Origin of the sequence: Citreicella sp. C3M06 (genome assembly GCF_018860705.1) — a bacterium.
Taxonomy (GTDB): Bacteria; Pseudomonadota; Alphaproteobacteria; order Rhodobacterales; family Rhodobacteraceae; genus Salipiger.
In genome coordinates this window covers 345-56526 of record NZ_JAHKQA010000031.1, presented here as the reverse complement: position 1 = coordinate 56526, position 56182 = coordinate 345, and the positions used below count along the sequence as shown (strand labels likewise).

Sequence of the window (56182 nt, the reverse complement as noted above, 5' to 3'; positions counted from 1 at the left end):
CCGCGCGGTGCAAAGCTGGGTCGGCCATTGGCCGGGCGGCATTGGGGTGGCGGCGCTGCTGTCCTGCGGCATCTTCTCCGCCATATCGGGCAGTTCGGTCACCACCGCCGCCACCGTCGGCACCGTCGCCGTGCCCGAGATGACCAAGCGTGGCTACAAGCCTTCGTTCACGCTGGGGCTGCTGGCGGCGGGGGGCACGCTGGGCATCCTGATCCCGCCGTCGATCCCGCTGATCGTCTACGGCGTCATCGCCGAGGAAAGCATCGGCAAGCTGTTCCTTGCGGGCGTCGGGCCGGGCCTGCTGCTGATCACCGTCTTCGGGCTGTATACGGTGCTGTCGGCGGCCTTCAGTGACAATGCCAAGGCCAGCCTCCGCGCCACATGGCCCGAGCGGGCCGAGGCCACGCTACGGGCGCTGCCCACCGTTCTGCTGGCGGTGGTGATGCTGGGCGGGATCTACGCCGGGGCGTTTACCCCGACCGAGGCCAGCGCCATCGGCGCGACCATGGCGCTGGCGATCACGCTGGCGCAACGCTCGCTGAGCTGGGAGAATTTCCTTGCCGCGGTGAAGGACAGCGTGCAGACCACCACGGTGATCTTTCTCATCGTGGTCGGGGCCAAGATCTTTGGTCAGGCGATCACGCTCTACCAGATCCCGCAGCAGGTGGCGCATATCTTCGACACCCATGTGCCGGGCACCGTTGGCTTTATCATCATCGTCTCGCTGATCCTGCTGTTCATCGGGCTGTTCCTTGAAAGCATGTCGATGCTGCTGATCATGGTGCCGGTGCTGCTGCCCACGGTGCTGGCGCTTGGCATCGATCCGATCTGGTTCGGCGTCTATTTCGTGCTGCTGATCGAGATCGCGCTGATCACGCCGCCGGTCGGGCTGAACCTGTTCGTCATTCAGGCCATCGCGAACAAGCCGCTGGGCGTGGTGATCCGCGGCGTGGTGCCATTCGTGGCGCTGATGCTGGGGGTGGCGGTCTTGCTGTCGGTGTTCCCGCAGATCGTGCTGTGGCTGCCGTTCAACCTGTAACCAAGGCCCGCGCGCGGCGATGGTATCGCTGGAGCGCGGAGGGAAACTGGCCGGGCCGGGGCAGAGAAACGCCCCGGCCGCGAACCGGCCGAGGCGGATCGGCTTTCGCCTGTAAGATCGGTTAGCCGTCTTGCGACGCGGCGTTCAGCGCCTCGATGATCGGCACGAAATCGGCGGCCTTCAGCGAGGCCCCGCCCACCAGCGCGCCATCGACATTGGACACGGCAAAGATCTCGGTGGCGTTGGACGGTTTCACCGAGCCGCCGTAGAGCAGGCGGACCGAGCGGCCGACGCCCGAGCCAAAGCGCTTTTCAAGGCGGGCGCGCATGAAATCATGCACCTCGCCAATCTGGTCGGTGCTCGGCACCTTGCCAGTGCCAATCGCCCAGATCGGTTCATAGGCGATCACCAGATTATGTCCGGTCGCGCCGTCGGGAACCGATGCTGCCAGCTGCCCGCCGATGATCTCGAGCGTGTTCGCCGCCTCGCGCTGTTCAAGGCTTTCCCCGACGCAAAGCACCACCGTCAGCCCGGCATCCCATGCGGCAACGCATTTGGCGTTGACGTCGCTGTTGCGCTCGTTGTGGTCGGTGCGGCGCTCGGAATGGCCAAGGATGACATGGCTCGCGCCCGCGTCCTTGAGCATGGCCGCCGACACATCGCCGGTATGCGCGCCAGAAGCCGCTGCATGGCAATCCTGCCCGCCGATGGCGATGCCGCTTGCTGCCGCCGCTGCCGCGCCTACCAGCGTGAAGGGCGGGCAGATCAGCACCTCGGAGGCACCGGCGGCGGCGTCTGCCATACCGGCAAGTTCAGACAGCGCCTCGGTAAGGCCGTTCATCTTCCAATTGCCTGCGGCTAGCTTGGTACGCATGATCTCTCCCTTTGAAACTGTTGCGCACATCTTTCGCCGCAGCGGGCCGAGGTCAAGGGCAGGGCGGCGGGATTATCGCCGCAGGAGGCAATCAGTCGCGACGGTCCGCCGCCAGTTCCTCGACATCCTTGAATTTGATCGACTCGCCGCAGCCGCAGGAATCCGACACGTTCGGGTTGTTGAACCGGAAGCCGGATTCAAGAAGCTCGGTGAAATAGTCGATCTCGGTGCCGAACAGGAACATCTGCGCCATCGGTGCAATCAGCACGCGCGCACCATCCTGTTCAACGATTTCGTCGTTGGGCTCGGGCGCATCGACGAAATCCATGGTGTATTCCATGCCAGCGCAGCCGCCTTTCTTGATGCCGATCCGCAGACCGGCGCGATTGTCGCGATCCATGAGCTTGCGAACCTGCGCCACGGCGGCGGGGGTCATCGTCACGGCCTGTTTTCCGGGAATGCCGAACATCGGGCGTCTCCTTGATTAAGGGGTCAAACCTAATGCCTTGGGCGGGCGCACTCAAGGGGGGGCGTATGGCAAGAGCAGGGCGCGGCGCTGAAAATCCTTGAAACTGCGGGTTCACGCCGCGCCCTGCCGGGCGTTGCGCCAGAAGCGGCGCGGCGAAAGGGCGGCGCGCAGTGAGCTGTTGGCGCGCCGATCCGGTGCGGATCAGGCCGCTTCGGCGGGCGAGGCGCTCGGGAACATGGCGTGCGCGCCATCGTCGATCACGCGCGCCTCTTGCAACAATCGCTCGCGCACCTCGCATTCCAGCGCCCATGCGATATTGGGGTCTGGGGCGGGCACGAGGAACAGCACCGACTGGCCGAACACGTCATGCCCCTGCACATAGACGCCGCGATCGACCGGGCGGTCCGGGATGTCCTCAATGCTGTCGAGAATCTCGTGGTAGGCGCGGCGCAGCGGTTCGACATCGGCGCCGTGCGACAGGCGCAGCACCACTTCGCGGATCATGTAGGGATCGCGCATCGTCCAGTTTTCGAACGGCTCGCTGACGAAATCCACCACCGGCACCACCAGCCGCCGCCCGGTCCAGACGCGCAGTTGCACATAGGTGAAATGGATGCGCTCGACCGAACACAGCTGGCCGTCATACAGCACCCTGTCCCCGATCCGCGCCGACTGGTTCAGCGCGATCTGCAACGAGGCCATGATGTTGGTCAGGATATTGCGCCCGGCATAGGCAAGGATGATCGTTGCCGTGCCCGCCGATGCCAGCAGCGACAGCCCGAGCGAGCGCATCACGCTGGCCTCGCTGATGGTGATCCCGGCACCGACCAGCACCACGATCACGATCATCATGCGCCGCGCCGCCGAGACGCGGGTTGCGATGTTGCGCCGGGCCTCCTGACCTTCGCCCATCTCGGCCAGCTCGCCGCCGTCGAATTTCACCAGCCGCGACAGGATCACATCGGCAACGTTGACGATCAACCACAGCGCTGCGACCACGCCGCCAAGGATCAGCAGCGGTGACAAGATGGTGTCGATCCGCCCGGAAAACACCAGCACGTGATGGGTGATCAGCACCATCACCATGGTCATCACCGCCAGCGTCACCGGCGGGCGGATCGCCACCAGCATCGAGGTCGGCGCATCGCGGTGGGTGCGGGCAAGGCCGCGCGACAGCGCCCGGTTCACCACGAAACCGATCAGCCCGGTGACGGCAAGCGCCAGCGGAAAGGCGATGACCTCCCACCAGCGCAGGTTCCAGAACGCCTTGGTGCGCAGCGGTTCGGGCAGCATCAGTTCCAGTTCGGTCGGCCCATAGGCTTCTTCGAGCGCGGGCAGCGCCATCACTGTCTGCCGCGAGACCAGCCACGCCGGGTCTCCGACCTCGGGCTTGATGCGGTTGATGCGGATCGGGATCGGCCGGTCGTTCAGCTTGACGTACCACAGCAGCAGCGAGCGGCGCGGCTCGCCTGCCAGCGGCGTTTCGCTGCCGCGCTCATCCACCCCGTCGGGGCGGTCGCGCAGATCGTACCAGTCGATCATGATCTTGCGTTCAAGCAGGGTGGCAAAGGCCTTTGCCCGCTTTGGCCCCTCGACCGCCTGTTCGGAGGCGGGGATCGCCGACAGGTCCAGCAGATGCGCCGCGCCGTCCCAGTCTTCGGCATCGGCCCGGAACATGAAGCTTTCAAGGCTCGAACGCGGCGTGGTGCGATCAACGGTCTGCGGCGCGGTGCCAAGGCCCGGATTGATCAGCTCGACCTTGTACCAACGCTCTGGCTCGCTGCTTTGCGCGGCGAGCAGAGAGGCAAAGGCAAGCGACAAAAGCGCGAGCGCGGCGGCGAGGACAAGGCGATACATGCACCCAAACCGCGCAGGGCGGGTCGGGTTCCAGATTTTCCGCGCCCGTTGCACCCGGCGCGGGAGGCTCGCTTACATGAAGCCCAGTTCCAGCCGCGCCTCGTCGGACATCATGTCCATGCCCCAGGGCGGGTCGAACACCATCTCGACATCGACATCCCGCACGCCGGGTACGGCGCTGGCCGCATCCTGCACCCAGCCCGGCATTTCACCGGCCACCGGGCATCCGGGGGCGGTCAGCGTCATGATCACCCGGACCGAATTCGCATCGTCGATATCGATCGTGTAGATCAACCCGAGGTCATAGATGTTCACGGGGATTTCGGGGTCGTAGACCGAGCGGCACGCCTCGACCACCGCCTCGTGCAGCGGGTGCCCGGTGCTGGAGGGAGCGATCAGCGGCGCGCCTTCAAGCGGTGCATCGTTCATGGTCTGTCCTTTATGTGTCTTTCTTGAGAAAATATATAGGGAATGCGGTGACGCGGGTAAAGGGCGGGCGTCATGCCTGCAAGGGGTTGGGCTGGCGTGGTGATCAACCAAAGGACGAATTTACGCATAGCCAAACAAAGATATTTGAGAATTGTCGTTTCATGCTATGCCTTGGCCTGCGCCCGGCAGGGGCGGTCCGCCGCGCAAGTTCGGCTTTGTTCCTGAACCATTGAACTCATCGCGGGGATGCGGTGGCGACAAGGGCGGCGCAAGGCGGTCCGGGCCGGCGTTTGTTTGCCCGCCAACGATTTCTGGCGGAGTGGGAGTAAATGGGGAGGGGAAATGGTGTCTGACCGGGACGGGGATGTTCTCGAGGCGCTGGTGATCGAAGCTGGACGGGTGTCAGGACTGCGCGCTGTGCCGAGGCTGCTTCGGGCGGCGGCGGCGCTGGTTGAACATGCAGGCTATGAAATTGCCAAGGGCAACGAAACCGCGCGGGTGACGCAGGTGATTCTGCTTGCCGCCGAACTCGAACGCCTTTGCGCGACGCTTGAAAAGGCGGACCGCGATGCGCGGAACGGGGCCCCTTGGCAGAGTTCCAGCCCGGGATGACCGCCGCGCCCCGGTGTTTTCCGGCGCGCAGCAGGGCAGTTGGTAAGCGATGTGAAAAAAATGACGAAGGCACCTATCAAAACCGCTTGACGGCATCCGGGCCGCCGCCTAGAAGGCCCCCACGTTCGGGGAGACACTCCTCGGAGGCAGTGAGCGGTTGTAGCTCAGATGGTTAGAGTACCGGCCTGTCACGCCGGGGGTCGCGGGTTCGAGCCCCGTCAACCGCGCCACACTGCCCCGAAGAAGTCGCCCCGTGCTATATGCGCGGTTGTAGCTCAGTTGGTTAGAGTACCGGCCTGTCACGCCGGGGGTCGCGGGTTCGAGCCCCGTCAACCGCGCCACTTTCCTGTGACGCTCGTGATGTATGTTTCGACATGACATCGCGAGCGTCCGGGGGAAGCAGCCAAGCCACACAGTTTTCCAAGTCTTTTCAAAGCCGTTCGCCGTCCGATGCTTTCAGGATGCGCCGACGCTTGAGAACTGCGCCCGTTCAGGTTAAACGGCCCTCTGTTTCCAGATCCCAGGACCCCTCCGATGAAGTTCCTCGACCTTTGCAAAGTTTACATCCGCTCCGGCAGCGGGGGGAACGGCTGCATTGCGTTCCGCCGCGAGAAATTCATCGAATTCGGGGGCCCCAATGGCGGCGACGGTGGCTGCGGCGGCGATGTCTGGGTCGAAACCGTCGACGGGCTCAACACGCTGATCGACTTTCGCTACCAGCAGCATTTCTTTGCTGAAAACGGTCGCGCCGGCGCTGGCCGTCAGATGACCGGTCGCGACGGGAATGACATCATCCTGCGCGTGCCCGTCGGCACCGAGATCATCGACGAGGACGAAGAGACCGTCATCGCCGATCTCGCCACGCTGGGCGAGCGCTACCTGCTGGCCAAGGGCGGCAATGGCGGCTGGGGCAACCTGCATTTCAAGACCGCCACCAATCAGGCGCCGCGCCGCGCCAACCCCGGCCAGCCGGGGGTCGAGCGCACGGTCTGGCTGCGGCTCAAGCTGATCGCCGATGTCGGCCTGCTGGGCCTGCCCAACGCTGGCAAGTCGACCTTTCTGGCGGCCACGTCCAACGCCCGCCCCAAGATAGCGGACTACCCCTTTACCACGCTGCACCCCAATCTGGGCGTCGTCGGCGTTGATAACCGCGAATTTGTCGTGGCCGACATTCCGGGCCTGATCGAAGGCGCGCACGAGGGTCGCGGCCTTGGGGATCTGTTCCTTGGCCATGTCGAACGCTGCGCCGTGCTGTTGCATCTCGTCGATGGCAGCTCTGGCACGTTGCTTGAAGATTACGACACCATCGTCACCGAAATCGAGGAATACGGCGAAGGGCTGGCCGACAAGCCGCGCATCGTCGTGCTCAACAAGATCGATACCATGGATGACGAGGAACGCGCCTTCCTCAAGGACGAGCTCGAGGCGCATTCCGGCGAGACGGTGATGTTGATGTCAGGCGCGTCAAAAGAAGGCACCGTCGATGTGTTGCGCGCCCTGCGCCCCTATGTCGATGCCGCCCGCGCCCCTGTCGTTGCCCCCGAGGAAGACGATACATGGCGTCCCTGACCGCGGCCTCGCGGCTGGTCGTCAAGATCGGCTCGGCGCTTCTGGTCGACAAGGAAACCGGGGCGTTCCGGGGCGACTGGCTGCGCTCCATTGCCGAAGACATCGCGCAAATCCGGGCGCGTGGCACCGATGTGATCCTCGTATCCTCGGGCTCGATCGCGCTGGGGCGGGGCATTCTCGGGCTGCCGCGCAGCGCGCTGCCGCTGGAACAAAGCCAGGCGGCAGCCTCGGTCGGCCAGATCCGCCTCGCCCGCGAATGGGAAGAGGCGCTTGCCCCGCATGGCGTGGTCACCGGGCAGGTTCTGGTGACGCTCGAAGACAGCGCCGACCGCCGCCGCTATCTCAACCAGCGCGCCACCATGGAAACGCTGCTGGGCTTCGGCGTGGTGCCCATCGTCAATGAAAACGATACGGTGGCCACCGACGAAATCCGTTACGGCGATAATGACAGGCTGGCGGCGCAGGTCGCTGTCACCGTCGGCGCCGATCAGCTGATCCTGCTGTCCGATGTCGATGGCTTCTATAGCGCCAACCCGCAGCAGGACCCGGCCGCTTTCCGCTTCGAGCAGATCGACGAAATCACCCCCGAGATCGAAGCCATGGCGGGCGATGCCGGTTCGGGCCTGTCCAAGGGCGGCATGAAAACCAAGCTGATGGCCGCCAAGACCGCCACCGCAGCCGGCTGCGCCATGGCGATCACCGAGGGCTCGGTGCTGCACCCGCTTCAGGCGCTGGAAGATGGCGCCAATGCCACATGGTTCACCTCGCGGCTCGACCCGCACGCGGCCCGCAAGGGCTGGATCGCGGCGATGAAACCCTGCGGCGCAGTGATCATTGATGCGGGCGCGGCGCAGGCGCTTGGGCAGGGGCGCTCGCTGCTCCCCGTCGGGGTCACGGGGGCCGAAGGCAGCTTCGGGCGCGGCGATCCGGTGGCGATCCGCGATCAGCGCGGCGCCACGCTGGGGCAGGGCCTGACCCGCTACACCGCCGAAGAGGCGCGCCGCATCGTCGGCCTGCACTCTTGGGAAACCGAAGCCGCGCTTGGCTATCCCGGTCGCGCGGTGCTGATTCACCGCGACGATATGGCGCTCTGACAAGCGGCGCCGCGCCCGCCCTTCATCTTGCCAGATAAACTCCGGGGGGGGGGGGGCAGCGCAGCGCGGGGGCTGGCCCCCCTCCCGGCACAAACATCTTTGACTGGCCCGGCCCGGCGCGCGGCGCTATATGACAAGCTCCTGCCAATGATCCCAAGGGGTGATCCGCGATGAAAGACATGACCGACATTGCCGCCGTCATGACCGAAATCGGCCGCCGAGCAAAAGCGGCCGCAGCCGAGCTCGCCTTCACCCCGCCAGAGGCAAAGACCCGCGCGCTGATCGCCGCAGCCGACGCGATGAAGACCAGCCGCGCCGAGATCATCGCCGCCAATGCGCAGGATCTCGAATTTGGCCGCGAAAAGGGCCTGACCGATGCGATGATGGACAGGCTGACCCTCACCGATGCGCGCATCGCCGCCATCGAGGACAGCCTGCGCGCCATCGCCGCCCAGCCCGATCCCGTGGGCGAGGTCATCGCCGACTGGGACCGCCCGAGCGGGCTGCACATCCAGCGCGTGCGCACGCCGCTGGGCGTGGTCGGGGTGATCTACGAATCACGCCCCAATGTCACCGCCGATGCCGGGGCGCTCTGCCTGAAATCCGGCAATGCGGTGATCCTGCGCGGCGGCTCGGAAAGCTTCCATTCGTCGCGCGCCATCCATGCCTGCCTTGTGACCGGCCTGCGCGCCGCCGGTCTGCCCGAAGCCTCGATCCAGCTTGTGCCCACCCGCGAGCGCGCCGCTGTCAGCGAATTGCTGCAAATGACCGATTACGTCGATGTCATCGTGCCGCGCGGCGGCAAGGGGTTGGTCGGCCTTGTGCAGCGCGAGGCGCGGGTGCCGGTCTTTGCCCATCTCGAAGGCATCGTGCACATCTATATCGACGCGTCGGCCGATCCGGTTAAGGCGCTGTCTGTGGTGATCAACGCCAAGACCCGGCGCACCGGCATCTGCGGCGCCGCCGAATGCCTGCTGATCCATCAGGATGCGGTCGACACCATCGGGCAGGGCATCATCCGCGCGCTGATCGACGCCGGGATCGAGGTGCGCGCCGATGTGGCGTTGCAGGCGATTCCCGGCACCGTGCCTGCCAGTGACGCCGACTGGGGCTGCGAATATCTCGACAGCATCATCGCCGCAAAGGTGGTTGCGGATGAAGACGCCGCCATCGCCCACATCCGCGCCTTTGGGTCCAGTCACACTGATTGCATCCTCGCCGAGGACGAGACCGCCATCGCCCGCTTCATCGAACGGGTGGATAGCGCCATTATCATGGTCAATTCCTCGACCCAGTTCGCCGATGGCGGTGAATTTGGCATGGGCGCCGAGATCGGCATTGCCACCGGCAAGATGCACGCCCGTGGCCCGGTTGGGGCCGAGCAGCTGACCTCGTTCAAATACGTGGTGCGCTCGGATGGGGCGGTGCGCACGTAACCGCCCAAGCCGCCGGGAAACCGGCGGCTGCTGTCAGCGGATCTCGATCGACACGGCGGCATCGCCGGTGTGCACGGTCAGCTTGCGCCCGGCTTCGGGGACAAGCATCGCAAGGCAGGCGAACTGAACCCGGTCCGGCGCGATGTCGTCGGGCGCCTCGAGATTTCCCAGTGCCGACCAAAGCGCGGAATCCACGCTGACCCGGCGCCCGGTGCCGCTGATGCGCCAGATGCCATCGGCCTCCAGGATCTGCACCCGCCCGCCCAGCGGCAGCGCCGTCTCGCAGCACAGCGCTGCAAGATAGGCGATCTGCACCGCCTCGCGCGCAGCGCTGGTCTGCGGCTGCCAGTCCATCGTCATGCGCCCACCTTCGCAGTAATCGGTGATCAGCTTCGCCGCCTCGTTGTGGCCGACCATCTGTTCCGGCGAGGCTTTGCCAAAGGCGACGCGGAAAAAATTGATTCGCGCCCGCGCCGAGGCGCAGCTTTGCGCGATAAGCTCCATCTCTTCGGGTCCAGGGCTGCCTGCGAGGGCGATCAGTTCCAGCCCGTTGGATATCGCCCCGATGGGGCTGACGAGATCGTGACACAGGCGCGACCCTACCAGGGTGGCGAGTCTCGCGCTATGATCTGTCATGGTGGACTCCTTGAACGAAGGGCAGAAAATGGACGACCTGAACGCGATGCTTGAGCCTGGAATGCTGGTCACGCATCCCGAGCAGCCCGATTGGGGCACCGGACAGGTGCAATCCAATATTGCAGGCCGGGTCACGGTCAACTTCCGCGAACAGGGTAAGGTTGTTATAGACGGGCGACGTGTCGGCCTTGTTCCGGTTTTCGACAATTAGATTAAGCCTCCAGATATTTAGGATTGGTTAACGCCGGTCTGAGCGGGTTTGGCCAAAACCGGTTTTCCTTGCGGCGCTCTGGCCTTAAACACGCAGGAGGCGGGGCTGGGCCAAGGAGGGGCAATGGCACTGGACGAGACCGAATTCACCGTGCGGCTGGCCCGGTGCGCGCAAGACATCCGCGCGGCGCAGCGCCTGCGCTACGAGGTCTTTGTCGAGGAGCTGGGCGGCTCTGGCGCGCTGGTCGACCATGACGCGCGGCTGGAACGGGATCGATTCGATCCGTTCTTTGACCATCTGCTGCTGAGGGATGCGCGGCGCGGCGATGCGGTTGTCGGTGTCTACCGGCTGCTGCGCGACGATCAGGCCCGCGTTGCCGGTCAGTTCTATTCCGAAGACGAGTATGATCTTGAACCGCTGCGGCGCTCTGGGCGGCGGCTGCTGGAGCTGGGGCGATCCTGCCTGCATCCGGATTATCGCGGCGGCACGGCGATGATGCATCTGTGGCAGGCGCTGGCCGGGTATGTCGCCGAGCACGGCATCGAGGTGCTGTTCGGCACCGCGTCCTTTCACGGCACCGATGTCGCGCGGCTGGCCGAGCCCTTGTCACTGTTGCACCACCGCCATCTTGCGCCAGAGGCGTTGCGGGTGCGCTCGCGGGTGTTTCAGTCGATGGATCTGCTGCCCGAGGCGCAGATCGACCGCAAGCGCGCCATGCTTGAGGTGCCAGCCCTGATCAAGGGCTACCTGCGGCTGGGCGGCACGGTTGGCGAGGGGGCCTTTGTGGACCATGCGTTTAACACCACCGATGTGTGTCTGGTGATGGACACAGAACGCCTGAACGCCAAGGCGGCGGGCATCTACACGCGGGCGCGCGGATGAGCCCGACTTGGCGCGGAGAGCCGCCCGAAGACACGCCGCTGGGGCCGGGGGGCTGGGCGCTGGCACTGCTGCGCGGGCTGGTGCTGACGGGGGTCTTGCTGGTCGGGGTCTGCATCACGCTGCCGCTTCGGCTGCTCGAGATCGTCGGTTTTGGCGGGCGTCGCAGGGTCACGCCCTACGTGACGCAATACGCCTGCCGGGCGGCGATGGGGGTTCTTGGCATCCGGGTTGAAAGCCGCGGGCCGCAGATGTCGGGGGCTGGCTCTTACGTGGCGAACCATGCATCGTGGCTCGATATCTTCGTGCTGAACGCCCACCGCAACCTGTGCTTTGTTTCCAAGTCCGAGGTGGCGGGCTGGCCGGGCATCGGACCTCTGGCAAAGCTCACCGGAACGCTGTTTATCGCGCGCGATCCACGCGCCGCGCTTGAGCAACGCAAGCTGTTCGAACGGCGCCTGTTGCAGCGCGACCGGCTGCTGTTCTTCCCAGAAGGCACCTCGACCGACGGTCAGCGGGTGCTGCCATTCAAATCGACGCTGTTTTCCGCCTTTTATGCCGATGCGCTGCGTCACGAAATGCAGCTTCAGGCGGTGACGGTGGTCTATGAGGCCCCTCCGGGGGCCGACCCGCGGTTTTATGGCTGGTGGGGTGACATGACCTTTGGCGGGCATCTGCTCAAGATGCTCGGGACATGGCGGCAGGGGCGGGTGCGGCTGGTCTATCATCCGCCGGTGCGGGTGGATGATCATCCCAACCGCAAGTCGCTTGCCGCGCAGCTGGAACGACAGGTGCGCAGCGCCCATCCCTGCGGTCAGGTTGTCATCTGACCGCAGGTTGGTGGCTTGTCGTGCGAAGATCAGCCTTTGGTTTGTGCCATCGCCGCGGCAAGCCGGGCGATCGCCTGCGCCGGATCGTCCTGCGACCAGATTTCTTCGCCAATGCCGAAGAAATCGGTGACCGGGGTCAGGCTGGTGATCAGCGCGTCACTCAGGCCGCCTTCGGCGACGCAGGGCACTTCGATCATCTGCGACCACCATTCGAACAGCTCGAAATCGGCCAGAGTGCCATCGCCAAGCGCCTCGCCGGCGACCGGACCGAAGGTGACGTAATCAGCGCCGGCCTCGCAGGCATTCATCCCGTCATGGCGCGACGCCCCGCAAGAGGCGCCGACAATGGCGTCAGGGCCCAGTTCCTTGCGGGCGTGACGCACCGTGCGCGCGCCGTCGGTCAGATGCACGCCGTCAAGACCGAGCCGCTGCGCCAGACCGATATGGGTGTCGAGCACCAGCGCGATGTCATGGGCGTGGGCGACCTCGCGCACCGCGTCGGCGGCGCGCAGGATGCGGTCTTCGTCGCGGGTGGCAAGCGACAGCCGGATACAGGCGATATCGGCCGCATCAAGCACCTTGTTCAGCTGCTGGGGAAAGGCGGACAGGTCGAATTCGGGCGGCGTGATGAGGTAAAGCTGGGGGAGGTCGGCTTCGTCCATGGTGCTATTCCTTTGCGCGGTCGGGGGTCTATATCGCGACAGGGTGGCGGCTGCCAAGGGGCGCTGTTGACCGAGGGCGTGCCTGTGGCGCGGGCGGGATGCCTCCGGCGGGGATATTTGGGGCCAGAAGAGGCCCGGGCGCTTGCTCTTGGAGGCCTGTGGCCTTAGGGGAAGCCGCAAACCGATGGAGGGGCAATGCCCGGCGATCTGAGACAACCGGCTTTCGTGCTTGTGCGCCCGCAGATGGGCGAGAATATCGGTGCGGCGGCGCGGGCGATGTGGAATTTCGGCCTTGACCGGATGCGGCTGGTGAGCCCGCGTGACGGCTGGCCGAACCCGGCGTCGGCGGCGATGGCCTCTGGCGCGGGGCGGCTGCTGGATGAAGCGCAGCTGCATGAGGATGTGGCGAGCGCGGTCGGCGATTGCGATCTGGTGTTTGCGACCACGGCGCGTCAGCGTGGCCTGACCAAGCCGGTCTATTCCCCCGAAGAGGCGATGAAGGCCGCCGCCGACCGGCTGGCCGAGGGCGGGCGCGTGGCGGTGATGTTCGGCCCTGAGCGCGCGGGCCTTGAGAATGGCGATGTGGCGCAGGCCAATGCCATCATCTCGGTTCCGGTGAATCCCGAGTTCCCGTCTTTGAACCTTGCGCAATGCGTGCTGCTGTGCGGCTATGAGTGGCGGCGGGCTTCGGGGCGCATCGAGGCGCGGCGGGACGAGCTGGCGGGCGCGCAATGGGCCAGCACCATCGAGGTTGAAAAGCTCGCCGAGCATTACGAGCAGCGGCTGGACGAGGCAGGATTCTTTTTCCCCGAGCACAAGGCGGCGTCGATGCAGCTGACCTTGCGCAACCTCTGGAGCCGTATGCCGCTGACATCCGAAGACGTGCGCACGCTGCACGGTATCCTGCGTCAGATGGTGCGCTGGAAGGAGCGCGGCTGAGCGCTTGAAGCGGGGCGGTGCGCCGCCTATCGTCCGCCACGACCGAGACAGGAGAGATCCATGGCCGAGAAGCGCAAGCTGTTCGAGGAGGTGGGCGCAGAGCAGCCCAAGGCAGTGCCCGCAGGCGGCATGATCGACAAGGGGCGCGGCGGTGCGCGCGGTGCGATCCGCCTGTGGCTGATGCTGATCTTTGCGCTGGTGGCGGTGATGATCCTTGTCGGCGGGCTGACACGGCTGACCGACAGCGGATTGTCGATCACCGAGTGGAAGCCGCTGAGCGGCGCCTTGCCGCCTCTGAACACGGCGGCATGGCAGGCGGAGTTCGACCTGTATCGACAGATCCCGGAATTCCAGTTGCAGAACAATCAGATGACCCTTGCTGAATTCAAGGGGATCTACTGGTGGGAATGGGGCCACCGCCAGCTTGGTCGGGTGATCGGGCTGGTCTGGGCCGTCGGGTTTCTGGGCTTTCTTGTCGCCAGAAAGATCCCCACCGGCTGGACCGGGCGGCTGCTTGGCCTTGGCGCGCTTGGCGGGCTTCAGGGGGCGATTGGCTGGTGGATGGTGTCGTCCGGGCTTGGCGGCGAGATGCTGGACGTGGCGTCTTATCGGCTGGCGATCCATCTGGGGCTGGCGTTTGTGATCTTCGGGATCATCGCGTGGTATGTCTTTGCCCTTGGGCAGAGCGAACGGGCCTTGATGCAGGCGCGCCGGGCCCGCGAGGCCAAGCTGTTCAGCATGAGCACCGGGTTGCTGCATTTCGCCTTTCTCCAGATCCTGCTGGGCGCGCTGGTCGCCGGGATCGACGCCGGGCGCAGCTATACTGACTGGCCGCTGATGGCGGGCGGTTTCATCCCGCCGCAGCCGTTCCAGCTTGAGCCATGGTGGCGCAATTTCTTCGAAGAGCCGGGGCTGGTACAGTTCATCCACCGCATGAGCGGCTATTTGCTGTTCGTCTTCGCCGGGGTGGTCTGGCTGCGGGCGCGCCGCTCCCCCAATGCGAACACGCGCTTTCGCTTCAACGCCGTGATGGCGATGATTTTGGTGCAGATGGTGCTGGGCATCGTCACCGTGCTGTACGCGGCGCAGCTGCATATCGCCATCACCCACCAGCTGGGCGCGATCCTGCTGTGGGTGCTGATCATCCGAGCCCGGTTCGGGGCGCAATATCCGCGGGTGCAATCCATTCGAGAGGCTTCCAGATGACTGCGTTCGACGACTTGCTGGCGCATCAGCGCGAGACCGGCGCGCTGGCGCAGGTTGCCGGCCGGCTTGGCTGGGATCAGGAAACCGTGATGCCCGCCGGGGCGGGCGATCAGCGCGCCGAAGAGCAAGCGGCGATGGAATCGGTGCTGCACGCGCGGCGCACCGATCCGCGCATCGGCGCGTGGCTGGCTGCCATCGACGCCGCGGCGCTGGACGATGAAGGCCGCGCGCAGATCCGCCATATCCGCTGGAACTATTCCCGCGCGCAGGCGATCCCGGCGGATCTGGCCACGGCGCTGGCGCGGCTGACCAGCCGGGCGCATCAGGCTTGGGCGGCGGCGCGGGCCTCGGATGATTTCAAAGGCTTCGCGCCGCTGCTGGCCGAGGTTGTGGCGCTCAAGCGCGAGGAGGGCGCGGCGCATGGCGGCGATCCCTACGATGCGCTGTTGCAGGATTACGAACCGGGGGCCAGCGCCGCGCAGCTGGGCGAGATGTTCGGCGCGCTGCGGCCCCGGCTGGTGTCGTTGCGCGCCGCCTGCCTTGACGCGCCGCAGCCCGCGCCGCTGAGCGGCAGCTTTGATGCCGGGGCGCAGATGGCGCTGGCGCAGCGGCTCGCCGGGGTGTTCGGCTATGATTTCGACCGCGGGCGCATCGACAAGGCGGTGCATCCGTTCAGCTCGGGGTCGGGCGATGATGTGCGCATCACCACCCGCACCGCGGTGGATGATCCGCTCAACTGCATCTACTCGACCATCCACGAGACCGGCCATGCCTGCTATGAACAGGCGATCCGCCCGGCCTATCGCCTGACGCCGCTGGGCGAGGGCGTGTCGATGGGCGTGCACGAAAGCCAGAGCCGGATCTACGAGAACCAGCTTGGCCGCTCGCGCGCCTTTACCGGCTGGCTGCATGGCGCGATGCACGAGGCGTTCGGCACCGAGGTGCCGGGTGGGCCGGAGGCGTTCTACCGCGCAGTCAACCGGCTTGAGAACAACTTCATCCGCACCGAGGCGGACGAGGTGCAATACAACCTGCACGTCTTGTTGCGCTTCGATCTGGAGCGGGCGCTGATTTCCGGCGATCTGGCGGTGAGCGATCTCGAGGCGGCGTGGAATGATCGCTTCAAGGCGGATTTCGGCTTTGACGTCGACAAGCCCTCGCACGGGGTGTTGCAGGATGTACACTGGTCGGCCGGGCTGTTCGGCTATTTCGCCACCTACACGCTGGGCAATGTCTATGCGGGCTGCCTGAACGAGCATCTGCGCGCTGCCGTGCCGACGCTGGATGATCAGCTTGGCGCAGGCGATCTAAGCGCCGCGACCGGCTGGCTGCGCGAGAACGTCCAGCAATATGGCGGGTTGTATGAGCCGCGCGAGGTCATCGCGCGGGCCTGCGGCGGCGCCGCGCCCAGCGAAGAGCCCTTGCTGCGCTATCTCGAGGCCAAGTTCGGCGATCTCTACGGGCTCTGAGCGCATCCCGCCTGTCACCGGCTTGTCACGTGGCGGGTCTATGCGGGCGGGAAACGGGAGTCTGTTTAGATGCTGGATCGTGGATGCGCTGCGCTCAGAATCGAGGTGCACGCGCTGCGCGAGGCGGTTCTGGGCGGCGCCGCCACCCGGCTGGCGAAGTGGCATGGCTGGATCGAACGCGACGCCTATCGTCCGAGCGCCGGGAATCTCGCCCAGCATCTGGCCCTGCGCCAGCACGACATCCGCCCGCTGCAGCTGGCATTGATTCAGTGTGGGTTGTCCTCGCTCGGCCGGGCGCAAAGCAGGGTGATGCCCGAACTCGACGCGCTTTGCACCGTGCTGGATGCGCTGAGCAATAGCGACATGGTGACGCCGGTGCCGGGCGAGCGTTTCTTTGTCGGGCAGGCACGCATCGCCGCACGCGCCGAAGCGCTGTTCGGCCCGTTGCCGCGCGGATCGAAGCAGTTGATGGTGACGCTGCCAACCGAGGCGGCGGACGGCCCGGCGTTTTGCGAACAGCTGGCGCGGGCGGGGGCTGGGGCGGTGCGGATCAACTGCGCCGATGACGGCCCCGCGGCGTGGCGAGCGATGATCGAACACACCCACGCTGCCGGCGGGATCACCGGGCGGCGGATGAAGGTGCTGATGGATCTGCCGGGGCCAAGGATCCGCACTGGCGCCATGTCCGACACCAAGGGGCTGCGGCGCATCCACCAAGGCGACGCGCTGGCATTGGCGCTGCCGGGGCGGCTGCACGACGTGCCGCGCGGCGTTGCCGGGATCGAATGCAGCCTTGCTGCGCCAATCCATGCGCTATGCGCGCGCCAGCGGGTGTTTGTCGATGATGGCAAGCTGGCCTGCCGCGTGGCGCAGCGCGCGCCTTGGGGCGTTTTGCTGACCGTGGAACGCGCGCCGCCGCAAAAGGGCTACAAGCTCAAACCCGATAAACGGCTGAACTTCCCCGATTGCGCCCTCGATATCCCGGCGCTGACAGCGCACGACCGCGACGCGCTGCGCTTTGCGCTCGATCACGCCGACGGGGTGGCGTTTTCCTTTGTGCAGCGCGTCGGCGATGTCGAGGATCTGCATGAGTTTATCGCTACCGAGCGCCCTGGCAGGGCGCAGAGCTTCGGGCTTGTGCTGAAGATCGAAACCGAACGCGCCCTGCGCAATCTGCCCGACATGCTTGTGCGCGCGGCAGGACGCCAGCCGACGGCGGTGATGATCGCGCGCGGCGATCTGTCGGTCGAGATCGGCTTTGCCCGGCTGGCAGAAATCCACGAGGAAATCCTGTCGCTGTGCGATGCGGCGCAGGTGCCGCTGATCTGGGCGAGCGCGGTGCTGGAAAGTTTCCTGAAGACCGGGCTGCCGACGCGGGGCGAGATGAGCGATGCGGCGATGGGCGCGCGGGCGCAATGCGTGCTGCTGAACACGGGCCCGTATCTGCTGGACGCGATGGCAGAACTGACCCGGCTGTTCGACCGCATGCCCGAGCATCTGAGCCGACAAGCGCCGCAACACGGGCCGCTGGCAAGTTGGTGATCGCCCCGGCCACCCTGATGAGAGGGCGGCCGGGGCGGCGTATCAGCCGAAGGTCGCGCCGAAGGTCGCCTTGTAGGTCTCTTGCAGCTCTGCCAGCGGCGCTTCGGAGCCGCCCAGCCGGACCGTGTCGCCGGTGAACTTGCCGACGCTTGTCAGGGTGACGCCAGCCTTGCCCGCCTCGATCATCAGTGCCTCGGCGCAATCGTAGTTGCAGGCGATCAGGTAGCGGCCCTGATCCTCGCCGAACAGCTCGGCGGTGTCGCTGCTGTCAAGATTCACCCCGGTGCCAGAGGCTTCGGCCATCTCGAAGGCGGCCATGGCCAGCCCGCCATCGCCAAGATCGGTGCAGCAGTTGATCCATGCCCGATGGGCGAGGATGAATTCGCCGTTGCGACGTTCCTCATCCAGATCGACATGCGGCGCATCGCCGTCTTCGCGGTTGAACACCTCGGCCAGCAGGGCGGACTGCCCCAGATGACTGCCGGTCTGGCCCAGCAGCAGCGCCACATGGCCATCGCGCGCATAGCCAAGGATCGGCTCTTCGCCCGCCGCGATCAGCCCCACCGCGCCGATGGTCGGGGTGGGCAGGATGCCGGTGCCGTCGGTCTCGTTGTAGAGCGAGACATTGCCCGACACGATCGGCATATCCAGCGCGATGCAGGCCTCGCCGATGCCGCGCAGGGCCTCGACGAACTGGCCCATGATCTCGGGCTTTTCGGGGTTGCCGAAATTGAGGTTGTCGGTGGTCGCCAGCGGCCGCGCGCCGACGGAGACAAGGTTGCGCCATGCTTCGGCCACCGCCTGCCGCCCGCCCTGCACCGGGTTGGCCTTGACGTAGCGCGGCGTCACGTCCGAGGTGAAGGCCAGCTTCTTGTCGCTGCCATGTACGCGGATCACCCCCGCGCCAAAGCCGGGGATGCGTACGGTGTCGGCCATGACCTGACTGTCATATTGCTGATACACCCATTCGCGCGAGCAATAGTTCGGCGAAGCCAGCAGCGCCTTCAGACCGTCGATGGGATCGATGCCCGGCACGTCTTCAAGCGGGGCGGCGGGCTCGGTTGCCACCCATGGGCGGTCGTATTCCGGGGCCGAGGAAGACAGGCGCGACAGCGGCATGTCGGCCTTGACCTCGCCATTGTGCACCACAAGGAAGCGATCCTCGTCGATGGTTTCGCCGACGATGGCAAAGTCGAGATCCCACTTGTCGAACACCGCCTTGGCCTCGGCCTCCTTGGAGGGATCGAGCACCATCAGCATGCGCTCTTGCGATTCCGACAGCATCATCTCGTAGGCGGTCATGTGCTTTTCGCGCTGCGGCACCTTTTCCAGATCGAGCCGGATGCCAAGGCCACCCTTGTCGCCCATTTCCACCGCCGAACAGGTCAGACCCGCCGCGCCCATGTCTTGAATCGAGATGACAGCGCCGGTCTGCATCAGTTCCAGCGTGGCTTCCATCAGGCGCTTTTCGGTGAACGGATCGCCAACCTGCACGGTGGGGCGCTTGGCCTCGATGGTCTCGTCGAATTCCGCCGAGGCCATGGTGGCGCCGCCAACGCCGTCGCGGCCGGTTTTCGCGCCAAGGTAAACCACCGGGCGCCCGACGCCGCTGGCCGCCGAGTAGAAGATCTTGTCGGTATCGGCGAGCCCCGCCGCAAAGGCATTTACAAGGCAGTTGCCATTATAAGCGGAATGGAAGCGCACTTCGCCGCCCACGGTCGGCACGCCGAAGCAATTGCCATAGCCGCCGACGCCTTCGACCACGCCATGCACCAGCTGGCGGGTCTTGGGGTGCTCTTTGACGCCGAAGGACAGCGAGTTCATCGCCGCGATGGGACGCGCGCCCATGGTGAAGACATCGCGCAGGATGCCACCAACGCCGGTCGCCGCGCCCTGATAGGGTTCGATATAGGACGGGTGGTTGTGGCTTTCCATCTTGAACACCACCGCCTGACCGTCGCCGATATCGACCACGCCAGCATTCTCGCCGGGGCCGCAGATCACCTGCGGGCCAGTGGTCGGCAAGCCCTTGAGATGGAGCTTGGACGATTTGTAAGAGCAATGCTCGTTCCACATCGCCGAAAAGATGCCCAGTTCGGTGAACGTCGGCTCGCGATTCAGGATCTGCAGGATCCGCGCGTATTCATCCGGCTTGATGCCGTGTGCCTCGATCAGCTCTTCGGTAATCGCCGGTTCCTGCATGAGATATCCCCTGTGGCCAAGTTGAGCGCTCTTTACGCCAAGGGCGCGCGCGTTGGAAGGGCCGGTATCAGCGTGTTGCCGAACTGCGCTCTTGCGGCGTCAATATGCGGGCGGGGCGGATCGGCTGACCGGCTTTGTCAAAGAACGGGTTGGCGCGGCTGCCCTGTATCAATGCGCTCAGCGCGCGCAGCATGATCGCCGCGCCCGCCATGCCAGCGCCATGCTCGCGCAGCCTGTAGCGGGCGCTTTGGGTGAACACCCGTGCTCGGACCTTGCCAAAGCGCGTCTCGTCCGCGGGCAGCACGACGCCGACAAAGGGAAGCAGCGGTCTGGGCAGCGTGTTGGCAATAGCGGTGCCGCAACAGCCCGCGTGCCAGCGCAGCAGGCCCTTTGGCGACAGGCGCAGCAGGGCAAGATGCTCGGCCCCGCGGGTGATCTGCACCCGGTCGGGCACGGTCTGAAAGAGTGTCGTGCCGCCCGCCGCGTCCAGCGCCGCGCCAGCGTCCAGCACCTGCGCCGCCGTCTGGCAATCCTTGCAATGGCAGATCACCAGCATACCGGGGCTGCGCGGCGCGACGCGCCACGCCATGGTGCCGCAACGGCAACTCAGCTCTCGGGTGTCGGGCATCGGTGTCTCCTTGTTGCAAGGCATACCAAGGAATCCGGAGGCCGGGCCAAAAAAAAGGCCGAGCTCAAAGCTCGGCCGAAGTCCAACAGGGAGGTATGAAGATGATGCGCCGAATGGCGCTTCAACCTTCATCTGCCGAATATGTCATCGGTTCTGAGTCGCACAAGGCACAACATGCCGCAAAGGTGTCATTTCCGCTATGACTGTGGCGCAAGTCTCACACCTTTAGGGAGAGTTCAGTCCGCTCCCATCGCCCTAAGTTGCCTGCGATGCGAAAAGATTTCGTCCTGAACAAAATCGCGGAAGGCCGAGACTCGTTTGGAATGGCGCAGCTCTTCGGGGTAGGCCAGAAACACCGGCACCTCGTTGCTTTCGATTTCGGGCAGCACGCGCACGACGTTCGGGAAATCCTCGATGATGTAATCGGGCAGCACGCCGATCCCCAGATTCGCGACCACCGCCTGCAGCACGCCGAAGTAGTTGTTCACCGTCAGCGCCGTCTTGATGTCATAGGTCAGCAGTTCCTGCACCATCAGCTTGCCAGCCGCGACCTGAGAGGACGCCGGGTTCTGGCAGATCAGCCGGTGCTTTGCCAGATCGTCAAGCGTTTCGGGCACGCTGCGCTGCGCGAGATATTCAGGGGTGGCATACATGCGCATGCGGATCGACATCAGCCGTTTGCGGATCAGATCGGCCTGCGAGGGCTCTTTCATCCGGATCGCCACGTCGGCCTCGCGCATCGGCAGGTCGAGCACGCGCTCTTCGAGCATCAGGTCGATCTTGAGATCGGGGTATTTCTCGTAAAGCTTGGTCAGGCGCGGGGCCAGCCACAGCACGCCGAAGCCATGGGTCGTGGTGACCTTGAGCTCGCCGAACACCTCTTCCTCGCTGTCGCGGATGCGCGCGGTGGCCGCGTCGATGCGTTTGACCATGCTGGCGGTGGCGTCGAACAGCAGCTCGCCCTGTTCGGTGAGAATCAGGCCGCGGGCATGCCGGTGGAACAGCGTGGTATTGAGCGATTCCTCCAGCGCGCGGATTTGCCGCGAGACGGCCGATTGCGACAGATGCAGCGCATCCCCCGCATGGGTCAGGCTTCCCGCATCAGCGACAGCATGAAAGATTCTTAGCTTGTCCCAGTCCATCACGTTTTCCAATCCCGCTCGCGCGACTTGTATACGACACAAAGGGTGAATGGGAACCGTCACTTTCCGGGGCATCAGTATAGGTGCAAAAAATCCCTAGGAGGGTCAGCGATTTTGACCTATTATGAGGGTCAATTGCCCATGCAATGAGCGACGGGAGGCGCCCATGACCAAGCAATCCATATCCCTCGATGACCGTTTCAATCTTGAAAAATCCCCGGTGCTGTTGAACGGCACGCAGGCGCTGGTTCGGCTGATGCTGATCCAGAAGGCGCGCGACGTTACTGCCGGGCTAAACACCGCTGGCTATTGTACCGGCTATCGCGGCTCTCCGCTGGGGTCGGTCGACATTCAGATGCGGCGGGCGCAGAAATACCTCGATGCCGCCGACATCCGCTTTCAGGAAGGCCTGAACGAAGATCTGGCCGCCACCGCGCTCTGGGGCTCGCAACAGGCCGAACTGCGCGGCGAAGGGCGCTATGATGGCGTGTTCGGGCTGTGGTACGGCAAGGGGCCGGGGGTCGATCGATCCGGCGACGTGATGCGCCATGCCAATATGGCGGGCACCTCGAAACATGGCGGCGTCATCATGGCGCTGGGGGACGATCATACCGGCGAAAGCTCGACGGTGCTGCACCAGTCGGAATGGGCGCTGGTCGATACCTATATGCCGGTGGTGTCGCCAGCGGGGGTGCAGGAGATCCTTGATTACGGCGTCTATGCCTGGGCGCTGTCGCGCTTTGCCGGGGTCTGGGTCGGTCTCAATACCATGAAGGATACGGTCGAGGCGACGGCGGTGGTCGATGGCCGCCCGGATCGCATGTCGCTGGTGGTGCCCGACTTCGACATGCCCGAGGGCGGGCTGAACATCCGGCTCGGCGACACGCCCCACGCGCAGGAAAAGCGCATCATCGATTACAAACGCTTTGCCGCCGAGGCGTTTTCCCATGCCAACCGCATGGACAAGCGCATGTGGGGCAAGCCGGGGGCCAAGATCGGCTTTGTCGCGGCGGGCAAGAACTGGCTCGATCTGCTGCACGCGCTGTCCTTGCTGGGCATCGACGAAGCCGAGGCCGAGCGGCTGGGCCTCACCACCTACAAGGTCGGGCAGACCTTTCCGCTGGACATGCTGGGCTTTCACGACTGGGCCGAAGGGCTGGACCTGATCGTGGTGGTCGAGGAAAAGCGCAAGCTGATCGAAATTCAGGTCAAGGAAGCGATCTTTGACGACCGCCGCGGCCGGCGCGTCTATGGCTGGCACATTGGCGGCGGCGCGGGGTCCATGCACGGGCCGGAATTGTTCCCGACGCAGGGCGCGCTGGATCCGATCATGATCGCAGAGCGGCTCGGCAAGATCCTGCTTGACGAAGGGCGCGGCACGGATCGCATCAAGGCCGGTCTGCAATCGATTGAACAGGCTAGGAAATCTGACAACGCGCCCGAGATCGCGGCGCGGTTGCCGTATTTCTGTTCGGGCTGCCCGCATAATACATCGACCAAGCTGCCCGAGGGCGCGCGCGCCTATGCCGGCATCGGCTGCCATTACATGGTGCAATGGATGGACCGTGAGACCACCGGTTTTACCCATATGGGGGCCGAGGGCGCCAACTGGATCGGCGAAGCGCCGTTTTCCACAAGAAACCATGTGTTTCAGAACCTTGGCGATGGAACTTACAACCATTCCGGCTCGCTTGCGATCCGTGCGGCGCTGGCCGCGGGCACCAATATCACCTACAAGATCCTCTATAACGACGCCGTCGCCATGACCGGCGGTCAGCCCAACGAGGGCGGGCTGACGGCGGATCGCATCGCCCGCGAATTGCTGGCGATGGGGGTCAAACACCTTGTCGTGGTCTATGACGAAAAGGAAGAGGTCGACTTTAGCCGCTTTCCGCAAGGCATTGAAAAACATGAACGCGCCGAGATGCAGGCGGTGCAGGAGCGCTGCTCAAAAATCCCCGGTGTGAGCGCGATCCTGTATATCCAGACCTGCGCCGCCGAAAAGCGCCGCCGCCGCAAGCGTGGCAAGTTCCCAGACCCGGACCAGCGCGTGTTCATCAACACCGATGTCTGTGAGGGCTGCGGAGATTGTGGGGTGCAATCGAATTGTGTGTCCATCGTGCCGGTGGAAACCGAACTGGGACGCAAGCGGGCCATCGACCAGTCGAGCTGCAACAAGGATTTCTCTTGCCTCAAGGGGTCTTGCCCGTCCTTCGTAACCTTGAATGGGGCAAAGATCCGCAAGGGGGAAACCGCCGCGCTGGATCTGCCAGACATGCCATTGCCACAGCTGCCGGTGATAAAGGGCACCCATAACGTGGTGATCACCGGCGTTGGCGGCACCGGCGTTGTCACCATCGGCGCGGTGCTGGCGCAGGCGGCGCAGGTCGCCGGGCTTGGCGCGGGGATGATGGAAATGGCAGGCCTCGCGCAGAAAGGCGGCGCGGTGCATATCCATTTGCGGCTGGCCAACCGCCCCGAAGACATCAGCGCCGTGCGCGTCGCCATTGGCGAGGCGGATGCGCTGATCGGCGGCGATCTGGTGGTCAGCGCCGGGTCAAAGACGCTTGGCCTCACCCGGACCGGGCGCACCGGCGCGGTGGTCAACGCCCATGAGAGCGTCACCGGCGAATTCACCCGCAACCCGGAGTTCCACATTCCCAACGACCGGCTGAAGCTGTCGCTGGAGGCGCGGCTGCAAGAGCGCGTGGCGCTGTTCGATGCCACCGAGCTGGCGCGGATCACCATGGGGGATTCGATCTTTTCCAATATGATGATCCTTGGTGCGGCGTGGCAGCAGGGGCTGGTGCCTTTGCCGCATGACGCCATCGGCGAGGCGATCCGCCTCAACGGGACGGCGGTGGACAAGAACCTGCGCGCCTTCGAGATCGGCCGCTGGGCAATGCTGCACCCGGAGCAGGCCAGCCGCATGGTGACGCCGACGCCGACGGTGACGGGCGAACCCAAGACCACCGAGGAGAAGATCACCTATCGCGAGGCCCACCTGACGCGCTACCAGAACCGGCGTCTTGCGCGCCGCTTCCGCGCCATGCTGACGCCGATCAAAGATGAGCCGCTGCGCGAGGCGGTCGCCAAGGGGTACCACAAGCTGTTGTCCTACAAGGACGAGTACGAGGTGGCCCGTCTGCATCTGGAAACCCGCGACAAGGCAAAGCAGGCCTTTGAAGACGGCTTCGAGATGCAGTTCCACCTTGCGCCGCCGCTGCTGAGCAAGATCGGCTCGGACGGGCGGCCGGTCAAACGGACCTATGGCGAGGGGATGCTGCGCGCCTTTGGCCTGCTGGCAAGGCTGAAATTCCTGCGCGGCACGCCGCTGGACCCGTTCGGGCGCACCGCCGAGCGGCGCATGGAACGGGCGCTGATCACCCAGTACGAACAGGACATGGCCGAGGCGCTGCCCCTGCTGACGCCTGAGACCCGCGATGCGATCCTTGCGCTGGCTCTGCTGCCGCTACAGATCCGCGGCTTTGGCCCGGTCAAGGAGGCCAACGAACGCGAGGCCGCCAAGCGGCGCGAAGAGCTGCTGGCGGTGATCCGCGCCGGGGGCAGCGGCATGGCGCGCGCTGCCGAGTAGGTGGCAATGGATTCTCCTGCCGAAGCCTCGTAAGAACGATGCGAGGCAAGGCAGGAGATGCGCCCATGGCGGTTGGTGTGTTCGATTCGGGGCTGGGCGGGCTGACCGTTCTGGACAAGGTGCAAAAGCGTCTGCCGGATGTGCCCTTTGTCTATTTCGCTGACAGCGCCCATGCGCCTTATGGCGTGCGCGATGCGGATGATATTTACGAGCTGACCACCAAGGCGGTGGAACGGCTGTGGGAGGCGGGCTGCGATCTGGTGATTCTGGCCTGCAACACCGCCAGCGCCGCGGCGCTGCGCCGAATGCAGGAAAACTGGATACCGCGCGACAAGCGGGTACTGGGCGTGTTCGTGCCGCTGATCGAGGCGATGACCCAGCGCCAGTGGGGTGACAATTCGCCGCCCCGCGAGGTTGGCGTGCAGCACGTGGCGCTGTTCGCGACCCCGGCCACGGTGCGCAGCCGCGCCTTTCAGCGCGAGTTGGCGTTTCGCGCCATTGGCGTCGATGTCGAGGCGCAAGCCTGCGGCGGGCTGGTCGATGCCATCGAGGAAGGCGACATGATCCTTGCCGAGGCGCTGGTGCGCAGCCATGTCGACGCGCTGTTGCGCAAGATGCCCAAGCCGCAGGCGGCGATCCTTGGCTGCACCCATTACCCGCTGATGGAGGATATCTTTCAGGACGCGCTGGGGCCCGATGTTACGGTCTATTCGCAGGCCAATCTCGTGGCCGAGTCGCTGGCCGACTATCTGGCGCGCCATCCGGCCATGCTGGGCACTGGCAGCGAGGCGATGTTCCTGACCACCGGCGATCCGCGCAAGGTCTCGGGTCATGCCACACGGTTCCTGCGGCGCGAAATCACATTTCGCGCGGCTTGATCCCGGTCACAGACCGGTGGCGCGACCAAAGCCATATTGACTCGTGAACGGGGGATACCCGACAAAATCCGCCCAAGGAGGACTGCCCATGTCGCTCAGATCGCTGAAAAAGCAACGCCGGATTCAGGTGATCGCGCTGGCCGTGGTGGCCTTGGCCGTGTCCAGCGGGCTGATCGGCTATGCGATGCGCGATGGCATCAACTATTTCCGCTCGCCCAGTCAGGTGATGGAGACACCGCCCAGCCCGAACGAGACCTTCCGCATCGGCGGGCTGGTTGAGATCGGCTCGGTGGTGCGCGGCGACGGGCACGAGGTGCGCTTTGTGGTGACCGATGGCGGTGCCAGCGTGCCGGTGGTGTTTGCCGGGGTACTGCCGGATCTGTTTGCCGAAAATCAGGGCGTGGTCGGCACCGGGCAATATATCGACGGCGTGTTCCGCGCGTCGGAAATCCTCGCCAAGCATGACGAGACCTACATGCCCAAAGAGGTCATCGACGCGCTGAAGGAACAGGGCGTCGATGAAGAGCCCAACAGCTGACCTCGCCGCGAGCGGGCCAGAAAAAAGCCCCCCGCGCTGCGGAGGGCTTTCAAGGTCTCAGGCGTTGGCTTCGCGGATCTTTTCCGCGGCGTCCTTGTCGTAGGTGACGCCGCTGTCCTCGAACAGCTTGTCAAGCTCGCCAGACAGGGTCATCTCGGTGATGATGTCGCAGCCGCCGACGAATTCGCCCTTGATGTAAAGCTGCGGAATCGTCGGCCAGTCGGAATAATCCTTGATGCCCTGACGGATGCCGTCATCCGCCAGCACGTTCACATCGTGGAATTCCACGCCCATGTAATTCAGCACGCCTGCGACGCGGCTGGAAAAGCCGCATTGCGGCATCGACTTGGTGCCTTTCATGAACAGCACAACATCGTTGGCCTTCACGGTGTCTTCGATCGTCGTCTTTGCGTCGGTCATGTCATTCTCCGGTCTCGGGGGCAGGCGGCAAGCCGCTGCGTCGTGTTGGGACAAGCAAGGGGCGGGCCAGGCTTATTCGGGGGCCTTGGTGGTCAGCGCAAGGGCGTGCAATTCGCCGTTGTTGCCATCCATCTTGCCCTTCAGCGCGGCGTAGACCGCGCGCTGCTGCTGGACACGGTTCTTGCCACGAAAGCTCTCGTCGATGACCTCGGCGGCGTAATGGTTTCCGTCGCCTGCAAGGTCGGTAATGGTGACGCGTGCCTCGGGGAAGGCAGCCTTGATCAGCTGCTCGATCTCCGTCGCTTCGATGGCCATTGCGTGGGTACTCCGCTATCTGTCCTGTCGATTCAGATGTAAGCGCCACAAGGCCGGGGCGCAAGCGGTGCGCCGCTGCTCAGCAGGCCAGTCTGACCCAGACCGGCACGTGATCCGACGGTTTGTCGCGCCCGCGAATATCCTTGTCGATCGCCACCTCTTCGAGCAGGTCGGCGGCCTGCGGGGTCATCAGCAGGTGATCGATGCGGATGCCATTGTTCCGCTGCCACGCACCGGCCTGATAATCCCAGAAGCTGTAATGCCCCGCGCCGGGGTGAGTGCTGCGAAACGCTTCGGTGAAGCCAAGGTTCAGGATGCGGCGAAAGGCGGCGCGGGTCTGCGGCAGGTACAGCGCGTCCTCAAGCCAGGCTTCCGGTTTGGCAGCGTCTTCGGCTTGCGGGATGACGTTGTAATCGCCGGCCATGATGGCGGGCATCTCGTCCTTCAACAGCTGGCGTGCGCGGGTTTCGAGCCTGTCCATCCACGCCAGCTTGTAATCGTATTTCGGCCCCGGCGCCGGGTTGCCGTTGGGCAGGTACAGCCCGCACAGCCGCACGGCCTGCGTGCCGATCACCGTCGCCTCGATCCAGCGCGCCTGCTCGTCGCTGTCATCACCGGGCAGGCCGCGGGTGACATCCTCGAGCGGCAGTTTCGACAGGATCGCGACCCCGTTGAAGCCTTTCTGGCCGTGGGTTTCCACCTGCCAGCCGAGATCTTCGAAATGGGCGCGGGGGAAGCCCTCGTCGACCGACTTGATTTCCTGAAGCAGCGCGACGTCGGGCGCGGCCTCGTTCAGCCAGTCGGTGAGGGCCTCGATGCGGGCCTTGATGCCGTTGATGTTGAAGGTTGCGATCTTCATGGGGCCCTCCGCGATGTCGCAAACCCTATCGCCGATGCGCGGCTCGGGGGCAAGGGCGCGACGGTTCAGAGGTGTGATTCGCAGGGTAACGTAGCGTTAGATTGGACAAATCTCGACCTGAAAACAGGCCGCAAAACTTTATCCACAGAAATTATCATTCTGTGGGGAAGGATGATTTTTGTTTTTTACTCGCCTTCTGGCAGTTTCACTGCATGTGGAGAACCTGTGTATAATTCAACCTATGGAAGAAACCATATTGTCAGAAACCCGTTAAAAAAGAAACCCTGAACCCACCTGAACAATTCAGTCAATCAAGGGGTTCCCAATGTCCGCAGTACTCAAGCAGCTGGTTTCTGAAGAAATCGTTGATGTTTTCGGTGCAGATGCCTTTTCCGGCGATGCCGTCGAAATGGTCACGTCCTGTGCCCGTCCGATGAGCGCAATCGACCTGTTTTGCGGCAATGCCGTCGAGATGGCCACGTCCTGCGCCGCCCCGTCCGAGCTGACCTCGGCCTTCACCTCCTGCGCCGCCCCGTCCGAGCTGACCTCGGCCTTCACCTCCTGCGCCGCGCCGGCTGGGCTTGAAGCCACCGCAACCAGCTGCGCCGTGATCTCTGAGCTGACCTCGGCCTTCACCTCCTGCGCCACGCCGGTCGGCCTTGAAGCCACCGCCACCAGCTGCGCCGTGACCTCCGAGCTGACCTCGGCCTTCACCTCCTGCGCCACTCCGGCTGGGCTTGAAGCCACCGCCACCAGCTGCGCCGTGAGCGCCGAGCTGACCGCGACCGCCACCTCCTGCGCGGCTCCCGCCGAGCTGAGCGCCACCGCGACCAGCTGCGCCTGAGCGCTCCCCGCTGCGGGCGCCCTGTCGGGCGAGGCGCTCGCAAGCCATTCAGGGTGCAGTCACGGCTGCACCCTGCCAGCCCCGAGATTTCAGCCAAAAGTTCCCGCCCGGAGGTTCGCCATGAGCAACGTCATCGCCCTTCGTCCGCAGCCCGCGCCCCGACATGAAGACGGCCTTCACGCGCTGCTGGACAGTTTTGCCAACCACCGCAGGCGGCAGGAGGACGCGTTCTGGCTCAAGGAAAACGCCGAGCTTCTGAACATCCTGGAATGCACCGGCACCGCGGTGCCGCGCGCGGCGCTTGAGGTGCACGCGGGGTTTCTCGCCGGGGCCGAAGAGCGCATGGCCTTCTTCCCGCAATATTATCGCTTCTTGTTGTCCATGGTGCTCGATCTCGAAGATCTGGGCATGGGCGGCGACATCGGCGCGCGGCTTTGTGCCACCGCGCAGCGCGACGACCTTGCCGGGGCCGAGCTGTCGGACCTTCAGCGCATGGAAGCGCGCCGGCTGCTCGCACGGCGCGGTTTTCAGGCGTCGGACGATGCCGGGCTCGAGGATCGGCTGCGCGCTTTCTGCGCTCGCAACGCCACCTTCACGCTGCCCAACAAGAAGGCCGCCTACGAGCTGACCCATATCGTCTATTACCTTGGCGAATATGGCCGCCGCGACCCGCAGCTGGACGCGCGCGCCATCACCAGCCTGCATTTCGCCGGCAACCTCGCGTTCCTCGAGCAAAATTCCGACCTGCTGTCCGAGATCTGCATCGCGCTGCGCCACGCGGGCGAAACCCCGCCGCCGCTCTGGACGGCCTGGCTCGAGCGCGAAACCCAGATGTTCACCGTCGAGACCAGCGATCACGTTAACATCGCCGATGATTATCACGATTACCTCGTGTGCCACTGGCACGCGGCGGTGGCGGGGGGCGTGGCCTTCCGCAAGCCGCAGGCTGCCGGGCGGATGGGCTTTACCCGTGCGCCGCGGGCCACGCCGCTGCGCGAGTTATCCGAGGCGCTTTATGCCGAAGGGGCGGAGCGCCGGGCGGACTGGCCGGTCATGCGCGCGCGCGTCGAGGGGCGCCTGTCGGCGCAGGCGATGCAGGTGCTGGACATGCTGGCCGGGCAATCAGAGCATTTCGACGCTTTCTTCGAGGGCTTTTCCCGCGCCGCACAGTGAGCGCGCGCCATTGAGAAGCCCCGCCGCAGGGGCTATCTGACTCCGGACCCACAGGCCCGGAGACACCCCATGACGGCGAAACAGATCACCCCTTTCCTGAAACCGGCGCTGGAGATCGGCCCCATCGTGGTGTTCTTCGCCGCCTATGTTCTGCTCAAGGACAAGATCTTTGACATCGGTGGCACCGAATACGAGGGCTTCATCCTTGTGACCGCCGGGTTCATCCCGCTGATGCTGATCAGCACGGCGCTGCTGTGGAAGCTGACCGGGCACCTGTCGCCGATGCAGATCGTCACGGCGGTGCTGATCGTGGTGTTCGGCGGGCTGTCGGTCTGGCTCAACGACGAGCGCTTCTTCAAGATGAAGCCGACGCTGATCTACCTGCTGTTCGGCGCTGCGCTGGGGATCGGCCTGCTGCGCGGCGAAAGCTGGCTGCGCAAGGTGATGGAAGGGGTGATGCCGCTTCAGCACGAGGGCTGGATGATCCTCACCCGCCGGGTCTGCGCGTTCTTCTTCGGTCTGGCGCTGCTCAACGAGGTGATCTGGCGAAATTTCCCGACCGAGACATGGGTCTATTTCAAGACCTTCGGCCTGACCGCGGCAATCTTTGCGTTCTTCATGACGCAGGGCGGATTGTTCAAGAAATACGGTATCGAAAAGGAATAGGAAAACGGCGGCCTCAAGGGGCCGCCGTTCTTCTTTGCTCAGACCTTGCCGCGTCCGCTGGCAAAGATGCAGGCCAGCGTGATCAGCGCCGCGATCAGGACGTAATACCCGACATAAGCGATGCCATAGGTCGATTGCAGGTAGGTCGCGATATAGGGAGCCAGCGAGGCCCCGACGATGCCCGCGAAGTTGAAGGTCAGCGACGAGCCGGTATAGCGCACCCGGGTCGGGAAGGGGGCCGCCAGCGCGGTGCCGATCAGCCCGTAGGTCATGCCCATCAGCGCCATGCCAAGGGTGATGAAGATCATGATCCGGACCTCGTTCTCGACCATGAGCACCGGCACGAGAAAGGAGAACGCTGCAATGGCGAGCGTCGTTGCGACCAAGACTTCGCGCCGTCCGAACCGCTCTGCGGTCTTGCCCGCGACCGGAATGAACAGGCCGAAGATCACTGCGCCCCAGATCTGGATCGCCAGCGCGTCGGTGAAGGGGATCTTCACGACCTTGACGTTATAGCTCAGCAGGTAGGCGGTGCTGATGTAGAACAGCACAAAGGTCGCCAGCGCCACGAAGGTGCCAAGGAAAAGCGAGACCTTGTGCTTGCTGAAGATCTCGACAACCGGCACGGCGACGCGCTCTTCATTGTCGATGGCCTTCTGGAAATCGGGGGTCTCGGTGATCGACAGGCGTACCCAGAGTCCGACGATGATCAGCAGCAGGGAGGCCAGAAACGGAATCCGCCAGCCCCAGCTTTCCAGCGCTTCCTCGGGCATGAATTGCAACAGCACCCAGAACATGCCCGAAGACAGGAACAGGCCCAGCGGCGCGCCAAGCTGAGGGAACATGCCGTACCAGTTCTTCTTGCCCTCGGGGGCGTTCTCTGTCGCCATCAGCACCGCGCCGCCCCACTCGCCACCAAGACCAAAGCCCTGTCCAAAGCGGCACAGCGCCAGCAACAGAGGCGCGACGATGCCGATTTGCTCGTAGGTCGGCAGCAGGCCGATGATGACGGTCGAGATGCCCATGGTGAGCAGCGCCGCGACAAGCGTCGCCTTGCGCCCGATGCGGTCACCAAAATGCCCGAAAACCACCGCGCCCAACGGGCGGGCGAAGAAGGCGATCGAGAAGGTCGCAAACGAGGCGAGCAGGGCGGTCATCGCGTCGGCGCCGGGGAAAAACAGCTGGGGGAAGACCAGCACGGCCGCAGTCGCGTAGACGTAAAAGTCGAAGAACTCGATGGTTGTGCCAACAAGGCTCGCCGTCAGGACTTTTGCGGGGGAATTGAGCGCGGGCGCGCGTGGCGGCGCCGCCGTTTCAGCATCGGCGCTGGAATAGGACATTTTATTTCGTTTCCGTTCGGATCTTGGACATAATTTTCGTGGTGACCGCCCGGTTACCGCGAACAGCGCGCGGAGTCAGCGCATCGAGCCTTGCTCATTTGGCAGGGCGGACATGCATTTTTCGCATGCCGAGGCGTCCTTGCGTGATCGTCGAAGGCAGAGGGGGCCAGCCCCCCGCGCTGCGCGCGCCCCCCGGGATACTTTAGGCCAGAAGAAACCGGGGCGCGGCGCTCCTGACTTCTTCTGGCCTGAAATATCCCCGCCGGAGGCATCCGGCATATCAATTCATACGGACCGCCGGGACGTGCAACTGCGTCAAAAAGGAGCCTTTACCCGAAACTTGACGCCCGCTCCGCCGTCGGGGTGATGCAATCGCAGTTCTTCGGCATGCAGCATCATACGTGGATATTCGGCTGCGCTCATTGGCGCATAGAACGGATCGCCCAGGATTGGGTGACCAAGCGCCAGCATGTGAACCCGCAGCTGGTGGCTGCGGCCGGTCAGCGGGTGTAGTCTGACGCGGGTTTCCTCATCGGAGCTCTTCAGCACGCGCCAGTCGGTGAGTGCGGGCTTGCCGGTCTCGTGGCAGACCTTTTGCAGGGGCCGGTTCGGCCAGTCGACGATCAGCGGCAGATCGACGGTGCCGGTCTTTGGTTCAAGCTTACCGGCGAGGCGGGCGATGTAGGTCTTCTTCGTGCGCCGTTCTTCGAACTGGCGGCCGAGGTGGCGCTGAGCGTGCTCGGTCAGGCCAAAGACCATCACGCCCGACGTGTCGCGATCGAGCCGGTGCACGAGCCGCACCGTCGGAAAGATCCGTTCCAGCCGCGCGATCAGGCAGTCGGCCAGCTCTGGCCCCTTGCCGGGCACCGACAGCAGCCCGGCGGGCTTGTCGACCAGCAAAAGCTCGTGGTCGTGGTGCAGGACGGAAATGTCCCCCTGGGGCGGATCGTAGGTGCTGCTCATGCGGGGGACTTATGCGGGGAAGGGCGCGCCGCGCAAGGGGTCAGCAGTTGGGAATGTTCACCGCGAGCCCTCCCAGCGAGGTTTCCTTGTAATGCGCATGCATGTCACGCCCGGTCTGGCGCATGGTTTCGATACAGGCATCCAGCGGCACGAGATGGGTGCCGTCTCCGCGCAGGGCGAGGCTCGCCGCCGATACCGCCTTGATCGCGCCCAGCCCGTTGCGTTCGATGCAGGGCACCTGCACGAGGCCGCGCACCGGATCGCAGGTCATGCCGAGGTGATGTTCCAGTGCGATCTCGGCGGCGTTTTCGATCTGCGCCGGGGTGCCGCCCATCACGGCGCACAGCCCGGCTGCCGCCATGGCCGCTGCGCTGCCGACTTCGGCCTGACATCCCGCTTCGGCGCCCGAGATCGAGGCGTTGTATTTGACCAGACCGCCGATGGCGGCGGCGGTCAGCAGAAATTCGGGAACCTGTGTCGACATCGCGCCGGGAACGAAATCCAGCCAGTAGCGGATCACTGAGGGCACCACGCCCGCCGCGCCGTTGGTCGGCGCGGTGACAACCTGACCCATCGCGGCGTTCTCTTCGTTGACCGCCATGGCGTAGCAGCTCATCCAGTCGTTGATCACATGCGGTGCCGTCAGGTTGCGCCCGTATTCCTCGCGCAGCGCATCATGGATCGCCTTGGCGCGGCGCTTGACCTTCAGCCCGCCGGGCAGGATGCCATCGCGGCCGAGGCCGCGCGAAAGGCAGCCGTTCATCACCTCCCAGATTCGCGCCAGCCCCTCGTCAAGATGCGCGGCGGGGCGGCGCGACAGCTCATTGCGGCGCTTCATTTCGGCGATGCTCAGGCCGGAGGTCGCGGCCATCTCGAGCATTTCGGCGGCGGAGCGGAACGGGAAGGGCACCTTTGGCCCCTGATCCACGTCATCGCCCGCCGCGAGTTCGGCTTCGGTCAGCACGAAGCCGCCGCCGACCGAATAATAGGTTTCCGACAGGATCACGTCGCCCTGCGCATCCACCGCCTGTAGCATCATGCCATTGGCATGGCCCGGCAGGGCGTGATCATAGTCGAAACGCAGATCGGTGGCGGGATCGAAGGCCAGCGCGCCAAGCCCGTCGGGGGTGACCTGCTTTTCGGCGGAGATGCGCGCCATGGCGGCGTCGGCTTCGCTGGCGACATAGCCTTCGGGGGTGAAGCCGGCGAGGCCCAGAATGGTCGCCCGGTCGGTGGCATGGCCAACCCCGGTAAAGGCCAGCGAGCCGTGCAGCGAGCCCTTCAGCCCATGCGCCGAAAACGGCGCGGCGCGCAGCGTGTCGAGAAACCGCGCGGCGGCGACCATCGGCCCCATGGTGTGCGAGGACGACGGCCCGATGCCGATCTTGAACATGTCGAAGACGGAAAGAAACATGGCGCCCCTGCTGCGATCGGTTTCCCCATGCCTAGCGCGGCGGGGCGCCGTGGCACAGGACGAATGCGGCATTCCAGCGCAGGAATGCGCAATGACCCCCAAAGCCCGAGGCAATTCACGCCTTCTGCGGCGAATCCGCTATCGCGCGCTGGCGGGAGCGCCCGTATAAGGCCGCAGACACGTGGATTCTAGGAGACCATCATGACCGGAGAACTTTCGCCCATCGACAAGGCCAAATTCGTCGCTGCCAAACGTGCCGCGGCCTTTGTCGAGGATGGCATGAGGGTTGGTCTTGGCACCGGGTCCACCGCCGCGTGGCTGGTGCGCTGTCTGGGCGAGCGGGTTCGCGAAGAGGGGCTGTCCTTCAAGGGCGTGCCGACCTCGACCCGCACCGCCGATCTGGCCCGCGAGGTTGGCATCGAGGTGATCACGCTGGAAGAAGCGCGCTGGCTTGACCTGACCATCGACGGCGCAGATGAATTCGACGGCGAGCTGAACCTGATCAAGGGCGGCGGCGGGGCGCTGCTTCAGGAAAAGATCGTCGCCACCGCATCGGACCAGATGGTGGTCATCGCCGATGCCGCCAAGGAGGTCGAGACGCTCGGGGCGTTTCCGCTGCCGGTCGAGGTGATCCGGTTCGGCTGGACCGCGACGCAGGCGCTTCTGGAAGAGGCGCTGGTGTCGATGGATGTCATGAACCGCGACAGCACGCTGCGGATGAACGGCGACACGCCCTATCTGACCGACGAGGGCAATTTCATCCTTGATCTGCACCTGACACGCATCGGCGATCCGCGTCAGATGGCGCTGATCCTCAATCAGATCCCCGGTATCGTGGAAAACGGGCTATTCATCGACATCTGCGATCGGGTGGTGATCGGTTATGCCGATGGCCGGGTGGAAACCCGCGACATCAACGCAGGCACCGTCGAAGAGCACCGGATGGAATTCGCCGAAGGCGACAATCTGTTCCGCGATATCTGAGAACGGGTTTCGGCTCTGGTCCCCGGCTCTGGTCATCGACGCGGCCCTGTGGGATACCCTTGTCCGAAGCAAAGACAGTGCCAGGATACGGGAACGCGACAATGACCGACTTTGACTATGATCTCTTTGTCATCGGTGGCGGCTCTGGCGGCGTGCGCGCAGCGCGCGTTGCCGCGAGTGAGACAGGGGCCAAGGTCGCATTGGCCGAAGCGGATCGCTACGGCGGCACCTGCGTGATCCGCGGCTGTGTGCCCAAGAAGCTGATGGTCTTCGCCTCGGAATACGGCAACACCGTCTCCGACGCCGCCGGCTATGGCTGGACCTACGGCGAAGGCACGTTCGACTGGTCGGCCTTTCAGGGCAAACTCGGGGCAGAGCTCGACCGGCTTGAGGGCATCTACCGCAAGCTGCTGAGCAATGCCGGGGTCACCAGCTTTGATGCGCGCGCCAGCGTGTCAGGCCCCAACAGCGTGACCCTCTCGACCGGAGAGAGCTTTACCGCCAAGCATATCCTCATCGCCACCGGCGGGCGCCCGGTGCGCCCCGAGGTGCAAAACGCCCATCTGGGCATCGTCAGCGACGATATCTTCAACCTGCCCGAGCTGCCGAAAAGCATCCTGATCGTCGGCGGCGGCTATATCGCGTCGGAATTCGCCTGCATCCTGCACGGGCTTGGCGTCGAGGTGACGCAATTCTACCGCGGCGCGCAGATCCTGCGCGGCTTTGACGAAGAAGCGCGCGGCCTGATCTCCGACGCCATGCAGGAACGTGGCATCAAGCTGCATCTTGGCACCGACATTGTCGAGATGCGCTGCGCCACCGCCGAGGATCTGGCGGGCGAAAGCCAAGGCGCGGTGCCGATGGGCACACCGATGCACGAAGCCAGCGTCGAGTCGCCGCAAGGTGCGGACGGTCCGATCTGGGTCAAGGCGACCAACGGCGAAACCCGGGTCTTTGACCTTGTGTTCTTTGCCACCGGGCGCAAGCCGAACACCGATGGCATCGGCCTGCAAGAGGCGGGCGTGGAACTTGGCCGCAAGGGCGAGGTGATCGTGGACGAATACAGCCGCACCGCCGTGCCCTCGATCTGGGCCATTGGCGATGCCACCGACCGGGTCAACCTGACCCCGGTGGCGATCCGCGAGGGCATGGCTTTTGTCGAAACCGCCTTCAAGGACAACCCCACGCCGGTCGATCACGATCTGATCCCGTCGGCGGTGTTCACCCAGCCGGAATTCGGCACCGTGGGCCTGTCCGAGGAGGACGCCCGTGAAAAAGGCCCGATCGAGGTCTACTCGACCTCGTTCCGCCCGATGATGACCTCTTTCGCGGGGCGGCCTGACCGGGTGCTGATGAAGCTCATCGTCTGCAAGGACACCCGCCGCGTACTGGGCTGCCACATCGTGGCCCCCGGCGCTGGCGAAATGATCCAGCTTGCGGGCATCGCCATCAAGATGGGCGCCACCAAGGAAGACTTTGACCGGACCGTCGCGGTGCATCCGACCATGTCCGAAGAGATCGTTACGATGCGCAATCCGACCCGCACGGCTTGAAACCGGCGGCAGAATACACAGGTTACGCTGGACAAGGGAGTCCAGAGGGAAAGAGGGACAGGAGTACATGGCAGGAAACGGCGGCGGCCCCTGGGGTGGCGGTGGAAATCAGGGCGGCTCTCGCCCGCCATCGAATGGCGGCGGCGGGAATCGCGGCGGGCGCAAGCCCGAGGATCCGCAGATCCCCGAGATCGACGAGCTGATGAAAAAAGGCCAGGAACGGCTGCGCGTGCTTATGGGCGGGCGCGGTGGCGGCAATGGCAGCGCGCCTTCGGGCGGGTCTGGCGGGCCGGGCTTTGGCAAGGGCACCGTGGCGCTGGCGGCGCTTGGCGCCCTCGCGCTCTGGGCCTACATGAGCTTTTACACCGTGCGCCCCGAAGAACAGTCTGTTGAGCTGTTTCTCGGCAAGTACAGCTCGACCGGCGATCCCGGTCTGAACTTTGCGCCTTGGCCATTTGTCACCGCCGAGGTGGTGAACGTGACATCGGAACGCACCGAGACCATCGGCGGCGGGCGCAACGGCAATTCTGAAGGGCTGATGCTGACCACCGATGCCAATGTGGTGGACATCGAATTTCAGGTGGTCTGGAACATCTCTGATCCGTCCCGCGTGTTGTTCAACATCCGCGATCCGCAGCTGACGGTTCAGGCGGTGTCCGAGGCGGTGATGCGCGAGATCATCGCCGCATCGAACCTTGCGCCGATCCTCAACCGCGACCGTGGCCTGATCGCCGACACCGCGATGGAGCAGATTCAGGCGACGCTGGATGAATATGAAAGCGGCATCAACGTGGTGCGGGTCAACCTTGATACCGCCGACCCACCGCGCGAGGTCATCGACGCCTTCCGCGAAGTGCAGGCTGCCGAGCAGGAACGCGACCGGCTGGAACGTCAGGCTGACGCCTATGCCAACCGGGTTGTCGCCGAAGCCCGCGGTGACGCGGCGCAGATCCGCGAAGAAGCCGAAGGCTATCGCGCGCAGCAGGTCAACCAGGCGGTTGGTGAGGCCAGCCGGTTCTCGGCTGTGCGCACCGAATACGCCAAGGCCCCCGAAGTCACCCGCCGCCGTCTCTATCTCGAGACCATGGAGCGCGTGCTGGGCGATGTCGACAAGACCATCCTCGATGGCTCTCTGACCGAAGGCGGGCAGGGCGTCGTGCCTTATCTGCCGCTCAATGAGCTGAACCGTCGTCCGGCAGGGGGGAACTGATCCATGCGCAAGACAGCTTATATTCTGCCCGCGGTGGTCGTGGCTCTGGTGCTGGTGCTGTCGTCGATCTTTGTAGTCGATGAACGCCAGAAGGCGCTGGTGCTTCAGTTTGGCCAGATCAAGGCCGTCAAGGAAGACCCAGGCCTCGCCTTCAAGATCCCGTTCATCCAAGAGGTCGTGTACTATGACGACCGCATCCTGTCGCTGGACACCGACACCATCGAGGTCACGCCGTCCGATGACCGCCGCCTCGTGGTCGATGCCTTCGCGCGCTACCGGATCGCCAATGTCGTGCAATTCCGTCAGGCCGTCGGCGTGGGCGGGCTGCGCACTGCCGAGGATCGCCTGTCGGGCATTCTCAACGCACAGATCCGCGAAGTTCTGGGTGCCGATCAGGTCACATCCGACGTGATCCTGTCGGCCGATCGTCGCCAGTTCTCGAACCGCATCCGCGATGCGGCGCGGGCCTCGGCACTGTCGCTCGGGCTTGATGTGGTCGATGTGCGGCTCAAGCAGACCAACCTGCCGTCGCAGAACCTCGAAGCGACCTTTGCCCGGATGCGCGCCGAGCGTGAACGCGAAGCCGCCGACGAGATCGCGCGCGGTAACGAGGCGGCGCAGCGTGTGCGCGCGCTGGCGGATCGTACCGTGGTGGAAACCCGCTCCGAAGCGCAGCGTGATGCCGATGTGACCCGCGGTGAAGCCGACGCAGAACGCAACGGCATCTTTGCAGAAGCCTATGGCGCCGACCCGGAGTTCTTTGCCTTCTACCGCTCGCTTCAGGCCTATGAGGCGGCGCTTCAGGGCGACAATTCGACCTTGGTCATGACCCCGGACTCGGAGTTCTTCGAGTACTTCAAGAGTCAGGGCGAGATGGTTCCGGTGGCGCTTGAGGCCGACGCGCCTGCATCGGCCCCGGAAGAAGAGCCTGCAAGCAACGCCCCGGCAGCGCCTGCTGCTGCACCGGCCGAGCCTGCAACCGAGGCACCCGCGTCGGAATGACGGCGACGGATATCGCGACGGGGATCGCAATGGTTCTCGTGATCGAGGGGCTGGTGTACGCACTGGCCCCTTCGCTTGTCGAACGCCTGCTGGAGGCGCTTCGCATGATGCCCATCGAGGCACGCCGCGCCCTTGGTCTGGCCTCGCTGGCGACAGGTCTGGTTCTGCTTTGGATGTTTCACGGCTGAGCCGCCCCTCATCCGCTGCGCGGCAATGCGTCGCAACGGGCGGGGTGTCCGAGCGGACCGGCATCGCGCCAGATCGGTATCCGGCAATAGCCCCACGCAGAAACAAGGCTCGGCAGTTTCCTGCAGTGGCTTGGCACCTGCCTTTTCCCGCTGCGTCATCGCGGTTCGGGCACGCGCTTTCACATGCGCTTGATGACGTTGCAACCTTTTATGACGTGGTTCTGCCGGATCACTATGTTAGCCTCGTTGAAGATAGGGCAGGACGACCGCGCACGCGGGGCATGGTGCCTGTCGCAATATAGGAGTTCCAGGTGAAACCCTTAACACTTGCTGAAATACAAGGCTCTCGGCCGCTCCGGTTATTCTGGATCGCGTCACTGTCGATTTTTCTGATCGTGTCACAGTCGTTGATGGCCCGTGCGCAGAGCATGCCCGACAGCTTTGCCGATCTTGCCGAACGCATCAGCCCGTCGGTGGTCAACATCACGACCTCGACCATGGTCGCCGGGCGCACCGGGCCGCAGGGTATCGTGCCCGAGGGCTCTCCGTTCGAGGATTTCTTCCGCGAATTTCAGGACCGTAACGGCGGTGATCGGTCTCAACCGCGCCGCTCCTCGGCTCTGGGCTCGGGCTTCGTGATTTCCGAGGACGGCTACATCGTCACCAACAACCACGTCATCGACGGCGCCGACGAGATCACCATCGAGTTCTTCGAGGGCTTTACCCTGCCGGCGACGCTGGTGGGCACTGATCCCAACACCGATATCGCGCTGCTCAAGGTCGAGGCGGACTCGCCGCTGAAATTCGTCTCGTTCGGTGACAGCGACGCCTCGCGCGTCGGCAACTGGGTGCTGGCGATGGGCAACCCGCTGGGGCAGGGGTTCTCGGTCTCTGCCGGGATCGTCTCGGCGCGCAACCGGGCGCTGTCGGGCACCTATGACGATTACATCCAGACCGACGCGGCGATCAACCGCGGCAACTCGGGCGGGCCGCTGTTCAACATGAAGGGCGAGGTGATCGGCGTGAACACCGCGATCCTGTCGCCGAACGGCGGTTCGATCGGCATCGGCTTCTCGATGGCGTCGAACGTGGTGCAGAAGGTCGTCGCCCAGCTCAAGGAATATGGCGAGACCCGCCGGGGCTGGCTTGGGGTGCGCATTCAGGACGTGACGCCCGACATGGCCGAAGCGCTTGGCCTTGCCTCTGCCAGCGGCGCGATGGTGTCCGACGTGCCCGAGGGCCCGGCCATGGATGCCGGCATGAAGGCCGGCGATGTCATCGTCAAGTTCGACGGTCGGGATGTAACCGACACCCGCGAGCTGGTCCGTGCTGTCGGCAATACCGAAGTGGGCAAATCGGTGCGCGTCGTGGTCAATCGTGGTGGCAACACCGAGACGCTGCTGATCACCCTTGGCCGGCGCGAAGAAGCCGAGCGCAGCTTCCCGGCCAGCCAGCAGTTGGCCCCGGAAGAGCCCGCCGAAACCCAGCTGATGGGGCTGACACTTTCGCCACTGACCACCGATCTGCGCGCCGAGCTGGGCCTTTCGGAAAGCGACAAGGGCCTTGCCGTGGTCGCAGTCGACGAGGGAGCGGAAGCCTTTGAAAAGGGGCTGCGTCAGGGCGATGTGATCACCGAAGCCGGTCAGGCGCAGGTGATGAGCGTGACCGATCTGCAAGACAAGATCGACGAGGCGCGCGAGGCGGGCCGCAAGTCGATCCTGCTGCTGGTGCGTCGCGGCGGCGATCCGCGCTTTGTGGCGCTGTCGCTTGACCAAAGCTGAGATCGGGTCTTTTTGACCGACGACGGGGCGCGGCTGTGAGGCCGCGCCCTTTTCATGATCTGGGCTCAGACGTAGCTCCATGTGGTCTGACCGGCTCTGTTCTGACCCGCTTGCGGACCGCCCGGAAGGGACGGCTGGTTCAGGCCATATCGATCAGACCATATCGATCAGGCCGGGTCGATCAGGCCGGTTCGATCTGGTCGATCGGGGTTGCGATGATGCCGAGAAAGCGCGCGGTTTCCAGCGACAGCTGGCCGCTGGGCAATCCGCGTTCGGTTTGCCATGTGCGGATTGCGGCGGTGGTCGGCGCATCGAGCATGCCGCTCACCGGCCCGTGGAACACCCCGCGCGCGGCCAGCGCGCGTTGCAACGTCGAGACGAAGTCGGTGGTGAAATCCTCGGGGCAGGGGCTGGCGAAGATCAGCTCTTCGCGGGGCGTCACGACGCGCGGCACCGGGGCGCGCCGATAAATCGGCGGGCGCAGGACGGTGCCATCCTCGGCGATCTCGGCCTGCACCACCTGCACTTCGCCCATCACATGTTCATAGACCGCCGGCGTGACCTCGCGCGCTTGGCAAGTGCCATCGGCAAGCCGCTCGGGGCGGGGGGCGTCGATGTCTGGCCATGGGTTGTCATCGGGCATCGCGCCGGTGCAGGCGACAAGGCACGACGCCAGCAGGGCGGCAAGGAATGGCGGGCGGATCATGCTTAGGCCTTCGGAATGGGCGCTTTGGTGGCAGGTTAGCGGGTTTGCCCCATGGGGGAAAGCGGCCCACGGGATGAGCAGTGCGCGCTGTGGTTTTCGAGAAATTTGGGTCAAGCGCATGGCGGGGGCTGGCGTATCGCAGGCGGGCTGACTAGGAACATGCGCAGCACTGCAACATCAGGACTGCCAGAAGGAACGCGTGTCATGGCGAAGATCACCTATATCGAGCACAACGGCACCGAGCACGTCGTCGAGGTCGCCACCGGGATGACCGTCATGGAAGGCGCTCGGGACAACAACATTCCGGGCATTGATGCCGATTGTGGCGGCGCCTGCGCCTGTTCCACCTGCCATGTCTATGTCCATCCCGATTGGGTCGAGAAGCTGCCCGCCAAGGATGACATGGAAGAGGACATGCTGGATTTTGCCTTTCAACCCGATCCGGCCCGCTCGCGTCTGACCTGTCAGGTCAAGGTGAGCGATGCGCTGGACGGTCTTGTCGTCCAGATGCCGGAAAAACAGATCTGAGCCGGGCCCCGCGACATCGCCCGCGCGGGTTGCGCGGTCTGGCTCGCGGCGCGTTGCTGCCGTTGTGCCTGTGGCTGGCGGGGGCTGCCGCGGCGCAGGATCCGGTTGTCGGGGCGCGGTTCGCGCTGCCGGTGACGCGTTATGGTCATGACGTGCTGGGCGGCGGGGCGGAATGGGGCGAGATGCGGATCCTGCGGCACAGCGGCGCCGAGATTGTCGTACAACTGCCCCCCAGCGCCGTGTTCGAGGATATCGCGCCGCGGCTGGTCGATCTGGGGTCGCAGACCGCCATTCTGGTCGTGCAGAGCGACCTGAGGCTTGGTGCGCGCATCACGCTTTGGGGAGATGGCGGGTTGCTTGCCGCCGGGCCATATGTCGGGCAGGCGCATCGCTGGGTGGCGCCTGTCGGGGTCGGTGATCTGGACGGCGACGGCCATGTCGAGATTGCCTATGTCGACCGCCCGCATCTGGCCAAGGTCCTGCGGGTCATCCGCTACGATCCAATGGCCACGGAAATGCGCGAAGTGGCGCATCAGCGCGGCTATTCCAACCACCGGATCGGCTGGGATCACATCGAAGGCGGGCTGCGCGATTGCGGCGACGGGCCAGAGATGGTGGTGCCCAGTGGCGACTGGGGCGATATCCGCGCCATCCGGCTGGCGCAGGGAGAGCTGATCGCGCGCCGCCTTGCGCCTTATAGCGCGGCAGGTGTGGACCGGGCCCTGAGCTGCCGCTGAGCCTTTGGTGCAAAGCACGGGCTGCGGCAAAGATGGCTCTTTGCTTTCGCGCCGCGCCCGACTAAGGCAGAGCCCCATGAGATTACTGTTTCTTGGAGACGTGATGGGGCGCGCCGGGCGCGACGCCATCGCGGGAAATCTGCCGCGGCTGCGCGACGAGTGGAAGCTGGATTTCGTCGTGGTGAACGGCGAAAATGCCTCGAACGGAATGGGGCTGACGGGCGAGCATGCCCGCGGCATCCTGAACGCTGGGGCCGACGTGGTGACGCTGGGCGATCATGCCTTCGATCAGAAGGACATGCTGAGCTTTATCGAAAGCGAGCCGCGGGTGATCCGCCCGCTGAATTTTGCCAAGCAGGCGCCGGGGCGCGGCGCCGGGCTGTTCAGCGACCGGCGCGGGCGCAAGGTGCTTGTGACACAGGTGCTAGGGCAGGTGTTCATGAAGCGGCCCTTCGACGATCCGTTCTCGGCGATGGACGAGGTGTTGCGGCGTCATCCGCTGGGCGGGCAGGCGCAGGCGATCCTTGTGGATGTGCATTGCGAGGCAACCTCGGAGAAAATGGCGATGGGCCATTTCTGCGACGGGCGGGCGAGCATGGTGGTGGGCACGCATACCCATGTGCCGACCGGGGATGCGCAGGTGCTGCCGGGCGGCACCGGCTTTTTGTCGGATGCGGGCATGTGCGGCGATTACGACAGCGTTATCGGCATGGACAAGGCCGAGCCGATGCGCCGTTTCATCACCGGCATGGCCAAGGGGCGTTTTCAGCCCGCGCTTGGCGAGGCAACGCTGAGCGGACTTTACATCGAGACGGATGACCGGACCGGCAAGGCAACCTGCGTCAAGATGGTCCGTCAGGGCGGCAGGCTCGAACAAAGCGGTCCCGAAGCCCGCTGAGCCGGGCGCGCGGCGAGCTTGCGCCGGGGCCGCGAGGTCGTCAGTATGCGGCGGGTTGAACAGGGACGGACCAAACCGACATGCAGTTCATGGACCTCGGTCAGACGACACAGGCTTGGGTAGCGATTGCTACTGTCGTGGCGATGTTCATCCTTTTCGTGCGCGAGATATATCCGACAGAGGTGGTGGCTGTCGGTGGCGTTGCGGTGCTGCTGGCGCTTGGGGTTCTGCCCTATGACGCGGCGCTGTCGGTGTTGTCGAACCCGGCGCCGTGGACGATCACCGCGATGTTCATCGTGATGGGCGCGATGGTGCGCACCGGGGCGCTGGATGCCTTTGCCAGCTATGCCCAGACGCAGGTGGCGCAGCGGCCGCGACGGGCGGTGGCTTTGATCATGCTGGTGGTGATCCTCGCCTCGGCCTTCATGAACAATACACCCGTTGTGGTGATGATGTTGCCGATCTTCGTGCAGATTTCGCATGTGCTCGGGGTGCAGCCATCCAAGCTGCTGATTCCGCTTAGCTATGCGGCGATCCTTGGTGGTACGACGACGCTGATCGGCACCTCGACCAACCTGCTGGTGGATGGGGTTGCGCGCAGCGCCGGGCTGGCCCCGTTCGGGATTTTCGAGGTGACGCCGCTGGCGGTGATCCTTGCGGCCTGGGGGATGCTGTATCTGGCGGTTGCCGGGCGGTTCCTGCTGCCCGAGCGGGTGTCGATGGCGGGCATGCTGTCGGATCGCTCGCGGATGAAATTTTTTACCGAGGCGGTGATCCCGCCGGAAAGCAACCTTGTGGGGCGCGAGGTGCTGGGGGTGCAGCTGTTCAAGCGCGACGGGGTGCGGCTGGTCGATGTGGTGCGGGGCGATCAATCGCTGCGCCGCGACTTGCAGCAGGTAACGCTTGAGGTTGGCGATCGGGTGGTTCTGCGCACCCAGATGACCGAATTGCTCAGCCTGCAACGCAACAAGTCGCTGAAGCGGGTCAATCAGATCTCAGCCAAGGAGACGACCACGGTCGAGGTGCTGATCACCCCGGGCTGCAAGATGGTTGGACGCTCGCTTGGGGCGCTGCGGCTGCGGCGTCGCTATGGTGTCTACCCGCTGGCGGTGCACCGGCGGAACCAGAACATCGGGCGCAAGCTTGACGATCTGGTGGTGCGGGTCGGGGACACATTGCTGCTGGAAGGCGCCCCCGAAGACATCAAGCGGCTCGCCGAAGAGATGGAACTGGTCGACGTGTCGCACCCCTCGGCGCGGGCGTTCCGCCGTGGCCATGCACCGATCGCCATCGGAGCCATGGCCGGGATCGTGATCCTTGCCGCGCTTGGGGTGGCGCCGATTCTGGCGCTCTCGGTGATCGCGGTGGCGGTGGTGCTTCTGGCGCGCTGCATCGATGCGGATGAGGCGTTTTCCTTTGTCGAAGGCCAGCTTCTGGCGCTGATCTTTGCCATGCTCGCCATCGGCGCGGCGCTGCAAAGCTCTGGCGCGGTCGAGCTGATCGTCGGCGCGGTGGCGCCTTTCATGCAAACCCTGCCGGGGCCGCTGCTGATCTGGGCGGTGTTCCTGCTGACCTCGGTGCTGACCGAAACGGTGAGCAACAATGCCGTTGCGGTGGTGGTCACGCCGATCGCCATCAGCCTCGCGCAGGAGCTGGGCATCGATCCGCGCCCGCTGGTGGTGGCGGTGATGGTGGCTGCCTCTTGCAGCTTCGCAACGCCCATCGGCTACCAGACCAACACGCTGGTTTATGGGCCCGGAGGCTATCGGTTTTCCGACTTCCTGCGGGTGGGCGTGCCGCTGAATGTGTCGGTCGGTGTGCTGACGGCGCTGATCGTTCCGCTGATCTGGCCCTTGGTGCCGTAAAGGCGCGCGGGGATTTTTGCTGAAATTCTAGGCCTTGCCGAAGCGCTGCACGAAATTTTTCAGGATACGCTCCGGCCAGACCACATCGGCAGAGCGGCATTCGCCTACCAGACGCTCGGCATCCTCGGGCGGGAAATAGCCCTTGTTTCGGTAGATGCGGATCCGGGTTTCAAAGCCCTGCGCGTCGGCCTCGGGGTGGAACTGTGTCGCGTAGACATTGGCGCCGTAGCGCACCATCTGGAAGGGGCAGGCGGTGCCGCTGACCAGCTGGACCAATCCCGGCACCAGCTCTTCCAGCGCTTCCTTGTGGCCGACAAAGGCATCAAAGCGTTCCGGCAGCCCGGCCAGCAGCGGATCGCTGGCGCCATCTGGCGTGAGGGTGCAGCGCACCGCGCCGACCGGCTCGCCATAGCGGCCCTTGGCGACGCGGGCGCCAAGATGCGCGCCCAGAATGCCGATGCCATAGCAGCAGCCAAGAAAGGGCACATCCTGCGCCGTGATGGCTGGCATCAGCGACAGGCAGGCGGCCTCGATCCGCGCTTCCATCGGCGATTTTTCCTGCGGGGCGTCCGACACGCAGCCCGGCCCGCCGCCCACGATCACCCCGGCATAATCGCGCGGGTCAAGCCCGGCAGGCAGGTCTTCGCAATCCAGCCGAATGCGGTGAACGTCGCCGGAATCCAGCCCGGCCTTCGACAGAAAGGCGGCGAATTCATTGTCACTGGCCTCGGGCTCGGGGCGCAGTTGCAGGATCAGGAAGCGGCTCATGCCCTGTCCTACCCCGCCGAGCCGTTCAAGAAAAGGGGAGCGGGGCTTGCCGGTGCCCTTATGAGAACATATCATGAACAACATGGCTGGTTTGACCCTTGATGAAAAGCTCGCGATTCTATCGGATGCGGCAAAATACGATGCCTCCTGCGCGTCCAGCGGCGGGCAGAAACGCAATTCGCGGGATGGCAAGGGGCTTGGCTCGACCACCGGCTCTGGCATTTGCCACGCCTACACGCCGGACGGGCGATGCATCAGCCTGCTCAAGATCCTGATGACCAATTTCTGCATTTATGACTGTGCGTACTGTGTGAATCGCGTCAGCTCGAACGTGCAGCGGGCGCGGTTCAGCCCCGAAGAGGTGGTGCATCTGACGCTGGAATTCTACCGGCGCAATTATATCGAAGGGCTGTTCCTGTCCTCGGGCATCATCCGCAGCCCGGATGAGACCATGGCCGATATGGTGCGCATCGCGCGCAGCTTGCGATGCGAGCATCACTTTCGCGGCTACATTCATCTCAAGACCATCCCGGACGCCGACCCGATGCTGATCGAACAGGCGGGGCTTTATGCCGACCGCCTGTCGATCAATGTCGAACTGCCGACCGATGCATCCGTCACCCGCTACGCGCCGGAGAAGAAACCGGCGCAGATCCGCAAGGCGATGGCCGACGTGCGGCTCAAGCGCGAAGAGCGCAAGGACGCCAGCTTTACCGGCAAGCGCCCGCCGCGCTTTGCCCCTGCCGGGCAATCGACGCAGATGATCGTCGGGGCAGATGGGGCGAATGATGCACAGATTCTCAAGACCTCGACCCGGCTTTATTCGGGGTACGAGCTGCGGCGGGTGTATTATTCGGCTTTCTCGCCGATCCCCGACAGCAGCGCGGCATTGCCGCTGGTCCGCCCGCCACTGATGCGCGAGCATCGGCTGTATCAGGCGGATTGGCTGCTGCGGTTTTATGGCTTCGATCTGGCCGAGATCACCGAGGCCGCGCCGGACGGTAACCTCGATCTGGAGATCGACCCGAAGCTGGCATGGGCGCTGGCCAACCGGCACCGCTTTCCGGTGGATGTGAACCGGGCTGAGCGCGAGCTGCTGCTGCGCATTCCCGGGGTCGGCACCAAGAGCACCCAGCGCATTCTGGCGACCCGCCGCCATCGGACGCTACGCTACGAGGATCTGCGGCGCATGGGGGTGGGCCTGAAACAGGCACGGCCTTTCCTGACGGCGCTGGACTGGCACCCGCGCGGCCTTGATGCGCAGGATCTGCGGGCGCGCTTTGCCCCGCCGCCCGAACAGTTGCAGCTGATCTGATGCGCCGGGTCTGCCTGCCCGAGATCGGCACCTTCGATGCGTGGCGCAACGAGGCGCGGGCGTTGCTGGGGGCGGGCGTGCCGCCCGAAGCGGTGCTCTGGTCGCGCGGCGAGGCCGAGGCGGATCTGTTCTCCGAGCCGCTGCCAACGCCAGAGGGGGCGCCGGTGAGCGTATCAAAGGGCTTTGTCGAGCTTGCCCGGCTGGTGGTCTGGCACCGCGATCCTGAGCGCTTCGCGCGGCTTTATGCGCTGCTCTGGGCGCTTCGGGGTGAGCGACATCTTCTGGAGGATCGCGGCGATGCCCGCGTTGACCGGCTGCGCAAGATGGCCAAGGACGTCAGCCGCGACCGGCACAAGATGACCGCCTTTGTGCGCTTTCGCGAGATCGATGCGCCGGGGGCCAATCGCCGCCGCTTTGCCGCATGGTTCGAGCCAACGCACCCGATCCTTGAACTGGCCGCGCCGTTCTTTGCCAGCCGGTTCGGTGATATGGACTGGTCGATTTTCACCCCCGACCTGTCGGCGCATTTCGAGGCCGGGACGCTGCGGTTTGCGCCTGCGGTGGGGCGCCCCGAGATCGGCGAGGACGAGGCCGAGGAGCTCTGGCGCACCTATTTCCGCAACATCTTCAATCCGGCGCGGCTGAAGGTAGAGGCGATGCAGGCAGAGATGCCGCAGAAATACTGGCGCAACCTGCCAGAGGCGGCGCTGATCCCCGAGTTGATCGCCGGGGCGCAGGCCCGCGCCGAAGAGATGGCGCGGGCTGCGCCCACGCTGCCCCCGCTGCGGGCAGAGCGCATCCTTGCGCGGGCGGCGGCGGTACCGGCGGGGCGCGATGGCTTTGTCGAGGCACTGCACGGTTGCCGACGGTGCCCGTTGTGGGATGGCGCGACGCAGGCAGTGCCCGGCGAAGGGCCGCCCGATGCGCGGCTGATGATCGTCGGCGAGCAACCGGGCGATCAGGAGGACTTGCAGGGGCGCCCCTTTGTCGGCTCGGCTGGCCAATTGTTCGACGCGGTGGCAGCGCGGGTGGGATTGCGGCGCGAGCAAGCCTACGTGACAAACGCAGTGAAGCATTTCAAGTTCACCCCGCGCGGGCGGCGGCGCTTGCATCAGGCGCCGAACGCTGGCGAAATCCAGCAATGTCGCTGGTGGCTGGATCTGGAACGCGAGCGGCTGCGCCCGGCGCTGATCCTTGCCATGGGGGGCACCGCGGCGGAGAGCCTGACCGGCAGCCGGGCGCGGCTTGGGGTGCGGCGGGGCAGCGTTGAGCGGCTGGAGGATGGCACCCCGGTGCTGCTGACATGGCATCCGTCTTATTTGCTGCGCTTGCCCGACGCGCAGCGCGGCGCGGCGGAGGCGGGGTTTGAGGCGGATCTGCGGCAGACGGCGCTTTGGCTCAGGGAGTTGCCGAGGCAGGAGAGCGAAGAGGGGGGCGCTGCCCCCCGCGCGATGCGCTCCCCCCGGGATATTTGAGGCCAGAAGAAGGCTGGGCGCGGCAAGAAGGCTGGGCGCGGCAAGAAGGCTGGGCGCGGCGATCGGATCAGGCGGCGCGGGCCAGTTGCAGTACGAGATCAAGGACCAGCGCGGCGGGGTCGACGTTGACGGCGCGGGCGTGGCGGGCGCGGTCCCCGGCGTGTTGGGCCAGATCAGCCCAACGGCGTGCGCTATGCGGGTTCGGCGCGAGGCGGGTGAGGATGTCGGCCTCGTGCGGGGCGGCTTCGGGCGCGGGCGGCTGGCCGGTGACGCCAGTGCGGACCAGCCGGGCCATCAGCGTGTCGGTCAGGGAGAGCGCAAGATCGAGCCGTGCTTCCTTGCCCTTGCCGGCGGTGCTTTCGCCAAGCGCGATGGCGCGCGGGCGGTCGAGGCGCGGGGCGGTTCCCAGCAGGGCCACCAGATCGGCGTAAAGGCGCAGGCCGTCGTGGTTCAGCAGCCGTATCGCCGCCCCGACCGAGCCCGAGGACAGCGCGGCCAGCGCTTGTGCGTCATCGCTGCGCAGCTCGGCCCCGGCCTGACCGATGGCGCGGGCCATGTCTTCGGCGTCGAGCGGGGCGAGGCGCAGCTCGCGGCAGCGCGAGCGGATCGTGGGCAGCAGGCGCGAGGGCTGGTGGGCGACCATCAGCAGCGTGGTATTGGCGGGCGGTTCTTCGAGCAGTTTCAGAATGGCATTGGCGGCGTTGGTGTTCAGCTCGTCCATTGCATCGACAATGACCACGCGGCGCCCGCCATCTGCGGCGGACAGGCTGAAGAAGCCTTTGAGCTTGCGCACCTCTTCGATGGTAAGCTGGGTGCGCAGGCGTTTGGCCTTGTCGTCCCAGCCGCGGCGCAGCAGGAACAGGCCGGGTTCGGACAGCGCCAGCATCCGGCGCGCGACCGGGTGATCCGGGGAAATGTCGAGCGTTGTGGGGGGCGGAGGTGCACCGAACAGCCCGTCGCCGGCATCGGGCGGCGTTGCCAGCAGGAAGCGCGCGATGCGCCATGCCAGAGTCGCCTTGCCAAGCCCCTTGGCGCCGGTGAGCAGCCAGCCGTGATGCAGCCGGCCGGCGCTGTAGGCCTTTAGAAAGGTGGCCTCGGCGTTATCCTGCCCGAAGAGCCGTGCGGTTTCGCGCGGATGCGGAGCGCCGTCGACCTGATCTGGCTGGGGAAGATCGGGATCGCTCATGTATGGGCTTTCAGGGTATCCGCGATGTCTTTGGCCACCGCATCGGGGGCGCGGTTGCCGTCGATCACGGTGATGCGGTCGGGAAAATCACGCGCCAGCGCAAGAAAGCCCGCGCGCATCCGTTCCTGAAGCGGCAGGCCGAAATCCTCGAAGCGTTCCTCGGCGGTGGCGCGGGCCTTGGCGCGGGTGAGCGCGGCGGCCGGGTCCATGTCGATCAGCAGCGTCAGGTCCGGCTCGACGCCGATCATCAGCGCGTGCAGCGTGTCGACCGCAGCGCGCAGATCGCCCCGTGACAGGCCCTGATACATTCGCGTGCTGTCGGCGAACCGATCGCAGATCACGATGGCGCCGCGGGCCAGCGCCGGGCGGATGGTGCGTTCGAGATGATCGCGGCGGGCGGCGGTGAACAGCAACAGCTCGGTCTCTGCCGACCAGCGATCCGGCTCGCCCTGAAGCACCAGCGCGCGGATTTCCTCGGCCCCGGCAGAGCCGCCCGGCTCGCGCGTCAGGACCACCTCGCGCCCCTCGGTGCGCAGATGATCGGCCAGACGCCGTGCCTGGGTGGACTTGCCAGAGCCGTCTATGCCTTCGAAGCTGACGAACAGCCCGGGGCGCGTCGTCACATTGCCTCTCCGGTTTCGGGACCGGTTTCCTGAATGCGGCCCAGCAGCACCTGGCTGACGGTCATCATGCGCTTGCCGAAACCGCCGCTGTTGACCTCATGCGCCGCAAACAGCGGCACCCGGTGTTCGGGCAGGCCTTCGGGGCGGATGATCAGTTCTGCCAGTTGCTGCCCGGCGGAAATCGGTGCCCGGAGCGGGCCGGTGTAGACCACCTCGGCGTCAAGCCGCGTGCCGGGGGTGACCGGCACCAGCAACGTCACGTCTTCTTTTGCGACCAGCGCGACGCTGTCCTGCGCGCCGAGCCAGACATCGGCGCGGGTCAGTTCGGTGTCTTTCTTCAGCAATGTGCGTTCGGCGAACTGGCGGAAGGCCCAGTTGACGATGGATTCGCTTTGCTCGGCGCGGCCGCGCTCGCTCTCGAGCCCGGTGATGGCAAACACAACCCGGCGCCCGTCCTGCTTGGCCGATCCGACAAGGCCATAGCCCGCCTCGGAGGTGTGCCCGGTCTTGAGCCCGTCGGCCCCGATATCGAGCTTGAGCAGCGGGTTGCGGTTGTGAATGTTCGATGGCGCGCGCCCGTCAAAGGCAAAGGTCTTTTCCGAGAAGATCGGGTAGAACTGCGGGAAATCCTCGATGATATGGCTCGCCAGCAGCGTCAGATCGCGCATCGACATACGCTGGTTGGGGTCTGGCCAGCCGCTGGCATTGGCAAATTGCGATCCGGTCATGCCAAGCTGCTGGGCGCGGCGGGTCATCAGATCGGCAAAACCGGCCTCGGTGCCATCGGGGCTGAGCGCCTCGGCGATCACGGCGCAGGCATCATTGCCCGACAGCACGATGATGCCGCGCAGCAGATCCTCGACGCGGGGCCGGTCTTGCGTGTTGAGAAACATCGTCGAGCCGCCATAGGACATGGCGTGCTGGCTGACCGGCAGGGTCTCATCAAGCGACAGCCGCCCGTCGCGGATCGCCTCGAACGCCATGTACAGCGTCATCAGTTTCGACATTGATGCCGGCGGCAGCGACTCGTCGGCGTTCTTGGCCATCAGCACCGTGCCGGTGGTGTAATCGAGCACGAAGGCGGCGCGGGCCGAGGTATCAAAAGCGCTGGCCTGCGCGGCAACAAGCGCAAGGGCAGAGGCGGCGAACAGCCTGCGAAACGGGCGCGAAAGGGTCATCTGATGTCGTCCTCGTCTGCCGGGCTAGGGCCGCCCGGTCTGGTCAGTTGCTGACGGCGTAGGCGTCGGTGAAGCCGGCGGCCTTGATTTTCTTGAGCAGGGCATCGCGTTCCGATGCGGATTGGGCCGGGCCCACGATCACCCGCCAGAAGGTCTTGCCCGAGCTTTCCTGCTTGCGCACCGTCGGCACCATGCCCTGCTGGCGCATGGCGGTGGCGGTGTTGTCGGCGTTCTGTTCAATACTGAAGATGCCGATCTGAAGGAAGGGCTTGTCCAGCGTCGAGGCGGGCTTGGGCGCGGGTTTGGCAGCCTCTGGCGCCGGAGCGGGGGCCGCCGCAGGCGCCGCGTCGATCGCGGCAGAGGCGGCACCGGCCACCGGGTCAAGCGTCGTTTCGGTGACCTCTGTCGCCTCGGGCACCGTGGCGGTTTTTTCCGCAGGCGCGGGGGCGACTTCGACCAGTTCGCGGCGCAGCGCGATCACGTCGAGGTTGGTCGGCGCACCGGCCAGCATTTCAAGCGCGGCGGCGGCATCCGAAGACACCTGAAGGCGCGGGCCGGGCGATTGACGCTCGCGGCGAAACAGCGCGCCAATGACGAACTGGCCGTTGGTCTGGTTGCGGATGATGACCCGCTCGGGGTCCTTGACGTCGGGATGCGCCACCCAGACACCGCCCAGCGACGGGCGCCCATCCCAGAGCCCGGCCTCGGTGGCATGAAAGATCTCAGGTGCTTCGATATCGCGTTCGGCGGTGGTCCCGGCGCGCGCTGCGGTCTCCTCCGCGGCCACGGTGCTGGGTTTTTGCTGCATGAAACCGGGCATCTTCATGTCGTCGCAGGCGGCGAGAGTCGTCAGCCCCGCGATCACAAAGACCAGCCGGCGCGATCTGGCCCGCCGAGAGGAAATCACCTTGCCCATGCTTCGTCCCTTGCCTGTCTTGCGGGTCTTCATGCCCTGTTTTCTGCCTGGACCTGCTGGCCCGCTTGCGATTCCGATCCGCCCGCGAGCCCGATCCGCCCTGATCGAGGTCAGCAGATCACAGAATATGCCCGGAGGTTTCGGCGCTGCGCCGCAGAGTAGCGGCTGGATTGCCGCATGAAAAGACCGCTTTGCGTGATCGGCAGAGTTTCCGCACGGGGGTGCTTTCAGAATCGCGTGAACGGGGGTATTGGCCGTCAGACCGGAGGTTTGGCAGAGTGGTCGAATGCGGCGGTCTTGAAAACCGTTGGGCGTGAGAGCGTCCCCAGGGTTCGAATCCCTGAGCCTCCGCCAAATAGTCCCTGAGAAAAGCTCCTCTGTCCCGAAAGCGCATGGGATTTTCTCGTGTTTTCAATGGGGTTTGCGGGAGGGGCTGAACACTGGCCTCTGTGCCCGGAGGCCCGAAAGCAGTCTCTCCGGGCCAATTTTCTCCGAACCTAGTGACTGCGCCGATTTGGTGAATTGGTTGCAAGTCACTAAAATAAAATGCCTTTGCGGAGTCCCTGACTAAACACTTCGACGCCAGTGGCATGCGCAAGAAGACACTCAGATCGAACATTCAACGGGCACTTCATACCATGCAGGCTGCACCAATCAGCTGGACGACCTGACATCTTCGCCTTCTCACGTAGGTGGCGAGATTTCGCGCTCGCCGGATGATGTCCCGAGAGATGGTGTAGCTCACCGCAGGCCTCAGGCTTTCGCGCGGGCCGAGTTGGTCAGTCGCTCTGCGCTGCAGGCAGGCTGACATTGAGATCATCGCAGACGGGCGCGAGCGTTTCCAGCGTCATGTATCTGGCGCGTTGGACCGTCCATTCCTCGGTCTGCTCCATGAGGATCGCACCGACGAGGCGCCGGATCGATGCCTCGTTCGGAAAGATACCGACGACGTCCGTGCGTCGCTTGATCTCGCCGTTCAGCCGCTCGATCGGATTGGTGCTGTGCAGCTTGGTGCGATGCTGGGCCGGGAAGGTCATATAGGCCAGGACGTCCTCCTCGGCCGTGTCCATGAGCGTGGCCAGTTTGGGGAGCTTGCCGCGCATCTGGTCCGCCACGAGACGCCACTGGGCCTTTGCCGCCGCGTGGTCGGGTTGGGCAAAGGCCGTGGCGATGAAGGCCGAGACCACCCGGCGGCTGTTCTTGCCGGCATGGGCGAGCGGATTGCGCTGGAAGTGGACCCGGCAGCGCTGCCAGGTCGTGGACAGGACCCGGGCGGTGGCGGCTTTGATGCCCTCATGCGCATCGCTGATCACCAGCTTCACGCCGCCGAGGCCGCGCCGGACGAGGTCACGCAGGAACTCGGTCCAGAAAGGTTCGGCCTCGGAGGCGCCGATCGCCATGCCCAGTACCTCGCGCCTGCCGTCGGTGTTGACGCCCACCGCGAGCGTGACCGCCACGGATACGATCCGCTCGCCCTGACGCACCTTGAGATAGGTGGCATCAATCCAGAGGTAGGGCCATTCGCCCTCGATCGGCCGCGTCAGGAAGGCGTCGACACGCTCGTCGATCTCTTCGCACAGGCGGCTCACCTGGCTCTTCGATACCCCAGTGCCGCCCATGGCCTGCACTAGGTCGTCCATCGACCGCGTCGAAACGCCATGGACATAGGCTTCCTGGATCACGGCGGTCAGCGCCTTCTCAACCGAGCGCCGCGGCTCGAGAAACGAGGGGAAATAGGAGCCGGTGCGCAGGCGCGGGATGCGCAGCTCGACGCTGCCCGCACGGGTCTGCCAGTCCCGATCGCGGTAGCCGTTGCGCTGCGCCAGGCGCTCGCTGCTCTTCTCGCCATAGTCAGCACCGGTCTTGGCGCCAACCTCCAGCTCCATAAGCCGCTCGGCAGCAAAACCGATCATCTCGCGAAGCAGGTCGGCATCGGCGCTCTTCTCTACCAGCGCACGCAGGTCCATCATGGGTTTTGTCATCGGGTCTATCCCTCGGTTCAGGTCGGTGTCAGCAACCCGACCCTACCGAGAAACCCGATGGCCACCGAAAGCTACACCACGACCTGGGACGTCACCGCCCGCCGAGCTTGAGCGTCTCAGTTTCGGAGAGCAACCATGTTGAAAGCCGGTCGGCCGCTGCCGCGATCTGTTCCGGCTTTCGAAGGGTACACTCCCAGATCGTAGCGACGCGCCAGCCTGCTTCGAGCAGCGCGGTCCGAACGGCGCTGTCCCGCGCAACGTTCGCGGCGAACTTCACCTCCCAGAATCCGGTGTGCGTCTTGGGGTTGGTTGCGTAGCGGCATTCGGCATGCCGATGCCAGAAGCAGCCGTGTACAAAGACGACTGCGCGGTACTTGGGAAAGACGGCGCCCCCTGAGCCCGCGTACGTGCAGTCGGTAACGGAACCCTCTTGAGTGTAGTGCTCTGCGAACCGCGATCTCAGGGGTGGTATCCTTCTGCCCGGTACTCGCCATGATACGAGAGCGTGTCTGCGGGTCGACCACGTCAGTCATTGCTTAGGTGTTTGATCCCGCGGT

General features: G+C 65.0%; 52 protein-coding genes, 3 tRNA genes and 1 pseudogene (1 of these 56 running past the window's edge). 33 read left to right on the top strand and 23 right to left on the bottom strand.

Annotated elements, in window-relative coordinates:
* Window positions 1–1039 carry the 3' portion of a TRAP transporter large permease gene (locus KO516_RS06225; RefSeq protein WP_216002930.1) on the top strand. 233 nt of this gene lie to the left of the window's left edge, so only the last 1039 of its 1272 coding nucleotides appear in the window; its start codon lies beyond the left edge, outside the window; its stop codon occupies window positions 1037–1039.
* 121 nt (window positions 1040–1160) lie between these two features.
* On the opposite strand, the gene tpiA is transcribed toward KO516_RS06225, so the two are convergent.
* The 4 genes from tpiA to KO516_RS06205 form a co-directional block, all read right to left on the bottom strand.
* Window positions 1161–1913 (bottom strand): triose-phosphate isomerase, encoded by a 753-nt coding sequence (gene tpiA / locus KO516_RS06220; RefSeq protein WP_216002929.1) that lies wholly within the window; start codon window positions 1911–1913, stop codon window positions 1161–1163.
* A 91-nt stretch (window positions 1914–2004) separates the two neighbouring features.
* On the bottom strand, window positions 2005–2382 hold the full coding sequence (locus KO516_RS06215; RefSeq protein WP_216002928.1) for an iron-sulfur cluster assembly accessory protein: 378 nt from the start codon (window positions 2380–2382) through the stop codon (window positions 2005–2007).
* A 201-nt stretch (window positions 2383–2583) separates the two neighbouring features.
* Window positions 2584–4239, bottom strand: a complete 1656-nt coding sequence (locus KO516_RS06210) for a mechanosensitive ion channel family protein (RefSeq protein WP_216002927.1) — start codon at window positions 4237–4239, stop codon at window positions 2584–2586.
* A 72-nt stretch (window positions 4240–4311) separates the two neighbouring features.
* Complete coding sequence (locus tag KO516_RS06205) at window positions 4312–4668, bottom strand: SUF system Fe-S cluster assembly protein (protein WP_216002926.1); 357 nt, start codon at window positions 4666–4668, stop codon at window positions 4312–4314.
* 342 nt (window positions 4669–5010) lie between these two features.
* On the opposite strand from KO516_RS06205, the gene KO516_RS06200 reads away from it, so the two are divergent.
* The 6 genes from KO516_RS06200 to KO516_RS06175 all read left to right on the top strand — a co-directional run bounded on the left by KO516_RS06200 (window position 5011) and on the right by KO516_RS06175 (window position 9379).
* Window positions 5011–5280, top strand: a complete 270-nt coding sequence (locus KO516_RS06200; RefSeq protein ID WP_216002925.1) for a DNA primase — start codon at window positions 5011–5013, stop codon at window positions 5278–5280.
* A gap of 153 nt (window positions 5281–5433) precedes the next feature.
* Window positions 5434–5510, top strand: a tRNA-Asp gene (locus tag KO516_RS06195).
* A 34-nt stretch (window positions 5511–5544) separates the two neighbouring features.
* Window positions 5545–5621, top strand: a tRNA-Asp gene (locus tag KO516_RS06190).
* 193 nt (window positions 5622–5814) lie between these two features.
* Window positions 5815–6849 carry a GTPase ObgE gene (obgE, locus tag KO516_RS06185; protein ID WP_216002924.1) on the top strand — a complete coding sequence of 345 codons (1035 nt, stop codon included), beginning with the start codon at window positions 5815–5817 and terminating at the stop codon, window positions 6847–6849.
* Window positions 6837–7943, top strand: a complete 1107-nt coding sequence (gene proB / locus KO516_RS06180) for a glutamate 5-kinase (RefSeq protein WP_216002923.1) — start codon at window positions 6837–6839, stop codon at window positions 7941–7943. Before obgE ends, proB begins: the two co-directional genes overlap by 13 nt.
* A 170-nt stretch (window positions 7944–8113) precedes the next feature.
* The gene (locus KO516_RS06175; protein WP_216002922.1) at window positions 8114–9379 is read left to right on the top strand and encodes a glutamate-5-semialdehyde dehydrogenase; all 1266 of its coding nucleotides are present in this window, start codon (window positions 8114–8116) and stop codon (window positions 9377–9379) included.
* 33 nt (window positions 9380–9412) lie between these two features.
* Here the strand turns inward: KO516_RS06175 and KO516_RS06170 are convergent, their stop codons facing one another.
* On the bottom strand, window positions 9413–10015 hold the full coding sequence (locus KO516_RS06170; RefSeq protein ID WP_216002921.1) for a histidine phosphotransferase family protein: 603 nt from the start codon (window positions 10013–10015) through the stop codon (window positions 9413–9415).
* Window positions 10016–10043: 28 nt separating this feature from the next.
* On the opposite strand from KO516_RS06170, the gene KO516_RS06165 reads away from it, so the two are divergent.
* From KO516_RS06165 to KO516_RS06155, 3 genes are all read left to right on the top strand, one after another.
* Window positions 10044–10226 (top strand): DUF3553 domain-containing protein, encoded by a 183-nt coding sequence (locus tag KO516_RS06165; RefSeq protein WP_216002920.1) that lies wholly within the window; start codon window positions 10044–10046, stop codon window positions 10224–10226.
* Window positions 10227–10349: 123 nt separating this feature from the next.
* The gene (locus KO516_RS06160; RefSeq protein WP_216002919.1) at window positions 10350–11108 is read left to right on the top strand and encodes a GNAT family N-acetyltransferase; all 759 of its coding nucleotides are present in this window, start codon (window positions 10350–10352) and stop codon (window positions 11106–11108) included.
* Window positions 11105–11935, top strand: a complete 831-nt coding sequence (locus KO516_RS06155; RefSeq protein WP_216002918.1) for a 1-acyl-sn-glycerol-3-phosphate acyltransferase — start codon at window positions 11105–11107, stop codon at window positions 11933–11935. Before KO516_RS06160 ends, KO516_RS06155 begins: the two co-directional genes overlap by 4 nt.
* Before the next feature lie 29 nt (window positions 11936–11964).
* Here the strand turns inward: KO516_RS06155 and KO516_RS06150 are convergent, their stop codons facing one another.
* Window positions 11965–12597 (bottom strand): thiamine phosphate synthase, encoded by a 633-nt coding sequence (locus tag KO516_RS06150; protein ID WP_216002917.1) that lies wholly within the window; start codon window positions 12595–12597, stop codon window positions 11965–11967.
* A 195-nt stretch (window positions 12598–12792) separates the two neighbouring features.
* Between KO516_RS06150 and KO516_RS06145 the strand changes: the two genes are divergently transcribed.
* From KO516_RS06145 to KO516_RS06130, 4 genes are all read left to right on the top strand, one after another.
* A complete protein-coding gene (locus KO516_RS06145) occupies window positions 12793–13536 on the top strand; it encodes an RNA methyltransferase (RefSeq protein WP_216002916.1) in 744 nt (247 codons plus the stop codon).
* A 60-nt stretch (window positions 13537–13596) separates the two neighbouring features.
* Window positions 13597–14742: a heme A synthase gene (ctaA, locus tag KO516_RS06140; RefSeq protein WP_216002915.1), complete on the top strand. Its 1146-nt coding sequence runs from the start codon at window positions 13597–13599 to the stop codon at window positions 14740–14742.
* The gene (locus KO516_RS06135; protein WP_216002914.1) at window positions 14739–16211 is read left to right on the top strand and encodes a carboxypeptidase M32; all 1473 of its coding nucleotides are present in this window, start codon (window positions 14739–14741) and stop codon (window positions 16209–16211) included. Before ctaA ends, KO516_RS06135 begins: the two co-directional genes overlap by 4 nt.
* A gap of 69 nt (window positions 16212–16280) precedes the next feature.
* Entirely contained in the window at window positions 16281–17753 is a 1473-nt protein-coding gene (locus KO516_RS06130) for a pyruvate kinase (protein WP_216002913.1), read from the top strand.
* 42 nt (window positions 17754–17795) lie between these two features.
* Here the strand turns inward: KO516_RS06130 and purL are convergent, their stop codons facing one another.
* The 3 genes from purL to KO516_RS06115 form a co-directional block, all read right to left on the bottom strand.
* On the bottom strand, window positions 17796–19955 hold the full coding sequence (gene purL, locus KO516_RS06125) for a phosphoribosylformylglycinamidine synthase subunit PurL (RefSeq protein ID WP_216002912.1): 2160 nt from the start codon (window positions 19953–19955) through the stop codon (window positions 17796–17798).
* Window positions 19956–20022: 67 nt separating this feature from the next.
* Complete coding sequence (locus KO516_RS06120) at window positions 20023–20583, bottom strand: DUF6151 family protein (protein ID WP_216002911.1); 561 nt, start codon at window positions 20581–20583, stop codon at window positions 20023–20025.
* A gap of 236 nt (window positions 20584–20819) precedes the next feature.
* On the bottom strand, window positions 20820–21725 hold the full coding sequence (locus KO516_RS06115) for a LysR family transcriptional regulator (RefSeq protein WP_216002910.1): 906 nt from the start codon (window positions 21723–21725) through the stop codon (window positions 20820–20822).
* 166 nt (window positions 21726–21891) lie between these two features.
* Between KO516_RS06115 and KO516_RS06110 the strand changes: the two genes are divergently transcribed.
* The 3 genes from KO516_RS06110 (at window position 21892) to ccmE (ending at window position 26736) form a co-directional block, all read left to right on the top strand.
* The gene (locus tag KO516_RS06110; RefSeq protein WP_216002909.1) at window positions 21892–25320 is read left to right on the top strand and encodes an indolepyruvate ferredoxin oxidoreductase family protein; all 3429 of its coding nucleotides are present in this window, start codon (window positions 21892–21894) and stop codon (window positions 25318–25320) included.
* Window positions 25321–25385: 65 nt separating this feature from the next.
* Window positions 25386–26198, top strand: coding sequence for a glutamate racemase (murI, locus tag KO516_RS06105; protein WP_216002908.1), 813 nt, complete (start codon window positions 25386–25388; stop codon window positions 26196–26198).
* Window positions 26199–26286: 88 nt separating this feature from the next.
* Complete coding sequence (ccmE, locus tag KO516_RS06100; protein ID WP_216002907.1) at window positions 26287–26736, top strand: cytochrome c maturation protein CcmE; 450 nt, start codon at window positions 26287–26289, stop codon at window positions 26734–26736.
* Window positions 26737–26793: 57 nt separating this feature from the next.
* On the opposite strand, the gene grxD is transcribed toward ccmE, so the two are convergent.
* The 3 genes from grxD to xth form a co-directional block, all read right to left on the bottom strand.
* Entirely contained in the window at window positions 26794–27156 is a 363-nt protein-coding gene (grxD, locus tag KO516_RS06095; protein ID WP_216002906.1) for a Grx4 family monothiol glutaredoxin, read from the bottom strand.
* Between the two features lie 72 nt (window positions 27157–27228).
* Window positions 27229–27471 (bottom strand): BolA/IbaG family iron-sulfur metabolism protein, encoded by a 243-nt coding sequence (locus tag KO516_RS06090; protein WP_216002905.1) that lies wholly within the window; start codon window positions 27469–27471, stop codon window positions 27229–27231.
* Between the two features lie 79 nt (window positions 27472–27550).
* Complete coding sequence (gene xth / locus KO516_RS06085; RefSeq protein WP_216002904.1) at window positions 27551–28330, bottom strand: exodeoxyribonuclease III; 780 nt, start codon at window positions 28328–28330, stop codon at window positions 27551–27553.
* A gap of 325 nt (window positions 28331–28655) precedes the next feature.
* Between xth and KO516_RS06080 the strand changes: the two genes are divergently transcribed.
* From KO516_RS06080 to KO516_RS06070, 3 genes are all read left to right on the top strand, one after another.
* A complete protein-coding gene (locus KO516_RS06080) occupies window positions 28656–29174 on the top strand; it encodes a DUF6749 family protein (protein ID WP_216002903.1) in 519 nt (172 codons plus the stop codon).
* Window positions 29175–29294: 120 nt separating this feature from the next.
* The gene (locus tag KO516_RS06075) at window positions 29295–30347 is read left to right on the top strand and encodes a hypothetical protein (RefSeq protein WP_216002902.1); all 1053 of its coding nucleotides are present in this window, start codon (window positions 29295–29297) and stop codon (window positions 30345–30347) included.
* A gap of 69 nt (window positions 30348–30416) precedes the next feature.
* Window positions 30417–31013 (top strand): inner membrane-spanning protein YciB, encoded by a 597-nt coding sequence (locus KO516_RS06070; protein WP_216002901.1) that lies wholly within the window; start codon window positions 30417–30419, stop codon window positions 31011–31013.
* Between the two features lie 38 nt (window positions 31014–31051).
* Here the strand turns inward: KO516_RS06070 and KO516_RS06065 are convergent, their stop codons facing one another.
* The 3 genes from KO516_RS06065 to KO516_RS06055 form a co-directional block, all read right to left on the bottom strand.
* The gene (locus KO516_RS06065) at window positions 31052–32353 is read right to left on the bottom strand and encodes an MFS transporter (protein ID WP_216002900.1); all 1302 of its coding nucleotides are present in this window, start codon (window positions 32351–32353) and stop codon (window positions 31052–31054) included.
* Between the two features lie 315 nt (window positions 32354–32668).
* The gene (locus tag KO516_RS06060) at window positions 32669–33316 is read right to left on the bottom strand and encodes a pseudouridine synthase (RefSeq protein ID WP_216002899.1); all 648 of its coding nucleotides are present in this window, start codon (window positions 33314–33316) and stop codon (window positions 32669–32671) included.
* 40 nt (window positions 33317–33356) lie between these two features.
* Window positions 33357–34730, bottom strand: coding sequence for an L-serine ammonia-lyase (locus KO516_RS06055; protein ID WP_216002898.1), 1374 nt, complete (start codon window positions 34728–34730; stop codon window positions 33357–33359).
* 201 nt (window positions 34731–34931) lie between these two features.
* Here KO516_RS06055 and rpiA point away from each other — a divergent pair, with 201 nt between their 5' ends.
* The 6 genes from rpiA to KO516_RS06025 all read left to right on the top strand — a co-directional run bounded on the left by rpiA (window position 34932) and on the right by KO516_RS06025 (window position 41448).
* Window positions 34932–35714, top strand: coding sequence for a ribose-5-phosphate isomerase RpiA (gene rpiA, locus KO516_RS06050; RefSeq protein ID WP_216002897.1), 783 nt, complete (start codon window positions 34932–34934; stop codon window positions 35712–35714).
* A gap of 101 nt (window positions 35715–35815) precedes the next feature.
* Window positions 35816–37267, top strand: coding sequence for an FAD-dependent oxidoreductase (locus KO516_RS06045; RefSeq protein WP_216002896.1), 1452 nt, complete (start codon window positions 35816–35818; stop codon window positions 37265–37267).
* A gap of 67 nt (window positions 37268–37334) precedes the next feature.
* On the top strand, window positions 37335–38477 hold the full coding sequence (gene hflK / locus KO516_RS06040; RefSeq protein WP_216002895.1) for an FtsH protease activity modulator HflK: 1143 nt from the start codon (window positions 37335–37337) through the stop codon (window positions 38475–38477).
* A gap of 3 nt (window positions 38478–38480) precedes the next feature.
* The gene (gene hflC / locus KO516_RS06035; RefSeq protein ID WP_216002894.1) at window positions 38481–39479 is read left to right on the top strand and encodes a protease modulator HflC; all 999 of its coding nucleotides are present in this window, start codon (window positions 38481–38483) and stop codon (window positions 39477–39479) included.
* On the top strand, window positions 39476–39667 hold the full coding sequence (locus tag KO516_RS06030; protein WP_216002893.1) for a DUF2065 domain-containing protein: 192 nt from the start codon (window positions 39476–39478) through the stop codon (window positions 39665–39667). Before hflC ends, KO516_RS06030 begins: the two co-directional genes overlap by 4 nt.
* Before the next feature lie 410 nt (window positions 39668–40077).
* Window positions 40078–41448: a Do family serine endopeptidase gene (locus KO516_RS06025; protein WP_216002892.1), complete on the top strand. Its 1371-nt coding sequence runs from the start codon at window positions 40078–40080 to the stop codon at window positions 41446–41448.
* Window positions 41449–41629: 181 nt separating this feature from the next.
* Here the strand turns inward: KO516_RS06025 and KO516_RS06020 are convergent, their stop codons facing one another.
* A complete protein-coding gene (locus KO516_RS06020; protein WP_216002891.1) occupies window positions 41630–42154 on the bottom strand; it encodes a peptidoglycan-binding domain-containing protein in 525 nt (174 codons plus the stop codon).
* Between the two features lie 204 nt (window positions 42155–42358).
* Between KO516_RS06020 and KO516_RS06015 the strand changes: the two genes are divergently transcribed.
* From KO516_RS06015 to KO516_RS06000, 4 genes are all read left to right on the top strand, one after another.
* On the top strand, window positions 42359–42682 hold the full coding sequence (locus KO516_RS06015; protein WP_216002890.1) for a 2Fe-2S iron-sulfur cluster-binding protein: 324 nt from the start codon (window positions 42359–42361) through the stop codon (window positions 42680–42682).
* A 53-nt stretch (window positions 42683–42735) separates the two neighbouring features.
* Window positions 42736–43419, top strand: a complete 684-nt coding sequence (locus KO516_RS06010; RefSeq protein WP_252737441.1) for a VCBS repeat-containing protein — start codon at window positions 42736–42738, stop codon at window positions 43417–43419.
* A 76-nt stretch (window positions 43420–43495) separates the two neighbouring features.
* On the top strand, window positions 43496–44317 hold the full coding sequence (locus KO516_RS06005; protein ID WP_216002889.1) for a TIGR00282 family metallophosphoesterase: 822 nt from the start codon (window positions 43496–43498) through the stop codon (window positions 44315–44317).
* 80 nt (window positions 44318–44397) lie between these two features.
* Entirely contained in the window at window positions 44398–46182 is a 1785-nt protein-coding gene (locus tag KO516_RS06000; RefSeq protein ID WP_216002888.1) for an SLC13 family permease, read from the top strand.
* Window positions 46183–46209: 27 nt separating this feature from the next.
* Here KO516_RS06000 and KO516_RS05995 read toward each other — a convergent pair whose 3' ends face one another.
* On the bottom strand, window positions 46210–46950 hold the full coding sequence (locus KO516_RS05995) for a glutamine amidotransferase (protein ID WP_216002887.1): 741 nt from the start codon (window positions 46948–46950) through the stop codon (window positions 46210–46212).
* 82 nt (window positions 46951–47032) lie between these two features.
* On the opposite strand from KO516_RS05995, the gene KO516_RS05990 reads away from it, so the two are divergent.
* Both KO516_RS05990 and KO516_RS05985 read left to right on the top strand, forming a co-directional pair.
* The gene (locus KO516_RS05990; RefSeq protein ID WP_216002954.1) at window positions 47033–48265 is read left to right on the top strand and encodes a putative DNA modification/repair radical SAM protein; all 1233 of its coding nucleotides are present in this window, start codon (window positions 47033–47035) and stop codon (window positions 48263–48265) included.
* Window positions 48265–49740 (top strand): UdgX family uracil-DNA binding protein, encoded by a 1476-nt coding sequence (locus KO516_RS05985; RefSeq protein ID WP_216002886.1) that lies wholly within the window; start codon window positions 48265–48267, stop codon window positions 49738–49740. The genes KO516_RS05990 and KO516_RS05985 overlap by 1 nt, the downstream gene beginning before the upstream one ends.
* Before the next feature lie 67 nt (window positions 49741–49807).
* Here KO516_RS05985 and KO516_RS05980 read toward each other — a convergent pair whose 3' ends face one another.
* Genes KO516_RS05980 through KO516_RS05965 form a run of 4 tightly spaced genes read right to left on the bottom strand, consistent with a single transcriptional unit; the run spans window position 49808 to window position 53676 of the window.
* Complete coding sequence (locus KO516_RS05980) at window positions 49808–50926, bottom strand: DNA polymerase III subunit delta' (RefSeq protein ID WP_216002885.1); 1119 nt, start codon at window positions 50924–50926, stop codon at window positions 49808–49810.
* Entirely contained in the window at window positions 50923–51549 is a 627-nt protein-coding gene (gene tmk / locus KO516_RS05975; RefSeq protein WP_216002884.1) for a dTMP kinase, read from the bottom strand. The genes KO516_RS05980 and tmk overlap by 4 nt, the downstream gene beginning before the upstream one ends.
* Entirely contained in the window at window positions 51546–52727 is a 1182-nt protein-coding gene (locus tag KO516_RS05970; RefSeq protein ID WP_216002883.1) for a D-alanyl-D-alanine carboxypeptidase family protein, read from the bottom strand. Before KO516_RS05970 ends, tmk begins: the two co-directional genes overlap by 4 nt.
* Before the next feature lie 43 nt (window positions 52728–52770).
* The gene (locus KO516_RS05965; RefSeq protein WP_252737440.1) at window positions 52771–53676 is read right to left on the bottom strand and encodes an SPOR domain-containing protein; all 906 of its coding nucleotides are present in this window, start codon (window positions 53674–53676) and stop codon (window positions 52771–52773) included.
* A gap of 231 nt (window positions 53677–53907) precedes the next feature.
* Here KO516_RS05965 and KO516_RS05960 point away from each other — a divergent pair.
* Window positions 53908–53997 (top strand) — tRNA-Ser (locus KO516_RS05960).
* Between the two features lie 425 nt (window positions 53998–54422).
* Here KO516_RS05960 and KO516_RS05955 read toward each other — a convergent pair.
* Window positions 54423–55625: an IS256-like element ISPebe1 family transposase gene (locus tag KO516_RS05955; RefSeq protein ID WP_216002882.1), complete on the bottom strand. Its 1203-nt coding sequence runs from the start codon at window positions 55623–55625 to the stop codon at window positions 54423–54425.
* Between the two features lie 91 nt (window positions 55626–55716).
* Window positions 55717–56158 (bottom strand): annotated as a pseudogene (locus KO516_RS05950) (very short patch repair endonuclease).
* Between the last annotated feature and the right edge of the window lie 24 nt (window positions 56159–56182).

Coding starts and splice junctions, on each gene's coding strand:
- KO516_RS06150 (WP_216002917.1), bottom strand. CDS start 12,597: ATGGACGAAGCCGACCTCCCCCAGCTTTACCTCATCACGCCGCCCGAA.
- KO516_RS06115 (WP_216002910.1), bottom strand. CDS start 21,725: ATGGACTGGGACAAGCTAAGAATCTTTCATGCTGTCGCTGATGCGGGA.
- KO516_RS06030 (WP_216002893.1), top strand. CDS start 39,476: ATGACGGCGACGGATATCGCGACGGGGATCGCAATGGTTCTCGTGATC.
- KO516_RS06110 (WP_216002909.1), top strand. CDS start 21,892: ATGACCAAGCAATCCATATCCCTCGATGACCGTTTCAATCTTGAAAAA.
- hflC (WP_216002894.1), top strand. CDS start 38,481: ATGCGCAAGACAGCTTATATTCTGCCCGCGGTGGTCGTGGCTCTGGTG.
- KO516_RS06210 (WP_216002927.1), bottom strand. CDS start 4,239: ATGTATCGCCTTGTCCTCGCCGCCGCGCTCGCGCTTTTGTCGCTTGCC.
- murI (WP_216002908.1), top strand. CDS start 25,386: ATGGCGGTTGGTGTGTTCGATTCGGGGCTGGGCGGGCTGACCGTTCTG.
- hflK (WP_216002895.1), top strand. CDS start 37,335: ATGGCAGGAAACGGCGGCGGCCCCTGGGGTGGCGGTGGAAATCAGGGC.
- obgE (WP_216002924.1), top strand. CDS start 5,815: ATGAAGTTCCTCGACCTTTGCAAAGTTTACATCCGCTCCGGCAGCGGG.
- KO516_RS05990 (WP_216002954.1), top strand. CDS start 47,033: ATGGCTGGTTTGACCCTTGATGAAAAGCTCGCGATTCTATCGGATGCG.
- KO516_RS05965 (WP_252737440.1), bottom strand. CDS start 53,676: ATGAAGACCCGCAAGACAGGCAAGGGACGAAGCATGGGCAAGGTGATT.
- ccmE (WP_216002907.1), top strand. CDS start 26,287: ATGTCGCTCAGATCGCTGAAAAAGCAACGCCGGATTCAGGTGATCGCG.
- KO516_RS06045 (WP_216002896.1), top strand. CDS start 35,816: ATGACCGACTTTGACTATGATCTCTTTGTCATCGGTGGCGGCTCTGGC.
- KO516_RS06020 (WP_216002891.1), bottom strand. CDS start 42,154: ATGATCCGCCCGCCATTCCTTGCCGCCCTGCTGGCGTCGTGCCTTGTC.
- KO516_RS06160 (WP_216002919.1), top strand. CDS start 10,350: ATGGCACTGGACGAGACCGAATTCACCGTGCGGCTGGCCCGGTGCGCG.
- proB (WP_216002923.1), top strand. CDS start 6,837: ATGGCGTCCCTGACCGCGGCCTCGCGGCTGGTCGTCAAGATCGGCTCG.
- KO516_RS06060 (WP_216002899.1), bottom strand. CDS start 33,316: ATGAGCAGCACCTACGATCCGCCCCAGGGGGACATTTCCGTCCTGCAC.
- KO516_RS06015 (WP_216002890.1), top strand. CDS start 42,359: ATGGCGAAGATCACCTATATCGAGCACAACGGCACCGAGCACGTCGTC.
- KO516_RS06155 (WP_216002918.1), top strand. CDS start 11,105: ATGAGCCCGACTTGGCGCGGAGAGCCGCCCGAAGACACGCCGCTGGGG.
- KO516_RS06065 (WP_216002900.1), bottom strand. CDS start 32,353: ATGTCCTATTCCAGCGCCGATGCTGAAACGGCGGCGCCGCCACGCGCG.
- KO516_RS06130 (WP_216002913.1), top strand. CDS start 16,281: ATGCTGGATCGTGGATGCGCTGCGCTCAGAATCGAGGTGCACGCGCTG.
- KO516_RS06175 (WP_216002922.1), top strand. CDS start 8,114: ATGAAAGACATGACCGACATTGCCGCCGTCATGACCGAAATCGGCCGC.
- KO516_RS06205 (WP_216002926.1), bottom strand. CDS start 4,668: ATGAACGATGCACCGCTTGAAGGCGCGCCGCTGATCGCTCCCTCCAGC.
- KO516_RS06200 (WP_216002925.1), top strand. CDS start 5,011: ATGGTGTCTGACCGGGACGGGGATGTTCTCGAGGCGCTGGTGATCGAA.
- KO516_RS05955 (WP_216002882.1), bottom strand. CDS start 55,625: ATGACAAAACCCATGATGGACCTGCGTGCGCTGGTAGAGAAGAGCGCC.
- KO516_RS06080 (WP_216002903.1), top strand. CDS start 28,656: ATGTCCGCAGTACTCAAGCAGCTGGTTTCTGAAGAAATCGTTGATGTT.
- ctaA (WP_216002915.1), top strand. CDS start 13,597: ATGGCCGAGAAGCGCAAGCTGTTCGAGGAGGTGGGCGCAGAGCAGCCC.
- KO516_RS06135 (WP_216002914.1), top strand. CDS start 14,739: ATGACTGCGTTCGACGACTTGCTGGCGCATCAGCGCGAGACCGGCGCG.
- KO516_RS06025 (WP_216002892.1), top strand. CDS start 40,078: ATGGCCCGTGCGCAGAGCATGCCCGACAGCTTTGCCGATCTTGCCGAA.
- KO516_RS06170 (WP_216002921.1), bottom strand. CDS start 10,015: ATGACAGATCATAGCGCGAGACTCGCCACCCTGGTAGGGTCGCGCCTG.
- KO516_RS06215 (WP_216002928.1), bottom strand. CDS start 2,382: ATGTTCGGCATTCCCGGAAAACAGGCCGTGACGATGACCCCCGCCGCC.
- KO516_RS06075 (WP_216002902.1), top strand. CDS start 29,295: ATGAGCAACGTCATCGCCCTTCGTCCGCAGCCCGCGCCCCGACATGAA.
- KO516_RS05980 (WP_216002885.1), bottom strand. CDS start 50,926: ATGAGCGATCCCGATCTTCCCCAGCCAGATCAGGTCGACGGCGCTCCG.
- grxD (WP_216002906.1), bottom strand. CDS start 27,156: ATGACCGACGCAAAGACGACGATCGAAGACACCGTGAAGGCCAACGAT.
- KO516_RS06000 (WP_216002888.1), top strand. CDS start 44,398: ATGCAGTTCATGGACCTCGGTCAGACGACACAGGCTTGGGTAGCGATT.
- KO516_RS06145 (WP_216002916.1), top strand. CDS start 12,793: ATGCCCGGCGATCTGAGACAACCGGCTTTCGTGCTTGTGCGCCCGCAG.
- KO516_RS05995 (WP_216002887.1), bottom strand. CDS start 46,950: ATGAGCCGCTTCCTGATCCTGCAACTGCGCCCCGAGCCCGAGGCCAGT.
- KO516_RS06005 (WP_216002889.1), top strand. CDS start 43,496: ATGAGATTACTGTTTCTTGGAGACGTGATGGGGCGCGCCGGGCGCGAC.
- KO516_RS05985 (WP_216002886.1), top strand. CDS start 48,265: ATGCGCCGGGTCTGCCTGCCCGAGATCGGCACCTTCGATGCGTGGCGC.
- KO516_RS06055 (WP_216002898.1), bottom strand. CDS start 34,730: ATGTTTCTTTCCGTCTTCGACATGTTCAAGATCGGCATCGGGCCGTCG.
- purL (WP_216002912.1), bottom strand. CDS start 19,955: ATGCAGGAACCGGCGATTACCGAAGAGCTGATCGAGGCACACGGCATC.
- KO516_RS05970 (WP_216002883.1), bottom strand. CDS start 52,727: ATGACCCTTTCGCGCCCGTTTCGCAGGCTGTTCGCCGCCTCTGCCCTT.
- tpiA (WP_216002929.1), bottom strand. CDS start 1,913: ATGCGTACCAAGCTAGCCGCAGGCAATTGGAAGATGAACGGCCTTACC.
- KO516_RS06090 (WP_216002905.1), bottom strand. CDS start 27,471: ATGGCCATCGAAGCGACGGAGATCGAGCAGCTGATCAAGGCTGCCTTC.
- KO516_RS06070 (WP_216002901.1), top strand. CDS start 30,417: ATGACGGCGAAACAGATCACCCCTTTCCTGAAACCGGCGCTGGAGATC.
- rpiA (WP_216002897.1), top strand. CDS start 34,932: ATGACCGGAGAACTTTCGCCCATCGACAAGGCCAAATTCGTCGCTGCC.
- KO516_RS06165 (WP_216002920.1), top strand. CDS start 10,044: ATGGACGACCTGAACGCGATGCTTGAGCCTGGAATGCTGGTCACGCAT.
- xth (WP_216002904.1), bottom strand. CDS start 28,330: ATGAAGATCGCAACCTTCAACATCAACGGCATCAAGGCCCGCATCGAG.
- KO516_RS06120 (WP_216002911.1), bottom strand. CDS start 20,583: ATGCCCGACACCCGAGAGCTGAGTTGCCGTTGCGGCACCATGGCGTGG.